Here is a 55,801-nt window from a genome sequence, read left to right as displayed (position 1 = left end):
TCGGCGACCAGGTGCTTGCCCTCGCCGCCGCTCGACGCGATGCCGGTGAGCTTCAGCAGCAGGTTCAGCTCGACGTAGTCGCCCTCGAGGCGGAATTCATGGAACGGCATGGGCGGGGAAACCGGAGGAGAGGAAGGGCGTCATTAGAGCGCAATTCGGCCGCCGATGTTGAGCAGCAGGAATTCGTCGCGCGACATGCCCGCCGCGTCCAGCGCCCCGCCGAGCAACCGCGGCGGCTCGTCCAGCGCGTCGTCGGCCAGCTCGAAGGCACCCCAGTGGATCGCGATGGAGCGGCGGACGCCGACCTCGCGATGCAGCTGCACGGCCTCCGCCGGGTCGACGTGCTGCGCGCGCATGAACCAGCGCGGCGCGTAGGCCCCGATCGGCACCGCGGCGAGGTCGATGGGTCCCATGCGCTCGCCGATCTCGGCGAGCCGTTCCGAGTAGCCGGTGTCGCCAGCGAACCAGAAGCGGAACCCGTCACACGCCATTACCCAACCGCCCCATAGCGAACGGTTGCGGTTCCACAGCGTGCGCGCGCTCCAGTGACGCGCCGGAACGAACGTGAACGTCGCGCCGCCGACGTCCGTGCTGTCCCACCAGTCGAGTTCCCGGACGTTCTCGATGCCGCGCCGCGCGAACCAGCGTTTCAGGCCGAGCGGCACGAGGAACAGCGCCCGCGGGAAGCGGCGGGCCAGCGCTCGCACGGTCGCGGCGTCGAGGTGATCGTAGTGATTGTGCGAAATCGCCACGACGTCGATCGGGGGCAGCCCCGCCACGTCCACGGGTGCCGCGGTCCGCCGCAGGGGGCCCGCGAACGACAGCGGGGAGGCGCGACGGCCGAGGACGGGATCGGTCAGCACCGTGACACCGCCGTGGCGCACGAGCATCGTGGCATGGCCGAGCCACCAGGCCGCGTCGCCCGCGCCGTCGAACGTGGCGCGTTGCCACCAGCGACGCGAGAACGCCTCGTAGCCCTCCTCGGGCGCACGGGGGAGGCGCTGCTCCTTGCGCTCGCGCCGCCAGCGCTGGAGATCCCCCTGCCCCCGCGTCTCCGGCTCGGGGTTACGGAACCCTTCCGGTGTGTGATGCGGCTTCGACGGGTCGTAGTACGGGTTGGTCCAGGCCATGCGACGCCTTTGCGGATGACGGGTCGGAAGCATGAGACCTGCGGCCCGCCATCCCGGCGTTCAAGGCGTCAGTCCACTTCGACGCGACGCACCTGCGCCAGCCAGTCCTCGAGGTTGTAGTAGTTGCTGATGCGCGTGATGCGACCGCCGGCCACGTCGAAGAACGCGCCACCCGGCAACACGTACGACTGCCCCTGGGCGAGCGGGAGGCCCTCGTCGGTGGCCTTGTACTCGCCGTGCACGACGTACTCGGCGGCGGCGCGGGTGCCGTCCGCGTTCGCCATGACGACGATGTTCCTCAGCTGCTCGCTGTAGCTCACGTTCATGCGCTGCAGGAAAGCGCCGAAGCGGTCGCGACCGGTTTCCCGGCCGCCCTGGTTGATGTCGTGCGCCACGTGCTCGTCGAGCAGCGCCAGCATGCCCGCCCAGTCGCCGCGGTTGAAGGCGTCGTAGTAGCGGCGGATCAGGTCGATCGTTTCGTTCATCGAAGGGCTCAATAGATGATGACGGAGCGGATGGCCTTGCCCTCGTGCATGAGGTCGAAGGCGCGGTTGATGTCGTCCAGCCCCATCGTATACGTGATCATCGGGTCGATCTTGATCTCGCCACCCATGTAGCGGTCGACGTAGCCGGGCAGTTCGCTGCGGCCCTTCACGCCGCCGAAGGCCGAACCGCGCCAGACGCGGCCCGTCACCAGCTGGAACGGACGAGTGCGGATCTCCTGTCCCGCGCCGGCCACGCCGATGATGATCGACTCGCCCCAGCCCTTGTGGCAGCACTCGAGCGCGGCGCGCATCACGTCCACGTTGCCGATGCACTCGAACGAGTAGTCGACGCCGCCATCCGTGAGGTCGACAATGACCTGCTGGATCGGGGTGTCCGGGTAATCGCGCGGGTTCACGAAGTCGGTCGCGCCGAGCATCTTCGCCATCTCGAACTTGGACGGGTTGGTGTCCACGACGATGATGCGCGAGGCCTTCGCCATCACGGCGCCCTGCACCACGGACAGGCCGATGCCGCCCATGCCGAAGACGGCGACCGTCGAACCCGGCTCGACCTTCGCGGTATTGAGCACGGCGCCGATGCCGGTCGTGATACCGCAGCCCAGCAGGCAGACCTTGTCCAGCGGGGCCGCCTTGTCGATCTTCGCCAGCGAAATCTCCGGAAGCACGGTGTATTCGCTGAAGGTGCTGGTTCCCATGTAATGCAGGAGCTGCCGGCCGCCCTGCGAGAACCGGGACGTCCCGTCCGGCATCAGGCCCTTGCCCTGGGTCACGCGGATCTTCTGGCACAGGTTGGTCTTGCCCGAGCGGCAGAAGCTGCACTCGCCGCACTCGGGCGTGTACAGCGGAATGACGTGATCGCCCGGCTTCAGCGTGGTGACGCCCTCGCCCACCTCCTCGACGATGCCGCCGCCCTCGTGCCCGAGGATGACCGGGAACGCGCCCTCCGGGTCGGCGCCCGACAGCGTGAACAGGTCGGTATGGCACACGCCGGTCGCGACGATGCGGACCAGCACCTCGCCAGCCTTGGGTCCCTGGACGTCGATCTCCTCGATCGACAGCGGCTTTCCGGCTTCCCAGGCGACGGCGGCACGAGACTTCATGGTGGTTTTCCCTTGGACGATAGGTATGGCGATGCCGGTTCGCGGACCGGCCGGACCGCCGATTCTAGCCACCCGCGCCCATGGGGCGAAGGGCCCATACGGCCGCGCATTGGCGAAACCGACCCAGCTGAGTTAAACTAGGGTTAACGGATACCCCCCAAGCGGCGAACGAAAGCCCACGGTAAGGATCCGATCGAGGACACCGATCACGCCGATCGGGAATTTCTTTGAACCTTTTGCTTACAACCGCTGTCGAACCTTTTGTTCCTTGCGAGCCCTTGTAAACCCATGGGGCGCCCATACAAAAGGGCTTAACGAAACTCGGTAGTTCAGAAATTCGGTCCTGTAACGGCGTGACGAAAGACTAACGAACCGATTGTTCACCAAACGAAACGGACCAGATCCCCGGCGCGTCTTTCTTGGAAGATCCCGGCGGCGTAAGGTCCACGCCACGCCAGAGACCGGCGGCGCTGGCGCCAGAGAATCGATGCAACCGGTCATTGCGACTGGGAGAAACGACCATGAACGAACTGCGTAACGAATTCGGCATCTCGACCTACGAACTGGCTACCGGCAACCGTGCCGAAGCCAACAGCGGTTTCGACCTCTTCGGTGGCGAGATGGATGGCTACGACTGGCTGGGCGAAGTCGCCAGCCGTCTGAGCAGCGACGCGGTCTGACCCAGACCGACCTCGCGCACCAAAGGCCCGCCTGACGGCGGGCCTTTCGTTGTCAGGACGCCTTGCGCGCCCGCGTTTTCGCCGCCTTCCGGGCGGCCGTCTTCCTCACCGACGCGCCCTTCGTCCGTGCCGCCTTCTTCGCCGCGGCCGATCGACTGGAGGCCGTGCGCTTCGCCGCGCTCTTCCGGCCCTGCGCCGAAAGGGCACGCTTCGAGACCGACGAACTCCCTTCCCGCTTGAGCGCGCGGGTGCTCGCCTGCGAACGCGTGGCCGACTTCTTCGCCGTGGCGCGTTTCGCCGTCGCTTTCCGCGCGGCTGTCTTCTTCGTAGCGGTCTTGCGGCTCGCGGATTTCTTCGCCGTGGCCTTCTTCGCCGTGGCCTTCTTCGCCGTGGCCTTCTTCGTCGCGGCCTTCTTCGTCGCGGCGCGCGAATCCTGGGTCGCCTTCTTCTTCGTGGCCTTGCTGGCCGTCTTCGACGGCTTCGCCTTCACGCCATCCCGCCTGGCCTTCGAGAGGCCGATGGCGATAGCCTGCTTCGCCGAGCGCGCGCCGTGCTTGCCTTCGCGAACGTGCTCGATCTCCTCGCGGACGTACTCGCCGGCCTGCGTCGAGGCCGACTTTCCTTCGCGCTTGTCCTTGCGTGCCCTGGCGGTGGTTTTCTTCTCAGGCATGGTTTCATTCTCCTCCGTGCCGGTGGACTCAGGGAATGCGGATCGCGAGCGCCTCGGGGGCCTCGGCCGGCGGCGTGCCGTCGTCTTCCGGCGTATCCGGGTGGGCCGGACGGTCCTGGGGCCGGTCGATCGAGGGGTTCTCGCCGGGCATCTCGGGGCGCGGCCGCGTCGGGGTTTCGTCGGGAATCACCGGCGAGCGGCCGGGTGTCTCGGGTACGAGTGGGCTTTGCATCGCGTGGGTCGCCATAGGTGTCGTCGGCGATGAGACTGCGCGGGGATGTGTGATGTATCCGTCTGTCCGGCGTCACGCCAACCCGAACACCTGCGCCACCAGCCAGACGTTGGCGCACGAGATCACGACGAACAGCAGCCATGCGGCGACCGACACCAGGCGAGTGTTGGCGAAATCCCCCATCAATGCGCGGTCGTCCGTGAAACGGATGAGCGGATACATCGCGAACGGGAGCTGGATGCTCAGCACCACCTGGCTCGCGATCAGCAGCTCGCCGATGGCGCGGTCGCCCATGGTCACCACGCCGATGAAGGCGGGAACGATCGCAAGACCGCGCGTGATCAGACGACGCTGCCAGCACGGCAGCTTCCAGTGCAGGAAGCCGTCCATGATCACCTGGCCGGCGATCGTCCCCGTGAACGTCGAGCTCTGGCCCGACGCGAAGAGGCCGATGGCGAAGGCCACGGCGGCGACGGTCGTACCCGCGATGGGCGCGAGCAACTCGTAGGCGTCGCCGATGTCCGCGACGTCCGTGCGTCCCGTGCCGTGGAACGCGGCGGCAGAGACGATCAGGATCGCCGCGTTGATCAGCAGGGCGAGGCTCAGCGAGCCGATGGTGTCGACGCGCGTCAGGCGGATCGCGTCGCGCTTGCCCTGGATACCGGTCACCGCGCGCGTCTGCACGACGGACGAATGCAGGTAGAGGTTGTGCGGCATGATCGTCGCGCCGAGGATGCCGATCGCGAGGTAGAGCGGCTCCTGCGTGGAGACCGCATGCAGGGACGGCACGAAGCCCGCGGCGACCTGCGCCCAGTCCGGCCCGACGAGGAACAGCTGCACGACGAAGCAGATGCCGATCGTGCCGACGAGCCCGAGGATGATCGCCTCGACGCGACGGAAGCCCCTGCCCTGCAGCCCGAGCACGATGAAGGTGTCCAGCGCCGTCAGCGCCACGCCGACCGGCAGCGACACGCCGAAGAGCAGCTTGAAGGCGAGCGCGCTGCCGAGTACTTCCGCGAGGTCGCACGAGATGATGGATATCTCGGCGAAGACCCACTGGAGGCGCCCGACGGCTTTCGGATAGCGCTCGCTCGACAGGCGCGCGAGGTCCTTCTGCGTGGCGATGCCGAGGCGCGCGGCGAGGCACTGGAGCATCATCGCCGCCAGGCTCGAGAGCAACACGACGAAGAGCAGGCGATAACCGAAGCGCGAACCGGCTTCGATGTCGGTCGCCCAGTTGCCGGGATCCATGTAGCCGACGGACACGAGCAGCCCGGGCCCCGCGAACCGGAGCGCCTTCTTCCACCATGGCAGGTCGGCGGGGACGACGATGGAGCCCGCCACTTCGGACGGGCAGAACGGCGCGGTGGCCGTCTTGGGTAACGGGAACATGGCGCCATCGTAGCGGGATCCGCCCATCGCTTATGCACTTTCCCGCGACGCCGGTTGCACGGACGTGCTCTGACGATCGGTGTTTTGCCGGAGAGACCGTCATGACGCTCAAAGCCCTTGGACTCAACTGCACGCTCGCGCCGTCGCCGAAGCCGTCCTCGTCGCAGAAGCTGCTCGACCAGTTGTTCGATGCCCTGAAGAAGCGCGGCGTTGAGACCGAGAGCCTTCGCCTCGCGGACCTCGACATCAAGCCCGGCGTGAGCCACGACGAAGGCGGTGGCGATGAATGGCCGAAGGTGCGCGAGCGGATCATGGCCAGCGACATCCTGGTGATGGTCACGCCGATCTGGGTCGGGCAGCCCTCGAGCATCGCGAAGCGCGTGCTGGAACGGCTCGACGCGATCCTCGGCGACATCGGCGACGACGGGCGATACCCGACCTTCGGCAAGGTGGCGATGGTCGGCGTCGTCGGCAACGAAGACGGCGCGCACCACGTCTCGGCCGAGCTCTACCAGGGTCTCGCCGACTTCGGGTTCACCATCCCGGCGGGAAGTTCCGCGTACTGGGTCGGCGAGGCGATGGGCTCGACGAATTACATCGACCTGAAGGAGACGCCGGAGAACGTCGCCAAGACGATCGAGACGCTCGCGTCCAACGCCGCCCATCTCGCGGGCCTGCTGAAGGCCTCGAACTATCCCGCGCCATTGAAAGGCGGGTGAACGACGGCGCACATGCGCTTCACGTTCCTGTAAGCCCGCACCCTCTTACATCGGCACCCTGCGAACGACGCAGAACCAGACAGGAGAACACCATGGACAAGAACCGCACCGAAGGCATGAAACACGAGGTCAAGGGCGCCGTGAAGGAAGTGGTCGGCAAGGTCACCGGCGACCATGCGAAGCAGGCGGCCGGCAACATCGAAAAGAACGCCGGCAAGGTCCAGAAGGAAGTGGGCAAGGCCGCCGACAAGGCGCGCGACGCCGATCGTCGCCATTGATGAAGAAAGCCGCGGGAGCCCAGGCTCCCGCGGCTTTTTCTTGCCTGGTAGGAGCGCACCTGGGCGCGATTGGGGGCTTGCCGCATTCCCCCATCGCGCTCAGGTGCGCTCCTACGGCTTACGCGTCACGTGCAACCGCGAAGCAGGAAGATCAGCAGCAGCACCGGAATGGGAATGCCAAGGATCCAGAGCAGGATGTAGCCGATGGCGCCTCGTTGCTTGCCGGTGACCGGGGTGTTCTCGTCGTTCATGCGATGTCCCTCCCTCGCGTGGATTTGCGCCAAGGGTCGGTGCGGGAACGTGGATCGAGCGTGACAACGGCGACACGAGTATTTTCGCAACGACATCGCCTTCGCAGGTCGTGCATTATTCCGGCACGGTCCCCGTCGAAGGAAACACCATGTCCCGACTTCGTCCCACCCTCCTTTTCCTCGCACTCGCGGCGGCGGGCGGCACGCATGCCGCCACCGTGATCCGCGGCGCGACGGTGATCGACGGCACCGGCGCGGCGCCGATGCGCGACGTGACCCTGGTGATCAACGGCGACCGGATCTCCCTCATGGGCCCGGGCCTGCGCGCGAAGATGCCCGCCGATACGAAGGTGGTCGATTACACGGGCAAGACGATCATCCCGGGCATCGTCTCCGATCATTCGCACGTCGGTTCGGTCGACGGCACGCGCAGCGGCCTGCCCGCGCTCTACAACCGCGACAACATCCTGCGCCAGCTGAAGCAGTGGCAGGCCTATGGGGTGACCACGGTCACCTCCCTCGGCGTGAACGTGCCAGCCGTGTTTTATCCGTTGCGCGCCGAACTGCATGCCGGCAAGGCCCCGGGCTCCGACCTCTTCGGCGCCGACCGCGGCATCGGCGTGCCGAACGGCGCGCCGCCCGCGAAGATGATGAAGGCGGGACCGGACCAGCTCGACCGCCCCGAGACGCCGGATCAGGCGCGGGCCGCCGTGGACGCGGCCGCCGACCGCGGCACGGACCTGATCAAGATCTGGCTCGACGACTTCAACGGCAGCCTCCCGGTGAAGATGAAGCCGGAGATCTGGCGCGCGGTTATCGCCGAGGCGCACGCGAAAGGATTGCGCGTCGCCGCGCACGTCTATTACCTGGAGGACGCGCGCCGCCTGGTCGACGACGGCGTCGACATCCTCGCGCATGGCGTGCGCGACCAACCCGTGGACGCGGGCTTCGTCGAGGCGATGAAGCGCCACGGCACGTGGTACATCGCCACCCTCGACCTCAACGAGGCCGCGTACATCTATGCCCGGCATCCCGCTTGGATGGACCGCCCCTTCTTCACGCACGCCGTGCAGCCGGACCTCGCGCGCCAGTTCGCCGATGCCGCCTGGCGCGACCGGGTCCAGGGCGACGGCGCGACGAAGACGGACGAAGACGCCCTCCAGGTCAACCTGAAGAACCTCAAGACGCTCTACGACGCGGGCGTGAACATCGGCTTCGGCACCGACGCGGGCGCCATGCCCTTGCGCATTCCGGGCGTCGCGGAACATCGCGAGCTCGCGCTCATGGTCGACGCCGGCCTCACGCCGCTACAGGCCATACACGTGGCGACGCAGCGCGCGGCCGCCCTGCTCCGCCTGGACGATCGAGGCGTCCTCGCCAACGGCAAACGCGCGGACTTCGTCGTGCTCGACGACGATCCGTCGAAAGACATCGAGGCCACCACCAGCATCCATGCGGTGTGGGAACGCGGCCAGCAGGTGTCGGGGCCGGTGGCGTCGTTCAGGCCCTGAGCATGTCCGAGCCGACACGCTCCGATCCATTCGCGTTCCTGCCGGTCGATTCGCCGACGGCCGGCGAGATCCGCGCGTTCCCGTGGAGCGGCACGCCGCTGGGTGCGGTCGAAGGCTGGCCCGCCGCGCTGCGCAGCATGCTCGCGACGATGATGGACACTCCCCAGCCGATGTTCATTTCCGTCGAGCCCGGCCAGCTGTTCTTTTTCAACGATCCGTATCGGCCGATCCTCGGTCACCGCCTGCACGGCGCCATCGGACGTCGCTTCGACGAACTGTGGGGCGACGTATGGGACGCCGTGTCGGAACATGTCGACGCCGCCATGGCGGGCCGGGGCAGCATGCATCGCGACCTGCCCCTGACGATGACCCGGTATGGCTTTCCCGAGGACACCTGGTGGACCTTCTCGTACGCGCCCCTGCGCGACGAGGAGGGCCGGATCTTCGGCATGGTGGCGGTGACCAACGAGACCACGCGAGGCGTGCGGTCGGCCGTGGCGCTGCGCGAGCTGAACGCGTCGCTCGAACGCGAGATCGATGCGCGGACGCGTGAGCGCGACCAGCTCTGGGCCATCTCGCGCGACCTGTACGTGGTGATGGGGCGCGACGGCCACTACCGTAACGTGAATCCGGCCTGGGCGAACGAGTTGGGACACGACCTCGCCGATGTCGTCGGCATGGGCTTCGAGGAACTGGTCCATCCCGACGACCTGGCGCGCGCGACCGACGCCGTATCCCAACTGCTCGACGGCGATGTCGTGGAGGATCTGGAAGTACGCATCCGCGCCCACGACGGCAGCTACCGCTGGTTCGCTTGGACCTGTGTACCCGACGGCGACGTCGTGTACGCCATGGGCCGCGATGTCGAGCGCCGTCGCGAAATGGAAGACCAGTGGCGACATGCGCAGAAGCTGGAAGCGCTGGGCCGGCTGACGGGCGGCATCGCGCACGATTTCAACAACATCCTGGGCGGCATCGGCGGCGCCATCGAAGTCGTCAGCGAACGGCTGGCGGGTGGCCGCGCCGACAACGTCCAGCGCATGCTCGACGCCGCGGCCGGCGCGGTGAAACGCGCCGCGGGGCTGACGCACCGGCTGCTCGCGTACTCACGGCAACAGGCGCTCTCGCTGTCCGACGTGGACGCGAACCTGATCGTCCGCGGTCTCGACCTGCTCCTTCGCCCCCTGCTGGGCGAGCAGGTGTCGATCGTACTGCGCACGCAGTCCGACCTCTGGCGCACGCTGTCCGACGCGAGCCAGCTGGAGAGCGCGATCCTCAACCTCGCCATCAACGCGCGCGATGCCATGCCGCAAGGCGGCCAGCTGGGCATCGTCACGCGCAACGCCCCCTGCACGGACATCGGCGACGGTGCGGCCGATTACGTGGTCGTCTCGGTCACCGACACCGGCACAGGCATGTCCCGGGCCACCGCCGAAAAGGCCTTCGATCCCTTCTTCACGACGAAGGCGATCGGACAGGGAACAGGGCTGGGGCTCTCGATGGTGGACGGCTTCGCGCGACAGACGGGTGGTCGCGCCATCATCGACTCCAGGCCGGGCGCGGGAACGACCGTGAGCCTCTGGCTTCCGCGACACCTCGGCGAGGCTTCCGTCGCGCACACCCATGACGTCGAACGGCAGGATGGCTCGGGCCGCCGCGTCCTGCTCGTGGAAGACGAGCAGATGCTGCGCTCGATCGCGTGCGAGGTGCTCGAGGAAAGCGGCTACGAGGTCGATGCGTGCGCGGACGCCTCCGAAGCGCTCGGAAAGCTGCACGCAGGCAGGACACCCGACATCCTGGTCACCGACATCGGCCTCCCGGGCATGGACGGACACCAGCTCGCCCGCGCCATGCGCGAGATGCATCCCCGGGTCCCGGTGCTCTACATCACCGGCTACGCATGGGACGCCTTCGCGGATACGCCCCACTTGCCCGAGCGGACGGCCCTGCTCAGCAAGCCGTTCTCCTTGCAGGCACTGACCGGCTCCATCGCCGAACTGCTCCGGACGGCGTCCTAACGCCGGTCTTCCATTCCCTTGACCCTATGCCGGGGACACTCGCGGCACGCCTGGAGGATCGAAGGATGAACCGTTCGCGCTACTACGCCGTGATCGCCCTCATCGTCGCGATGATCGCGATCTTCGTGGTGGGCGCGATCCACAAGGGTGGTCCCGCAGGCGACGAGCCGGACGACGGCGCGCGCGCACCCTCGTCGCAGCCAGCGGCGCGTTAGGCGGGTTCGGTCTCGTCCGGCGACCGGGCGGCGTCGTGTGCCACGGCCGCGCGCTGCATGGCGAGCAGGAAGCCCGTGCCATAGCGCATCATGAAAGGCGCGACGCTCCCGGGGACGAAGCCCTCGGGCAGCAGCGGACTGACGGAGTCGTCCATCGGCGCGGTCATGCGGCGCCCCCTGCCGGATGGCTCGGTTCCTGGAAACGAACGGTCGAACGGTAGAACGTGGATCGACGTGCCATGGCCTCTACGGCCCCCTGTACTGAATTCCCCCAAGCGTTGTAACTACGGCAATTGCATGACCGCGTCAAGACACCCACCGGGTCGGGACGGCATGCGGCATAACGGCGCATCGCCCTGACGAGTCCGGAGCGTGCCGGCTCCGGCTCCTACAATGGGTCCAACGCAGCGCGAGGAATGACCGTGCTCCCGGAACGCCCATCGACGACACCCCGTCCGCCAAGCTGCAACGACGCCTGCCGGCACGCGCACCGCTGCGATGCGACGCGAAGCGAGGAGCCCGCGCTGCTCGCGATGCGCCCCTCCGTCGAGCGCGTGGGTCCGTTCTTCGACGGCGACCGGCTCGTGCAGCCGGAAGCGCCCCACCGCGCGGCTTTCGCGGTGCTCTCCGGACTCGCGATGACCGTGGCCGCCGGACGGGTGGTCGCGTTCCATCTGCCGGGCGAACTGTTCGCGCTGGACGTGGCCCGTTCCCAGACGCACGGCGCATCGGTGGTGGCCGTCGGCAAGACCTGGTTCTGCCGCTTTCCCCGCGCCGCCACCGACGCGCTGTGCGAACACGGCGGCACCGCGGCACGGTACCTTCGGGCGCTGCGCCGCCGCGAGCGCCACGTGGAGCCCCCGTGCCCCGACGGCCCCGCCGCCGAGCGCCTGCGTGGCTTCCTCGCCGACCTGGTGGAACGCCGCCGGCGCATCGAGGGACCGGCGACGTTCGTTCCGCTTCCGATGTCGCGCGAGGACATCGGCTCCTACCTCGGCATGAGCGCCGCGACGGTCACCCGCATGCTGGCAAAACTCCGCGCCGCGGGCGCCATCGCGATCCGCGCGGACGGCGTCGACGTCCTCGATGCCGAGGCGATCACAGCTTCACCCTTACGCCCAGCGTGAAGAAGCGTCCGACGACGCCGTTCTGCGCGTACGTCGGGTTGTAATTGAGCGCGGCATAGTTGAGCGGGTCGAAGGGCGCCTTCTTGTCGAAGACGTTCATGACGGAGCCCGTGATCGCGACCTTGTCCGTGATGTCGTAGCGACCGGTCAGGTCGAAGTCGGTGAACGACGCCATCCGGCAGTTGGAAGGAACGTTCGCGCCGGTGTCCGTGTTGGTGGAGAAGCAGCCTTCGGTGATGTCGGGCGCGGTCAGCTTGATGCCGCTGGTGTAATACAGCGTGCCGGTGATCGTCGCCTTGCCGAACTGGATGCTGTTCGCCCACGACCCGCGATAACGCGGGGTACCGGCACCCGACGAGAGACCGTACGGACCGTGCGTGCCGACGAACTGCAGCTTCGTGCCGTCCTCCAGCGTGAGCCGCCAGCTGATGATCTTCGTGAGGTTCAGTTCGCTGGTGAAGCGGACGTTCTCGCTGAAGTCGTACCCGGCCTTCAGGTTGAGGTCGAGGCCCTTGGTTTCCAGCGCGTTCTGGTTCACGTACGGCGCCGCGACGACGAGCGGCCTCGGCAGCGCGTCGGGTGCGGCCGGATCCGGCACGTCCTGCACGATCGCCGAGCCCGCGGGCAGCGGCAGGCCGGCATAGTACGCGTCGAGCACCGCGCTCGCGCTCTGCTGCGCGATCACGCCCGTCTTCTTGATCCGGTAGTAATCCAGCGACGCGCTCAGGTCGGGCGTCGGCTGGTACAGCACGCCGAAGGTCCAGCTCTTCGAACGCTCCGGCTTGATGTCCGGATTCGCGCGCGTGAGGAACCCGAGGCCGTACGGCTGCACGTAGCCGCTGTTGCCGTGCAGCTCCTGGAATTCCGCCGGCGGTGTGTACGTGGCGAAACCTTCCGCCTCGCTCGAGCCGTTCTCGGCGAAGCTCGGCGCGCGGAAGCCCTTCGAGAACGTGCCACGTAGCGCCAGCTCCTCGATCGGCTTCCACTTCACGCCGATCTTGGGCGAGAAGTTGTTGCCGAAGTCGGAGTAGTGGTCGTAGCGACCCGACACGTCCACTTCCAACGACTCGGTGAACGGCGCGTCCAGCTCGACGTAGATGCCGGAGACGGTGCGATCGCCCTTCACGTGCGCGATGCCCAGGCCCTGCGCCGCGAGATTCGGGTTGAGGTCGGGATCGTCCTGCTCTTCGTGGCGCACGTCGATGCCCGTCGCCAAGCCGAGGGAACCGCCGCCAAGGTCCATCAGGGGACGCGTCACATGGAAGTCGATCGACTGCAGGTCGCTGGTCGAGGTCTTCTTCAGCTGCGGCGACAGCGACTGGAGCAGCGCACGCGAATTCGCCGAAGGATCGAGGAAGTTGTACGTACCGTTCGTGACGACATCGATCAGCCGGTCGTAGTTGAGAAACCCATTGAGCCGCGTATCCAGCGACGAATGGTTCAACACCAGCGCCGTGTCCCAGCTCCACTCGCCCCACCGCCCGTTCATGCCACCGACGATGCGCAGGTTGTGGTTGTCGTTCTCGCCGCTGGCCAGCGCGCTGGGAAACGCATAGTTGATCAGCGCCGCCTGTCCGCTAGCCGCGAACGGATTGTTCGGGTTGAGCGAGCCATCGGGCAGCGTCGCTGGCAGCGCGATGGAGTTGGTGTTGCGCGGGGTCCCTGCCTGGATCTGCGCCGGCGCGCCGGGGAAGGTCGTCTTGACCTCGTAGTAGCTGGCCGCGATGTACGCCTTGGTCGTGTCCGAAACCTTCAGCGTGAAGCGTCCATAGATGCCCTTGCGATCGGTCGTCGGCTGGATGGCCGCGTAGCGCGCGAAGTTCTGCGAGCAGTAACTGCCGGGATTCGCGGGGTCGTCCGTCACCAGCGTGCCGAGCGAACCGCACGGACGCAGCGGCTGCGCCACGCCGTCGGGATCGGGGACGCCGGAGGTGACGTCGCCCGGACGTGACAGGGTGCCGGGCGTCACGCTGCCGTAGATGGAGCCGGAGTTCTGCGACGGCTGGCCGCCGATGAGGTTGTTGCCCCCGCTGCGACGGATGTCCGCCGTGTTGTAGGGATAGCCGCGATCCCGGGTCATGATGCGTTCGTCGCGCTGGTACTCCGCGCTCATGTAGGCGTTCCAGCCATCCTTGTCGAGGTCGCCGCCGCCGAAGAGCACCGTCGCGCGCTTCGTCGTGCCGCCACCATGTTGCGACGTACCTGCCTCGGCGGTGAACTCCGTGCCCTGGTAACCAGGGCGCAGGATGATGTTCACCACGCCCGCGATGGCGTCGGCACCGTACAGCGACGACGCGCCGTCCTTGAGCACCTCGATGCGTTCGATGGCGTTCGACGGAATCGTGTTGAGGTCGACGAACGAACGCTGGCCGTCGTCGGCGAGCGGGTAGCTGGCCGCGCGGCGCCCGTCGATGAGGACAAGCGTCGAGTTGACCGTCAGGCCGCGCAGCGCGACGCCCGACGAACCCGCCGCGAAGCCGGCGGTGAACGACGCGGGGATCGAACCGCTGTTATCCGCCGAGATGGCACGGACGACATCGGAGACGGTGTTCAGGCCGCTCTTCTGGATCTGGTCGGCGGAGATGGTCTGCACCGGCGACGGCGTCTCGACGTCGATGCGCGGCAATGCCGAACCCGTCACGGTGATCGCCGTGAGGTCGGTCGTCTTCTGGGCGTCGGGGGCGGCCTGGGGTGCGGCCGGGGCCGGCGACGGCGGCGCATCCTGCGCGGTGGCGGCGTTGCCGCAGGCGATCGCGGCGGCGATGGACAATGCGAGCCCGTGACGCCGGAGCGCCTTGTGCGATGTCTTATTCATGGTGAGTCTCCGGAGCCTTAGGGGAGTGGGGCTGGGACTTTTCGCGTGGCTGCGGACGAGCGATGCAACGCTTCATTCACAGGGACGCAAGGAAAACTTACGCCGCGTAAACGGGCCGCACCATCGGCCATTCGGAATATCTTTCGCTCGTGCACGTGGCACGCGCTATGCAGGTCGCGGCGACGTACTGACTCGTGTGCCGCCTCGCGAACACCGTGAACCGAGGACGTGGATACCGGCGTGCGCCGGTATGACGGTTCGTCACCCCGAGCTCTGCGGCGGGGCGTTCGGTTGTCGCGATGAGATTTCCGGCGTGTGACGCCTTGCGGAAGCCCTGAACCGGGGACGTGGATGCCGGCGTGCGCCGGTATGACGGTTCGTCACGCCGTGTTCTGCGGCGGGGCGTTCGGTTGTCGCGATGACGTTTCCGGCGTGTGACGCCTCGCGAAAACCGTTTACCGAGGACGTGGATACCGGCGTACGCCGGTATGACGGTTCGTCGCCCCGGCGCACGCCGGGGTCCACGGCGAGGTGTTCGGTATCCGCGATGACATTCCGGTGTGTGACGCCTTGCGAAAACCGTTTACCGAGGACGTGGATACCGGCGTGCCCCGGTATGACGACTTGTCACGCCGCGGTCTACGGTCGGACGGTCGGTGTTCGCGAGGGTTTCCGCAGCGGGTCGAGCAGACGGCGCAGACCGTTGTGATCGAGCTCGAGCATCAGTGCGAGCAGCCTGCCGAGCTCGCCGGGCGGGAAGCCTTCGCGCGCGAACCACGCCAGGTAGTTGCCGGGCAGATCGGCCACCGCCCTGCCCTTGAACTTGCCGAAGGGCATGGTCGCCGTGGCCAGGCGCGCGAGGTCGTCGCGGAAGCGGTCTTCGAGTTCGGTCATCCGACCGATTCTACTCTTCGCCGGGATCGAAACCCTCGCGTTCCTTCATCAGCTGGCGAGCCGCGGTGATCCCGAGGGTCAAGCCTTCCTGACACGCTTGCTCCTCATCCTCGTGCAGCGTCTTGCACAGGTGCTCGGCGACTTCCTCACCGTCCTCGCTGATGACGTACTTGCCACGCCAGCGGCCCGGCTTGGCCACGTAGCAGGTGCCTTCCACGTCGAAATAACCGATCTTGCGATGCGCCATGGGTGGGTTGATCCTCCTTACCTCATCCCATCGTATGCATCGCGCATCAACGTGGCGTGCAGCGCTACTGCATGCCTCCGACGGGACGCTTGGCGTTCGATTCGAACTCGCGCCACATGCCATCGGCACCTTCGACGGAGACCAGCGTCTGCACGCCGTTCTGGCCACCCAGAAGCTTGGACTGCTGAACGGCGTAAGCGATGGCGGCGACGCGCGATTCGAAGTTCTCCGTCGGCACGCCGTTCATCTGCACATGCCAGAGGCCGGCCAGATCGGGCGCGAAAGGGATGTCGTAGATCACCAGAGCCATGGAAAGGTGGGTAACCTCAGAAAGTACGCAAGCCTTCGGTCGAGCCGACAGGAAGACCACGCGGCGGTTGCCTCAAGGGGGCAAGATTATCCGTATCCCTTCGCGCCCACAACGGAATTCCGCGTTTGCCGATCCTTCACGCGGCAATCACGACATTCGTTCAGCGCGGCGCGTCATAGCTTCCCGGGCTTGCCGCCGTGGCGCGCCATGCGGGTTGTCGCTCACGTGTCGCGTCGAGCAGGCCCTGGCGGACGCCCTCCAGTTCACGATCCGCGCCGTACACCGGCGAGCCGGGCTGCTGGCGCCACGATTCGTCGAGCGTGCCCGCGTCGACGCCATCGAAGCCCAGCTGATCGACGAGCCGGAGCACAGTCGCCTTTGCGTTGGCGTCGTCGCCCGCGACCGGCAGGGCGATGCGCCCATCCGTCGTCGACGGCTTGCCCTTGCTCCCCAGGTGCGCCGCCTCGATGGTGTTGAACGCCTTGACGACCGGTCGGCCGAGCTGGTCCGCGACCCAGCGGCTCTCGGTCATGCCCTCCTCGATCGCCGAGATGCGTCCGTCACGCTCCCGGGGATAGTAGTTGCCGGTGTCGACGACGACGGTCGTGTCGGGCACGCCGTCGAACAGGTCCGACGGGAGCGCAGGAATCTTCGATTCGGGGATCGTGATCACGACGACGTCGCCACCGCGAGCCGCCTCGTGCGCGGTCACCGCGACCGCGCCGGTGTCCCGCTCGATGACCGTGAGCGTCTCCGGCCCCCGCGAATTGGCGATGAGCACCTCGTGGCCGAGCTCGCGAAACCGTCGCGCCAGCGTCCCGCCGATGTTCCCCGCGCCGATGATGCCGATCTTCATCCCATGGTTCTCCGAGTGGCGATGCCTCGATCATCCGGAACCAGCGTGAACGGGCGGCGAGCGACCGGTGATCGGGGAATTCCGCTCGCGAGGCGGCGGCCCTAGACTCCGCGCATGAACCGCATCGTCCTCGCCCTCCTCGCCTGCCTCATCGTGCTGCCTGCCACGGCTTTTGCGCAGGACACGCCCCCCACCATCCCGACACTGGACGCGGTCACCGTGAGCGGCGTCCAGCCCGGGCCCGGATTGTGGCGCGCGACGCGGGGCGGGCACACGCTGCTCATCCTCGGCAGCCTCACGCCCATTCCCCGCGGGATGACCTGGAAGACGGACGAGATCGACGACGCCCTCGCGCACTCGGGCGCGCTGCTCCTGCCGCCGCACGTGGAGATCAAGCCCAACGTCGGATTCTTCGGCAAGCTCGTCCTCCTGCCCTCGCTCATCGGCGTGCGCAACGCGCCGGACGGCGCGACGCTGCAGGAAACCGTGCCGCCGGACGTCTATGCCCGCTGGCTCGAGGTCAAGGCGCGCTACATCGGCGACGATCGTCGGGTGGAGCGCTATCGCCCGATCTTCGCCGCGCTGGAGCTCTACAAGAGCGCCGTGAAGAAGACGGGCCTCGCGAAGTCGGGCCAGATCACGCGCGCGGTCACGGACCTCGCGCAGAAGCACGGTGTGAAGCAGATTCCCGTCGAATACACCCTCCTCGTCGACGATCCACGGGCCGCCGTGAAGGCGTTCAAGAAATCCACGCTCGACGACGTCTCGTGCTTCGCCCAGAGCGTGCAGAACATCGAGCCGCAGCTCGCCGACATGACCGCCCGCGCGAACGCCTGGGCCACCGGCGACCTCGCCGCCCTCCGCGACGACCGGCGGGCCGCGCAGCTGATCACGTGCATGAACGCCGTCACCGAAGGCGGCGTCGCGCAGCGCATCGGCCTCGCCGACGTGCCGAAGGCCGTGCGCGAGCGCTGGCTCGCCACCGTGGACGAGGCGATGGCGGCGAACACGCAGGTCGTCGCCATCGTGCCCATCGACGACCTGCTCAGCGGGGACGGCTACCTCGCCGCCCTGCGCGCGAAGGGCTACACGGTGGAATCGCCCGACGGCGGCGAATAGGCCGGCGGAATGCCGACGCGGATGGCGCGGGAGAAATCGTCCCCCGGGCCGGTCGCCCTCGCCCGCTCCGTGATGCGGCCGAAGCGTCGCCATTCGTCGACCGAAAAGCGTTCGTCCAGGGTGCCGTTCTCCGCGAAGTATTCCGGCAGGTAGCCGGTGAGCAGCAGGCGCAGGTCGAACGGCAGGGCGCCGTCGATGCGCCTCGCCATGCGATAGACGATGGTGGTGCAGTTCGACGTGACCGTGTTGTAGAACCGTGGCCGGCGGACCAGTCCGTTCGCCGCCTCGACGTAGGAGACGAAAAGCGAGCGCATGGCCTCCTGCGGCATGCGCAACGGAAAGAGGTAATCGTCCTCGCCACGCACATTGGTTCGCACGCGCACGATGTCGTGTTCGTCCGCGGCGACGAGCACGAGTTCGAACTGGCGGAAGAACCCGCCGACCTCGGAGAACGCCTCGCCGCGCTTGCGCCGAATCTCCACCGAGAACACGACGTGCCGTCCATCGTCGAAGCCGAACGAAAGCATCGCGTGGGCGATCGCCTCGCTCGCCCAATAGGACAGGACGGCATCCACGCGCACCAGCCGGTCGAGATCGTACTCGCGCGTTTCCCAGCGGATGTCGTAGTCGGTGTCCGAGCGCCAGGTGAAGTCGCGCACGTTGCGCAGCGTCACGTGCGAACCGGCCACTTCGCCCGAGAGCAGCCGCGCCACGTCGTCGGCCCAGACGCGGTCGTTGCTCGGCCGGATCGTTCCCCACCACAGCAGCAGTGCCGCATAGGCGGCGACGAAAATCGCGGCGGCGCGGTCCTCGCCCATCCCGAGCCAGGCAGCCCAGAGCAGCACGCAACCCGCCATCCAGGCGATGGCGACCGCCAGCCTGACGCCGCGCGGCCCCGGAGCGCGGTAGGCGAGCGCGAACGCGCCCCACGCGCCCGTGGCGAAAAGCAGTGTCGCGGCGGCCGCGCCGGCCAGCCCCTGTGCCCACATGCGGCGGCGTTTCATCGGGGCCGCCCCCTGTCCAATCGATGCATCGCTACATGATGCCCGAATGACCCGCACCATTCGGGCTATGGCGCGGTGCATCAATGAGCGCTATGTTGAGCCCAGGTCCGGAAGCACCGTCCGGCACTGCTGCACGGGGGCTGGCATGGTCCGATTTCCGGCGACACCCCAGGCGATCGTCTTCGACCTGGACGGCGTCCTCTTCGACACGGAGGCGCTCTACCGCGACGCGCTGCTCGCCGCCGCCGACGAGGTCGACATCCACCTGCCCCTCTCCCTGTGCCAGCGGATGGTGGGTCTGCACGGGCACGCGGCGCGACTTCTGCTCAGGGAACACGTCGGCGACGAGGTCGATCTCGATGCCGTCTGGGAAGGGGCATCCGCCCGATACCACGCGCTCTTCGACACCGACCTGCGGCTGAAGCCCGGCGTGACCCGGCTGCTCGACACCCTCGACGAGCTTGGCATCCCTCGTGCGATCGCCACCTCGTCTCCCCATGCCACGGCGATACACCACCTGGACGCGTTCGGCCTTCGGGATCGCTTCGACGCCCTGGTGGCGTCCGGCGACTGCGAGCGCTGCAAGCCTTATCCGACCCTTACCTGCGAGCGGCCCGGATCCTGAACACGCCCACGGCACGCTGCCTCGCCCTGGAGGATTCTCTCGCGGGGGTGCGATCCGCGACGGCGGCGGGCGTGCCGACGATCATGGTGCCCGACCTGCAACAGCCCAGCGCGGAACTGCGCCGGCTGTGCGCGAGCGTGGCCGCCGATCTGGACGAAGTGAACCAGTGGCTGCGCGAAACGGCCCACGGCGTGGCGACCGCGCCCCCGGCCCACTGAGCCTCGTCGCTTCAGAAACGTTTCCGCCGCGTTGACGCGCGCGCAACACGTATTGCATGGCACGGCGCGAACACTGGCGTGGTCCTTCACGCTGGAGCCGCTCATGAACCGTCAAGACGATCGCCACGGCACGACCCGCCATCCCGACGACGACAGCGTCTGGGCACGGCCCCTCGGACGCCGCGACGACACGCGCTATCCCGGCGATGAATTTGGAGGCACCTATGGGCACCGCGATGCGGGGCTCCATCGCGATGCTGGCGCGAGTCCCTACGATGCCCGCCGCGACGTCGCCGGCGGACGCGATTACCGCCCGGGCGACGATTTCTCGGGAGGCGGCTGGACCGGGCAGCGCGATGACGAACGCGACGGTGGCCGCCGTCCGGGCCACCGCGATTTCGGCGGGCACCATGCTTATGACACGCACGGACGGCACCCCGGTCACCGCGACTTCGGTCGCGGCGACGACGACACCCGTCGCGCATGGAGTCCGTCCGGTTATCCGGGCGGATGGCGCGGCGTCGGGCCAAAGGGCTACGAGCGCAGCGACGAGCGCATTCGCGACGACATCTGCGAGCGGCTGACGGAGCACGACGCGATCGACGCCTCGGCCATCGAAGTCACCGTGACGACAGGCGTGGTGCGCCTGACCGGCGAGGTGCCGAAGCGCTACATGAAACACCTGGCCGAAGACACCGTGGCCGACGCCGTGGGCGTGCGCGATGTCGAGAACACGCTGAGGGTGGCCGATGCCGATCGCCGCGGCGAACGCGGCCTGTTCGACGAACCGTCGCTGGGGTGACGTTCCCGGAGGTCAGCTGACCCGTTGCGGTCGGCTGGCCTCGTGCAATGCGGTTTCCAGCTGCTGCGCACTGTACGGCTTGCGGATGAGCGGCGCCCGGTATTTGGCGGGAATGTCCACCTGCATCGAACCGGTCGCGAGGATGAAGGGGATGCCGCGGCGCTGAAGCTCGTCGAGCGCGGGATATACCTTGACGCCCTGAAGATCGATGTCCACGACGGCCACATCGCAACGCTCCACGTGCGCCAGCCGCAACGCCTCTTCGATGCATGTCGCGCATGCGGCGACGTCGTAGCCAAACCGCTCCTCCAGCATGTCCGCGAGCGCGGAGGCCAGTCCGGAATGATCCTCGAAAACGATCGCGCGCGGCGCGGCTGATGTATTCATAGGTTCTGACACGAGGGAGGGGCGTGGTCCAACCTACTCCCGTTTCCACGCGACGACCAGATGCGGATTCGCTTTTCTGGGCGTTTCCTCACGAACGGGTGTTACATCGACGAATCACTTGCCGTATTAGCACGATCCAAACACGATTTCGTCATTTCGTTTACCAGAGCTCGTGCCGCCGCAGGGCGTCCACGAGCCGCGTCGCGGCGAAGCGGAGGAGCTTGCGCCGTGCATACGTATGCCATGCGAGCCAGGTCAGAATCTTATCCTTCCATTTGTCGGTGGCCACGCGATACAGCGCGTCGAGACGCTTGCTGATGTCGGGCATGAGGCTCAGGGGATCGAGCGCCCCGCGTGGCCACGCCGGCAGGCATTCCTCGCGCGCCGCGCACGCGCAGTCGCCGACGAGGGGAATCACGGGCGCGTGCGTTTCGCCATCGCGCTCGCGCAGGAAGTGCGCCAGCGCGGGATCGCCGGCCCACGCCGCGACGATCGGATTGCTGGCCGGCACGAGGAAATGCTCCGAGAGGAAGCGCTGCGCGTTGCGGCGTCCGAGCAGGAAATCGTGCCGCCGGTAGGCCTGCGCGAGGAACCCGGCGAAACCGCCCAGCGCGCCGGCGGCGATCGCCCGTCCGCCCAGCCAGCGCGTTTCGCCTTCGGTGGCGGGACGGATGGGCGCGATGAGGAAACGGCTGTAGACGGCATCGTCCATCGCCAGCGCGATTTCCCGCGGCTTGAAGCGCGCCTGCTGCTTCCATGAGGCGAACAACGCGGTCAGGGCGCCGACGACGTTGATCGACGCCGCGAACTCCGGTCCGAGGTCGTCCGGCTCCGGAAAGGGGTCCACCATGAGGACGATGCGGTTGACTTGATCGCCACGTCGCGGATTCCGGCCCAGCGTGCCGGCCAGTTCCGTCCGCGCGAGCTCGAACGGCTCGTTGTCCATCGCACCGCCGTCGACGCCGACGAACCGGTAGCTCGGGCCCATGTGCTCGCCCTCGTCCAGCTTCGGCTCGATCGGCACCACGCGCGACATGCCGTTCTCGTCGGGCACCACGACGCTGCGCTGCATGTAGTCGCTCCAGCGCCGTTCGATCTCGCGGTAGCGCAGACCACCTGGGAAAGCCGACGACGCCAGCGCGGCGTTCATGAGCGCGGTCCACCCGCGGTCCGGCAGGCGTTTGGGATGCGCCACGTAGAGGTCGTCGGGATAGTGCCAGCGACGGTCGTACGCCCCCTGCCCCGTATCGACGGCGAAGCGCAGGTAGTCCTCGTGCGCGACCATGCCGTGTCCGGCGTCCGATCCCGTTCCCGCGAAGGGCACCTCGTAGGGCACGCCGCGCAGGTTCGTCACGGTGAAGACCAGCTTCAGCGGATTCGCGATGTAGGGCCGGCTCGCAGGTGCCGCCTCGAAGCGCAGGGCATCCTCCGCGATCGCATCGAGGCAGCGCGTGTCGAGCAGCGACGCGATGGGCAGGTCCTTGTCCAGATCGTCGGTGCCCAGGAACCCCTTGATGTCGACCCGGTCGACCCACGTGTCGTAGAACGGATTCCGGGCCGCCGTCGCGTCGTCGGTCGCCGCGTGGACATGCTCGAAGGCGTAAGGAAGCGCGATGGCGGAAAGCACCCCGTTGATGCTGCCCGCCGACGCGCCGGAGATGTCGCGCAGCAACACGTCGTGCGACGGCACCGCCTCGCCGGCCCGCTTCGCCGCGTACCAGCGCTCCAGGGCCTCGTAGATGAAATCGAGGACGCCCGCGGCGTACGCGCCCCCGGAGACCGCCCCGGCCAGGGCCAGGCCGAGCTCGAACGTGCGCGGACGCGGCGGCGGCGTGATCTCGGGATGGCCAAGGGGAAGATCCGTATCCGGCATGCGTCGCTCCGCCTCGCGTGTTCGGGCCGATTATGGACGACGACGTCGATACGGACCCCGACGTGCCGCACGCTTCAGCGGGCGAGCCATTGCGCGGCGAGTGCGAGGGCGGCGGGGAGCGCCTGCACGTACAGGATCCGGCGGCTCGCCGTCAGCGCACCCCAGAGCCCCGCCACGACCACGCATCCGAGGCCATAGAAGACGAAAGCCGTGGCGAACGGTTCGCGCAGGACGAGGCCGAGCAGCAGGGCGACCACCAGGAACCCGTTGTAGAGGCCCTGGTTCGAGGCGAGCGCGGCGCTGTCGTTCGCGAACTGGGGCGTGATGCCGAAGACCTTCGGTCCTCGCGAGCGCCACAGGACCATCTCCAGCACGACGATGTAGAGGTGGATCAGGATGACCAGGACGGTGAGCGCGGTGGCGGCAAGATGCACGGGAGGCCTCGATGGATAGTGAACTGCGCGGAGGATAGCCGACGGCGCAGGCATGCACCCCGGCCGCAACGCGGCGACCTTGAGTAGGCCGGATGGCCGATTGCGTGCAGACGCCGATGGGGCCCTAATCGTCGGATGCACAACGTCATGGCAGCCGAGGAGATCTCCCTGGAAGCCCTGGGATTGCTCCAGGCGCTGCTTCACCATGACTACGACGAGGCCCAGTTCCGGGCCAACCATGTCGCCCGGCACGCCCTCGAGCACGATCACGTTTGCGTTGCCGATGCCGCCGAGCGAATCGAGTCCCTCCTCGCCTGTGGCTGTCCGAATTCCCTCGAACTGCGGATTGCATTACGCTCGCTGGCAACCTCGGTCGACCGCATGCAGGCAGCGGCCCTAAGGCGTGCCGGTCGATTGCTCTGACCGCGCCACCGCAGGATAAACCCATGCAAGACAAACGCATCAAGGGCATCGACCCCGATGTCCCGCCGAGCGGCACCGGTTGTGTCGAATGCCTCGCCACGGGCAGCTGGTGGTTCCATCTTCGCCGTTGCGCGCAATGCGGCCACATCGGCTGCTGCGACGATTCGCTGAACAAGCACGCGACGAAGCATTACCACGACACCGGACACCCGATCATCCAGAGCTTCGAACCTGGCGAAGACTGGTTCTACAGCTACATCACCGAGGACATCGTCGACGGTCCGGAGCTCGCCCCGCCGCATAGCCATCCCGTCACGCAGCCGACGCCGGGTCCCGAAGGCAAGGTCCCGCGGCGTTGGCAGTGGGTGCTGCAGAACGCGGGCTAAGCGCCTCGCCCTTCCGATCGCCTCGCCGTGGGCACCGGCTTTCGCCGGTGCGACGGTGAGGTAGCGTGTTGGCGCACGAAGAGGCGATCCCGCCTATATATCCTCATCGTCGCACCGGCGCACGCCGGTGCCCACGGCGAGGCGCTCGTACAAGCGACCGCGCACAAAAAAACCCGCTTTCGCGGGTTTCTTTGCGATCCGGTTGAGGTTGTCCGGATCTCTGTTGGTGCCCAAGGGGGGACTCGAACCCCCACGACCTAAGCCGCTACCACCTCAAGGTAGTGCGTCTACCAATTCCGCCACCTGGGCATAACTTTTACTGCGTGTTGCGTAATTACTTCTTGGCCGGTTCGGCGGGAGCCTGGGTGGCTTCCTGCTTCGCGGCCGGAACATCGTTGTTCGCTGCCGGGGCCGAAGCGGCGGGTGCCTGAGGCACATCCGACGCGGCCGGGACCACCGGTGCGTTGTTGGCGGGAGCGGCCGGCGTGGTAACGCCGGACATCACACCAAGATCCGCGGCCGGCTGGGGATTGCCCGTGCGACCGAGGTAAATGCCCATGCCGAGGCTGAGCAGGAAAAACAGGGTGGCCAGGACGGCCGTGGCACGCGTCATGAAGCTCGACGAACCACGCGCACCGAACACGGTGGCGGATGCACCGCCGCCGAAACCCGAACCTGCCTCCGCACCGGCGCCGCGCTGCATGAGGATCAGCACGATCATCGCCGCGGCGATCAGGATATAGAAAACGCTGAAGAGAATGAACATGTCTTCTTGGTTTGCCGTGTCGCGAATTATCGACGCGCCGCGGCGCATATATCCAGGAAATCGTTGGCGAGTAAAGCCGCGCCGCCGATCAGTCCCCCGTCCACATCCGGCTGGGCGAAAAGTTCGGCCGCATTGGCCGGCTTGACGCTTCCGCCGTAAAGCACCCGGGTCAGGAGCGAGATATTAGCATCCTTTTTTCCCAGTTGGCTACGGATGAACGCATGAATTTTCTGCGCCGTCTCCGGCGTGGCCGTCAGGCCCGTTCCGATGGCCCAGACGGGCTCGTACGCCACCACCGCGTCCCGGAACGGCTCGATGCCGTTGAGGTCCAGCACGGCGCCGAGCTGGCGGCCGATCACTTCCTCGGCGCGGCCTTCCTCGTGCTCTTCCTTCGTCTCGCCGACGCACACGATCGGGGTGAGGCCCGCCTTCAGCGCCGCCGCGAACTTGCGCGCGACGAGTTCGTCGGATTCATGGTGATACTGGCGCCGCTCGGAATGGCCGACGATGACCCAGCGGGCACCGACGTCGCGCAGCATCTCGCCGGAAACCTCGCCGGTATAGGCGCCGGTGCCGACGTGCTCGGAGACGTCCTGCGCCCCGAAACCGAGGCCGCTGTCGTGGAATTTCGCCGCGAACTCACCGAGATGCGTCGTGGGCGGAAAGAGCACCACGTCCTCGCAGGCCAGCGCGCCGGCCTTCACGCGTTCGCCCACGCTCCGGGCGATTTCGTGCACCAGCGCGCTGCCGACGATACGGGAGCCATGCATCTTCCAGTTACCGGCGACCAGCATCTTGCGCATGTGGGCTTCCAGGCGTGACGAAAGGGGCGGCAGGATAACGGGCGGCTACGCGCCGGCAAAGCTGCATTGCCGCAACACGGGCCAGCACGCGCCGTTCACCGAGGGTACCGCATACCTCCGGGCAATTGACCGGATCGGAACCGGCTTCGATCATCACGCCATGCGCATCCTACGAATCTTCTTCATCGCCCTCCTCCTCGCCGGCACCGGCGGCGCCTTCGCACAGGCGGACGACGCCAGCCCCGCCCAGCAGATCGACGACTTGCGCGGTCAGCTCGACCAGGTCGAGAAGACCATGAAGGACGAGCACATCGAAGACAGCACGATCGACGACCTGCGCGGAAAATCGACCGGCATCGCCAGCGACGCGCAGAAGCTGTCCAGCTCGCTGCAGCAGGGTCGCGACGCCGCCAAGGCTCGCCTCGACCAGCTGGGTCCCGCGCCCGCCGCCGGCACGAAGGAAGCCCCCGAACTCGCCGCCGCGCGCAAGGACGCCCAGAAGGCGTTCGACGCCGTCGACGCGCAGGTGAAGCAGGCGGACGCGATCGCGCTCGAAGCGCAGCAGACGGCGAACCAGCTGGCCGAACTGCGGCGCACGCGCTTCCAGGAAACCATTTCGCGACGCACGAACTCTCCGCTCTCGCGCCCGTTCTGGTCGGAGCCGGCCGCGGCCTTCCCGCGCGATTCCGCCAACCTGCGCGCGTTCGCCGATGGCGTGAAGCAAGACATCGCCGAGAGCTGGACCGCGGGCAACCGCGTCGCGCTGATCACCTGCGTGCTGCTCGGCCTGCTGCTGATGACCGGCGTGCGGCTCTACATCGAACACCGCGTCCGCCAGCTCACGGCGAACCGCATGCCGCCGGGTCGCCTGCGCCGCTCGGCGTTGATCCTCGGCATCGCGCTCACCTCGACGCTGACCACCGGCCTCGGCACGCAGCTCATCTATCTGGGCCTCAACTGGAACGAGACCTTCAGCTCCGACACCGACGAGGTGGTGCGCGCGCTGGTGCGTCTGGTGTTCTTCGGCGCATTCATCGCGGGCCTGGGCCGCGCGCTGCTCTCGCCGAAGCGGCCGTCGTGGCGTCTTCCCGCGATTCCCGACGAGACCGCGGACGCGCTGCGCCGCTTCCCGATGGCGATCTCGCTGTCCGTCGTCCTGTTCGTGTTCCTGCGCGAACTCAACCGCGCCATCGGCACGAGTCTTTCGATCACCGTCGTCACGACGAGCCTGCAGGCCGTCGTGTTCACGACGCTCACCGCCTTCGCGCTGCTTCGCCTCGGCCGCACGCACCATCACGACACGGACGGCACGCCGCCGGCGCCCCGCCCCATCTGGGCGAGCCTGTTCATCGCGGCGGCATGGATCGCGATCGCCGCGTCGTGGATCGGGCTGCTCACCGGTTTCATCGCCTTCGCCGCGTTCATCGCCGGCCAGGTCGTGTGGACGGCCATCGTGATCGCCTCCACCTACCTCGCCATGCGCCTCGTCGACGACCTCTTCGAGACGCTGCTCTCCGAGAAGGGTCCGATGAGCGCGCGGGCGCAGGCGGTGTTCGGCACGCATCCGAAGCTGCTCGACCAGGCCGGCGTGCTGCTTTCCGGCATCGTGCGCCTGGGCCTGTTCCTGTTCGGCCTGACGGCCGTCGTCTCGGGTTTCGGCGCCGGCGCGTCGGACATCCTCGCGCTGGGCGGCAAGCTGCAGTCACTGAAGATCTACAACGTCGAGCTGAAGCCGAGCCAGATCCTGACGTCGATCGCGCTGTTCTTCCTCGGCCTGCTCGCCGTCCGCGTCGTCAAGAACTGGATGTCGGAGCAGTATCTGCCGCGCACGAACCTCGATCCGGGCATGCGCAGTTCGCTGACCACCCTGCTCGGCTACGTCGGCATCGTGATCGTGGTGGCGATCGCCCTGCTGGCGATGGGCCTGTCGGTGCAGAACGTGGCATGGGTCGCGTCGGCGCTGTCGGTCGGCATCGGCTTCGGTCTGCAGGCGATCGTGCAGAACTTCATCTCCGGCCTGATCCTGCTCGCCGAGCGCCCGGTAAAAGTCGGCGACTGGGTCGTGCTCGACGACGCCGAAGGCGACATCCGCCGCATCAACGTGCGCGCGACCGAGATCCAGGTATCCGACCGCTCGACGATCATCGTGCCGAACTCCTCGTTCATCACGAAGCCCGTGCGCAACATGACGATGGCCAACCCGCAGGGCCGTGTCCTGATCAAGCTGCCGATGCCGCTGGATTGCGATCCGGTGGACGTGCGCCAGCACATGCTCGACGCCATGCAGGGCCATGCGTCCGTGCAGCCCACGCCCGCGCCGTCCGTCACGCTCGACAACATCGATCGCGCCGCGATGACGTTCGCCGCGACGTGCTACGTCGGCAGCCCGCGCGACGTCGGCAACGTGAAGAGCGACCTGCTGTTCGACATCATCGCGCGCCTGCGCGGCGCCGACATTCCGCTGCTGCGTCCGCAGGACCTCGTGCTGAGGTCCGGCGGCAACATGGGCGACATGATCGGGCCGACGGGTGCGGGCGCGCCGAAGGCGTCGACGGATCCCGATCCGTCGGCGTGACGCCCGTCGCTTTCGTAGGAGCGGACCTGGCCGCGATGGGTGCTTGCGGCGAGCACCCCATCGCGCCCAGGTGCGCTCCTACGGGACCGGCGCGAGACGCAGGTCCTGGAAGTCGAAGCTGAAGTCGGTCAGCGGCGAGACCGGTTCCATGCGGACCTCGCGCACCTTGCCATCGGGATCGAGCACGAAGTTGACGAACGCGTCGCCGTTGAGCGAGCGATCGTCCCAGTGCGCGACGAAGGTGTCGTGCTGCCACGGTTCGAGCGTGCCGGTGAGCTGGGCGGTCTTCGTGAAGCTCATCACCAGCTTCCCGCCCTGCTTCGCCACCTTGACGTCGCCGTACCACGGATCGCGGTACGTGCCCGCGTAGCCGTCCAGCGGCAGCGACGGCTTCGCGCCCTTCATGCGCGCGGCCTCGTGCTTCTTCATGCTGTCGTCGGCGTTGCCTTCCGCCTTCTTCACGCTGGCGGCGTACGCGGCGATCCAGTCCTTCACCGGTGCGTCCATGAAGGCGTCGAGGGCCCGCATCGTGACCGCCTGGAACGCCGCGCCGGATTCCTGGTTCGTCAGCACCACCACGCCGAGCTTGAGGTCGGGCACCATCGTCAGGCGCGAGACCATGCCGGGCCAGCCACCGGTGTGCCACACGAGCTTGTGACCGCGGTAGTCGGAAACGAACCAGCCTTCGCCGTAGCCGGAGAAGTTCGGCTTCGCCGGCGCGAGCTCGGGCACGCTCGGTTCCGGGATGCGGATCGGCGTGATCAGCGACCACATCTCCGCCTGGCGCTTCTCGCTGAAGAGGCGCTGCGCCTTGCCCGAGGCATCCGTGTAGGCGCCGCCGGCCAGCTGCATGGTCATCCACTTCGAGAGGTCGTGGACACTGGAATAGATGCCGCCCGCCGAGGGATTGTTGCTCCACGACATCGGCGGCACGGGCTTCAGGTCCTTGAAGTCGAACTTCGCGTGACCGGTGGCGATGTCGTCGCCGGCGGCGACATGGCTCGGCGCGCTCGTCTGCGATTCGGTCATGCCGAGCGGCTGGAAGATGCGCTCGCGCACGAAGTCGCTCCAGGATTTTCCCGAAACCTGCTCGATGACGAGGCCCGCGACCGCGAAGAGGATGTTGTCGTACGCGTACTCGGCGCGGAAGCTGTTCGTCAGCGGCATGTAGCGCAGTCGCTGCACCACCTCCTTCGTGGTGTACGTCGTGGCGGGCCAGTACAGGAGGTCGCCGGCGCCGAGGCTGAGGCCGCTGCGATGCGCCAGCAGGTCGCGCACACGCATCTCGCGCGTGACGTACGGGTCGGACATCTGGAACCACGGCAACCGGTCGATCACGCGGTCGTTCATGTCGAGCTTCTTCTCGTCGGCGAGGATCGCCAGCGAGGCCGCGGTGAACGCCTTGGTGTTCGACGCGATGGCGAACTGCGTGTGCGCGTCGACCTTCGCGGGATCGCCCAGCTTGCGCACACCCGAGCCGAGCTCGAGCACCACCTTACCGTCCTTGACGATCGCGACCGCGATGCCCGGCACGTCGAACTGCTTGCGCGTGGCGTCGAGGTAGGCCTCGAAGTCGGCCAGCGCCGCGGGGCGCGCCGGGGCGGCGCCAGTCGCGGACGCAGTGGCCGCGGGGGCGGTGTCCTGGGCGTTCGCGGCGATCGCGAAGACGAACGACGTGACGCCGAAGGCGAGGAGATGGCGAAGGCGCGGCATGGACGGTCCCGGCAACAGTGGTAGCGCCGGACTATTCCACGCTGGGCAGCCGGGTGGAAGGGCCGATCAGCCCTTGCTTTTCTGGCTGAAGATGACGCTGCCCAGGATGATGGCGCCGGCGAGCGCCATCGTCGGTGTCAGGGCCTCGCCCAGGAACATCCACGCCCAGCCCACGCCGAACAGCGGCACCAGGTACGTCGACGTGGCCGCGCGCGGCGCGCCGATCCGCTGGATCAGGCGGAAGTAGAAGGCGTAGGCGAGACCGGTCGAGAGCACGCCGAGGGCCACGACCGCGACCCACGACTTCGCCGGAATGGCCGCCTCGGGCCAGGTCAGCGCCGCGAGCGGCGCGGTGAGGATCGTGGCGCCGAGCAGGCAGCCCGCCGCGACGGCCGTCGGGGCGATGTCGGAGAGGAAGCGCTTGATGAGGTTGCCGGCCAGTCCGTAGCAGAACGACGCCGCGGCGCCCGCCAGCGCCGCGGGGGCGACGTTTTCGCCGGCCGTGCGTCCGCTCGCGAGGATCACCACGCCGACGAAGCCCGCGACCAGCGCGATGGCCTTGCGAACGCCGATCTTCTCGCCGAAGCCGACGAAGGCCACCAGCGCGGCGAAGAGGACGGTCATGCTGTTGGCGATGGCGCCGATGCCGGCGGGCGCGCGTTCCGCGCCCCACGCGAACAGCGTGAACGGGATCGCCGCGCTCAGGGCGCCGAGGGCCAGCATCTTCCACAGGTGCGAGGGCCGGATCGTCTGCCGCGCGCGCCAGAGCAGCGGGAGCAGGATCACCGAGCCGAACGCCAGGCGCGTCGCGACCAGCGGGAACGGACCGAAATCCTTCGCCGCGACGCGCATGAAGAGGAACGAGCCGCCCCAGATGGCCCCGAGAATGGTCAATTCGACGGTGGTCCGCCAGTCGCGCGCGGCGGGAGCGGCGGTGTCGACCGGGGTTTCGGCGGCGGCGTTCATCGTGTTCTTCATGGGGATGGGAGCGTCATTGTCGCCGGAACCGGCGATACCACAAGCGAAGCGTTTGCAAGGCAGCCTTTCGGGGAATTCATGGCGTCGCTCCCATTACTCCACGCCGACGAAGCCACCCGTCTGATGCGCCCAAAGGCGCGCGTAGAGGCCACCATGGGCGATCAGTTCGGCATGCGTCCCCGTCTCCACGATCGCGCCGTGCTCCATCACCACGAGCCGGTCCATCTTCGCGATGGTGGACAGGCGGTGCGCGATCGCGATCACCGTCTTGCCCTGCATCAGCGTCTCCAGGCTTTCCTGGATCGCGGCCTCGGCTTCGGAATCGAGCGCGGAGGTCGCCTCGTCGAGCACGAGGATCGGCGCGTCCTTGAGCAGCACGCGCGCGATCGCGATGCGCTGGCGCTGGCCGCCCGAGAGTTTCACGCCACGCTCGCCCGCATGGGCATCGAAGCCCGTGCGGCCCTCGCCATCGGAGAGGCCCGGGATGAACTCGTCGGCGCGCGCCTGCCGCACGGCGGCGAGCAGTTCGGCCTCCGTCGCGTCCGGCCGGCCATAGAGCAGGTTGTCGCGGATCGACCGATGCAGCAGCGAGGTGTCCTGCGTCACCACGCCGATGCTCGAACGCAGGGATTCCTGCGTGACCTTCGCGATGTCCTGGCCGTCGATCGCGATGCGGCCGTCCTCGAGGTCGTAGAGGCGCAGCATGATGTTGACCATCGTCGACTTGCCCGCGCCCGACGGCCCGACGAGACCGATCTTCTCGCCCGGACGGACCAGCAGGTCGAGGCCGCCGATCACGCCGCCCGCCTTGCCGTAATGGAAATGGATGTTCTCGAAGCGCACCTCGCCGCGCGTGACGCGCAGCGGCACGGCGTCCGGACGATCGACCACGGTCCGCTCCTGCGAGATCGTGGTGATGCCGTCCTGCACGGTGCCGATGTCCTCGAAGATGCCGTTGACCACCCACATGATCCAGCCGGACATGTTGTTGATGCGGATGACCAGGCCCACGGCCAGGGCGACCTGCCCCGTCGACACCGTACCCCGCGACCACAGCCAGAGAGCCAGGCCGCTCGTCGCCGCGATGAGCACGCCGTTGAGCGAAGTGATGGCGACATCCATGCCGGTGACCATGCGGCTGGACGAGCGGACCTTGTCCGTCTGTTCCCGCATCGCCTCCTTCGCATAGGCCTCTTCGCGATGCGTGTGCGCGAAGAGTTTCAGCGTCATCACGTTGCTGTAGCCGTCCACGATGCGACCCATCAGCTTGGAACGCGCCTCGGACGCTTTCCACGAGCGTTCCTTCACGCGCGGCACGAAGTACACCAGCATGCCGACGTAACCCGCGATCCAGAGCACGAGCGGCAGGGCCAGCCAGACGTCCGCCTTCGCGAACAGGTAAACCGAGGTGCCGGCGTAGACGGTGACGTACCAGAGCGCGTCGACGACCTGCACCGCCGACTGCCGTAGCGACGGCGCCGTCTGCATGATCCGGTTCGCGATGCGGCCCGCGAAGTCGTTCTGGAAGAACGAGAGGCTCTGCTTGAGCACGTAGCGATGGTGCTGCCAGCGCACCATCGTGGTCATGCCCGGGTTGAGCGTCTGGTTGACCAGCAGGTCGTGGATGCCGATCGACAGCGGCCGCAGGATCACGACGACGAACGCCATCCACGTCAGCGTGCGCCAGTGGGTCTGGAAGAACACCGCGGCCGGCGTCTTCTGCGCCATGTCGACCACCCGCCCCAGGAAGTCGAACAGGGCGACCTCAATGAGGGCGACGGCGAGCCCGACGACCAGGGCGGCCACGAAGACCTTCCACACCTGGCCGAGGTAGTACGCGTAGAAGCGGACGACGCCCTTCGGCGGCGCCCGGTCGGGCGCGTCGCGGAAGATGTCGATGAGGGATTCGAACCAGCGGAAGATCATTCCGCCATTGTAGCCCCTTGACGTTACCGATTCCGGAGTGCCCGGTCGACCGCGACCAGGCCCGCGCCCAGGACGAGGAACAGCGCCCCGACGATGCACGAGTTCAGCAGCACGGCCGGATATCCGAGCCTGTCGACGTCCATGAACGGGTACGGATACTCGTGCACGACGCTGCCGCGCGCGAACGTCCAGAGACAGAACGCGAAGGGGAACAGCAGCCATCGCGCCGCGTCGCGCCACGCCAGCTCGCCGTGCGGCAGCAGGAACACCCACCAGGCCAGGTACAGCACCGGCACGACGTAATGCAGGGCGCGGTCGGCCACCAGCTGCGGCCCGAGCGGATGCCACTGCCCCTGCAGCACGGTGGCGTAGACCAGGCAGGTCACCGCGATGCAGAGCGCCGCGAGCCCCCGGACCGCCGGACGGCGCAGGCCGCGCAACGGCTTCCAGTTGCCGCCCGTGGCGGCCGCCGCCGCGACCAGCGCGACGAGCACGTTGGAGAGGATCGTGAAGTAGCTGAAGAAGCGCACCGTCACGACGCCGGGAGACGCCGACCAGAACATGAGCCAGTACTGCAGCAGCAGCGCCGGCCACGCCACCGCCGCGACGACGATGGCGAACAGGTTGGAAATGGCTGCCTTGCGCGGCGACATGACGCTCCTCAGCGCGGCCAGACGTTGTTGGACCGGTCCCGGTCCGGGATCCGGTGGTCGGGGTCGATCTCGGCACGGACGATCCGGCGGCCGCCGGGCACGCTCACGCCGAAGCTCGTGTGCTGCTGCCAGGTCTCCACCGGCACGCGGATGTCGCGGGTGGTCCGGTCGTCGAAGGTCACCCGCAGCGTCGCGGGCATGACCAGGCGATCGCGATTTTCCACCGTCACGGTCCCGCCGTCGACCGCCGTCACGGCCATGTCGAGCTGCCAGTTGTTGGCGAACCAGCCGCGCCAGAACCAGGACAGGTCCTCGCCCGCCTGGCTTTCCATCAGCCGGAAGAAGTCCGAGGGCGTCGGGTGGCGGTAGGCCCAGGTCGCGATGTACTTGCGGAACGCCGGGTCGAAAAGCTCCGGCCCGATGATCTCCTCGCGCAGCAGCACGAGGCCCAGCGCCGCCTTGAAATAGGTGGCCGGGTGGCGGTACTTCTCCTTGACCATGTCGGCGCCGATCAGCAGCGGCGGCGCGTCGGCGTCGGCCAGCAGGGGCAGGATCTCGTCGACGGGGTTGCCGCCCTTCGGCGCGTACTCGCCGTCGCGCTTGGGCGCGAACTCGCCGTGGTTGAAGGCGTCCGCCTCGTACACGTCGATGAAGGTGTTGAACCCTTCGTCCATCCAAGCGTTGCGGCGCTCGTCGCTGCCCACGATCATCGGGAACCACGTGTGCCCGATCTCGTGCGCGGTCACCATGTGCAGCGCCTTGGCCGGCGCCTTCATGGGATCGAACACGATGCCCGGGTATTCCATGCCGCTCGCGGCGGAACCCGCTTCGTTGATCGCCACCGGGTACGGATAGGGGTACCACTTCGTCGAGAAGTGCTCGACCGACGACTTCAGGTACTCCGTCGAACGACCCCAGCCCTTCACGCCGACGCTCTCCACCGGGTACACGGACATCGCGAGCGCCTTGCGGCCCTCCGGCAGGTTGATGCGCGCCGCGTCCCACACGTACGCCTTCGACGCGCCGAAGGCGACGTCGCGCGTGTTCCGCATGCGGAACTTCCACGTCAGCGTGCCGCCCCGCTTCGGCCGGCTCGACGCCTGCGTGACCTCCTCGGGCGTGCGGATCATCACGGTCGCGTCGCTCTCGCGCGCCTTCGCCAGGCGCTCGCGCTGCGTCGCGGTGAGCACGTCCTCCGGGTTCACCAGCTCGCCGGAACCGGCGACGATCATGTCCGAGGGCACGGTGATCGCATAATCGAAGTCGCCGTACTCGAGGTAGAACTCGCTGTTGAGGTAGGGCGCCGTGTCCCAGCCGCGCAGTTCGTCGTAGACGCACATGCGCGGGTACCACTGCGCCATCTCGTAGATGTCGCCGTTCTTCGACGGCGCGAAACCGGTGCGTCCACCGAAGTCGCCGGGCAGATCGTAGGAATACGCGATCGTGACGCTCACCTTGCCGCCGCGCGCCGCGACCGCCTCGGGCAGGCGCACCTGCATGCGCGTGTCGCTGACCACATAGGTGGCCGCTTTCCCGCCCACGGTCACCGAGGCGATGCGGAAGCCGTCGGTATGCCGCTTTTCGGTCCTGCCGGCCGTGAAGTTCCCGCGCGCGTCCGCGGTGAAGCGGTTCTCGTCCAGCTGCAGCCAGAGCACGTCGAGCGCGTCCGGGCTGTCGTTCGTGTAATGGATCGTCGCCCTGCCCGTCATCGTGTTGGCGACCGGGTCCAGCGTCGCGGCCAGGTCGTAGTCGGCACGGTTCTGCCAGAACAGCGGGCCGGGCACGCCACTGCCGGAGCGGTAGGCGTTGACGGGCTGCGGATAGACGAACGGTGCGAAGATCTCGCGGGGATCGAACGTGGCGGCCGAGGCGCCGAGCGTCCCGGTCAGGGCGATGGCGGCGAGCGACAGGCGGACGGCGGATGTTTTCATCGGGCGCACTTGAAGGGACGACCGCTGAGGATACCCGCGCGGCGAAGCCCCGCTCCAGCCTGCCGTAAGTCATCGAAGGTCGACTTCGCGGCCTCCAGGACGCACTATGACGGGGTTAACCCCCGCGGCCGGAGCATGCGTGGATGGGTCCGGCGGACCCGGTGCCGCGCCGGACATCCCTATGTATACCTTGCATCCACGGCGGGTATCCGCATATTCCCCACGTTGCACACATCGAGGAACCCACGCATGAAAATCGGTTTGATCGGACTGGGCCGCATGGGCGGCAATATCGCCCGCCGCCTGATGAGGGACGGTCATCAGACCGTGGTCTATGACAACGCCGAGGGCGCCCGCGCGGCGCTGGCGAAGGACGGCGGCGAAGCCGTCACCTCGGTCGAGGCGCTGGTCGCGGCCCTGCCGTCGCCGAAGGTCGTGTGGGTGATGCTGCCCGCCGGCGAGATCACCGAGAACACGATCCAGACCCTGTCCGGCCTGCTCGGCAAGGACGACGTCATCATCGACGGCGGCAACACGTTCTACAAGGACGACGCCCGTCGCGCCGAGGAACTCGCCACCAAGGGCATCCACTACGTGGACGTCGGCACCTCCGGCGGCGTGTGGGGCCTCGATCGCGGTTACTGCATGATGATCGGCGGCGACAAGCCGACCGTCGATTACCTCGATCCCATCTTCAAGACCCTCGCACCGGGCGCCGGCGACATCCCGCGCACCGAAGGCCGCGATGGCCGCGATCCGCGCGTCGAGAACGGCTACATGCACGCCGGTCCGGCCGGCGCGGGTCACTTCGTCAAGATGATCCACAACGGCATCGAGTACGGCATGATGCAGTCGTTCGCGGAAGGCTTCGACATCCTGAAGAACCGCAACGCCGCGCACCTGCCGGAGCGCGAGCGCTACGAGCTCGACATGGCCGACATCGCCGAAGTCTGGCGTCGCGGCAGCGTGGTCTCGTCGTGGCTGCTCGACCTCACCGCCAGCGCGCTGGCGAAGGGTCCGGAGCTCGACAACTACTCCGGTTACGTCGACGACTCCGGCGAAGGCCGCTGGACCGTCAACGCGGCCATCGAGCAGGCCGTGCCAGCCGAAGTGCTGACCTCCGCCCTGTTCGCCCGCTTCCGTTCGCGCCAGGACCACACCTACGCCGAGCGCCTGCTGTCCGCGATGCGCATGGGCTTCGGTGGTCACATCGAAGGCCGTGGCAAGCCGCCGAAGGAAGGCGAGCACTCCTGATACGGCATGCGCCGCCGCTCGCACCCGCGACGGCGGCGCACCGCTCATCGCCGATACGATCGGCTCCCGCCCTTCGCCGGCACCTCAACGCCCGTCCAGTTCGCGCAACCGGGCCCGCCAGCCTTCCGGGGTCTGCGGCTTGATGAACAACGCGACGATCGGCAGGTTCGCCTCCTTGGTACGCGCCTCGATGGTGCGCACGCGCTCCTCGATCTCCACCGTGGTCAGGTGATCGTCGAACGCCATCGACAGCGCCACCAGCACCTGGTCCGGGCCGACCTGCACCGTCAGCACGCCGTTGACCGCTTCCACCCCCTGCACCTGCCCCGCGATGCCGCACACCTTGGCGAGCAGGTTCGGCTGCGCCGGTTCGCCGATGAGCAGCGCCTTGCTCTCGCGCGCCAGCATCGCCGATGCCAGCGCCAGCACGACGGCGATGCCTATCGAGGCCCAGCCATCGATGCGCGGGTCGCCGAGCGCATGGGACAGATACACGCCGATGGCGGCGATGCCGAGGCCCAGCAGCGCGGCGCTGTCCTCGAACAGCACGGAATAGGTCGTCGGGTCCTTCGTGTTGCGGAACGCCTCGAAGTAGCCGAGGCTGCCCTTCTTCCGCTGCACGCTCTTCAGCGACAGCCACCACGAGCTTCCTTCGAACAGCGCACTCACCGCGAGAACGATGTAGTTGACCGTCGGGTCGCCGAGCGGCTCGGGCACCAGGATGTGGTTGACGCCTTCGTAGAGGGAGAACCCCGCGCCCAGCGCCAGCACCAGCAGCGCGACGATGAAACTCCAGAAGTACAGCTCGCGCCCGAAGCCGAGCGGGTTCTGCCGGTTGGGTCGCTGGCGCGAGCGGCGCAGCCCGTAGAGCAGCAGGATCTCGTTCACGCTGTCGACCAGCGAATGCACGCCCTCCGACAGCATGCTGGAACTGCCGCTGATGGCCGCGGCGATGAACTTCGCGATCGCGATGCCGATGTTGGCGGCGAGCGCGACGTAGACGACGAGTTTCGAGCTATGGGCCATATCGGGAGCATTCCGCAATGAGCGTATCGATGGAGTAAACCGGGCGAGCGGTCGTGGAAAGCGCGTCGGCTCGCGAACCAGCTTGCGGCAAGAACCGTTCGCGCGCCAGCGCGCTCCCCGGCACGTCGACCACGAAAAAGGCCGCGCCTCGCGGCGCGGCCTTTCGCTTCGCATCGCACGCTCGCGGATTACTTCGCGAACAGGTGCTCGACGCCAGCGCGCTCCTCGCGCAGTTCCTTCTCGGTCGCGTCGATGCGCGCCTGCGAGAACGCGTTGATCGCCAGGCCCTGCACGATCGCGTACTTGCCGTCCTTGACGGTCACCGGGTAACCGAAGATCACGCCCGGCTCGACGCCGTACGAGCCGTCGGAGGGGATCGCCATCGAGACCCAGTCGCCTTCGGCCGTGCCGAGCGTCCAGTCGCGCATGTGGTCGATCGCGGCCGAGGCGGCCGAGGCGGCCGACGACGCGCCGCGCGCCTTGATGATCGCCGCGCCGCGCTGCTGCACGGTCGGGATGAACTCGCTCTCGTACCAGGCCTGGTCGACCTGCTCGAGCGCGGCCTTGCCCTTCACGGTGGTCTCGTGGAGGTCCGGGTACTGCGTCGAGCTGTGGTTGCCCCAGATCGTCAGCTTCTTGATGTCCGTCGAATGCGTGCCGGTCTTCTCGGCGAGCTGCGACAGCGCGCGGTTGTGGTCGAGGCGGACCATCGCGGTGAAGCACTTCGGATCGAGGTCCGGGGCGTTCTGCTGCGCGATCAGCGCGTTGGTGTTGGCCGGGTTACCGACGACCAGCACGCGCACGTCGCGCTTGGCGTGGTCGTTCAGGGCCTTGCCCTGCGGGCCGAAGATGGCGCCGTTGGCTTCGAGCAGGTCCTTGCGCTCCATGCCCGGGCCGCGCGGACGCGCACCGACGAGCAGCGCGTAATCGACGTCCTTGAAGGCGACGTTCACGTCGTCCGTGGCGACGACGCCCGCGAGCGTCGGGAAGGCGCAGTCGTTGAGTTCCATGACGACACCCTGCAGCGCGGGCAGCGCCGGAGTGATCTCGAGCAGGTGGAGGATCACCGGCTGGTCCGGGCCCAGCATGTCGCCGGCGGCGATACGGAACAGGAGGGCATAGCCGATCTGGCCGGCAGCGCCGGTGACGGCAACGCGAACGGGTGCTTTCATCTTACGACTCCTCAGGTATATCGCGTGGGACTTCGATCAGTTGAGCTCGGCGAAGAATTCGACGATGCGGGCCATGCCCTTGTCGAGCGCCTCGTCGGGACAGGAATAGGAAATGCGCAGCGCGCGCGGCTCGCCGAAGGCCGAACCCGGAACGCAGGCGACGCCCTTGGCATCGAGCAGCGCGGCGCAGAAGTCGACGTCGGACGTGATCTCGACGCCGCCGTGCTTCTTGCCGAAGGCCACCGAGATGTCGGGGAACGCGTAGAACGCGCCCTGCGGACGCGGGCAGACGACGCCGGGAATCGACACGAGCGCGTCGTAGACGCGATCGCGCTTGGCCGCGAACTCGACGCACTTCGCCGCCGGGATGTCCTGCGGACCGGCCAGCGCGGCGACCGCCGCGGCGGTGACGACTTCCGGCAGGCTCGTGATGTGGTTCGAATTGAGCGTGGTCACCGCGAGCGCCACGGCTTCCGGCGCGGCGATGAAGCCCACGCGCCAGCCGGGCATGCCGTAGGTTTTCGACAGCGAGTCGACGAAGATCACGCGGTCCTTCAGTTCGGGGCGCACGTGCACGAAGTTGTGGTAACCGACACCGTCGAAGACCATCGTGTTGTAGATGTCGTCGGTGATGATCCAGGTATCGGGATACTTCGCGATCACGTCGGCCAGCGCGGCGATCTCGTCGCGCGTGTACACCATGCCGGTGGGGTTCGACGGGTTGTTGAAGAGGAACACGCGCGGCTTGCGCTTCAGTGCGTCGTCGAACTGCGCCGGCGTGAGCTTGTAGTGCTGCTCCGGCGGGCACGGCAGGATGTTGATCTTCGCGCCGACGATCTCGGCGATGTCGAGGTAGCTCGTCCAGTACGGCGCCGGGAAGGCGATCTCGTCGCCCTCGTCGAGCAGCGCTTCCGCGAGGTTGTAGAGGATCTGCTTGGCGCCCACGCCGGTGCTGACGTTCGCGCGGCTGTAGCCCGTGAGCCCGAGCGCTTCGATGTGCGCGAGGAAGGCGTCGACCAGCGCGTCGGGGCCGCGGTTGCTGCCGTACTGGCCGGAATCCTTCGCCAGCGCCTCGCGGGCGGCGGCGTACACGTGCTCGCCGGGGAGGAAGTTGGGCACGCCGATCGAGAAACTGACGATGTCGCGTCCTTCGGCCTTCAGGCGCTTGGCCTTCTCGGCGATGACCATGATCGCGCTGGGCTTGGCACGACCGATACGCTTGGCGAGCTGCGGCATCGTTTCCTCTGACGGGGACAGGGCAAAGGCCGCTATTTTAACACGGCGAGCGAGGTACCTGCCGTGCCCCGGCAAGAAGGTGGGAGCCGATCGTATCGGCGATCCCGCGGCAGCGGGCCCGGACACGAAAACGCCGCCCGGAGGCGGCGTTTTCGGATCGGGCCCGGACGGCTCAGCGCGCGTCCAGCACCGTGTTCCATTCCTTCACCTTCGCGGCCTGCTTCTCGAGCAGCGCGTCGATGTCGCCGGAGACTTCCACCTTCTCGATGGTGTCGTCCTGGCGGATCTTGTCGACGACCTTCTGGTCGTCCGGGCCGACCACTTCACCGAAGACGCTGTGCTTGCCGTCGAGCCACGGCGTGGCGCCGTGCGTGATGAAGAACTGCGAGCCGTTGGTGCCGGGGCCCGCGTTGGCCATCGACAGGATGCCCGGCTTGTCGTGCTTGAGGCTGCTGTCGAACTCGTCGCCGAAGCGGTAGCCCGGACCGCCGCGACCCGAACCCTCGGGGCAGCCGCCCTGGATCATGAAGTCGGCGATGACGCGGTGGAACGACAGGCCGTCGTAGTAGCCACGCTTGGCCAGGTTGACGAAGTTGGCGACCGTCAGCGGGGTCTTGTCGTCGTGGAGGCGAAGGTGAATGTCGCCCTTGCTCGTCTTCATGGTGACGTTGATGGTCATCGCGATTCCTGTAACTCGTTGAAATACGGCCCGATCGCACGTCGCGACCGGTCCGGAGGGGCTGCAAGGCTACCGAAGATGGCGTCCGTTCCCCAAGAGTTCAAGCGAGAAGACGTGACGACCGTCAACGCACGGGCAACCCGAGCGCCGCCGGGGTGAGCGCACCCGGGCCGCGCGGGCGGGCATCCCGCACCGCGGCGTCCTCGGGCAGCGGCCGGCCTTCCGAGAGATGCGCCCAGGCACGATCCAGCGCGGCGTAGCCGAAGGGCAGCAACGGGGCGTGCCGGTCGCCGAAGTCGGGAAACGCGAGGAAGGCGTCGAAGTGCTGCGCGTACGGCACCTTCCAGTACACGGGCGAGCGGCCCGAGGCGCGCAGCCACGCCACATACGGATCGGAGCTGAAGGCCACCGGGATCAGGCCGTCCTGGGCGCCGTGCACCACGAACACCGGCAGCCCCGCGCGCGGCAACGCCGCGGCCGTGGCAGCCACCCCCGCGTGGAGCGCGCGGACCTCGTCGCCCTGCCCCGTCCACAGCTCGCGGAGGCACAGGTTGCCCGGCAGCGTCGGATCGAGCGAGACGTCGGTACCGCCCGCCAGGAGCACGCCGGCCCCGGGCGGCACGCCCGAACCGTCCGCCCACCAGGCGGCCCGGACCACGGCGTCCGCGGGGGCCGCGACGCCCGCCGTGTGCTGGGCCCGATAGGAAAAACCGCAGGGCATGCCGTCGGCCGGCCGCCGCAGGTAGGCGCTTGCATAGGCCGCGGTGACCGCGCGCCAGAGATCGAGCGACGTCGACGACGCGCCGACCTTCAGCGCGTCGTCCTGCCAGCCGGAGGCGCGCAGCATCGCGAGCGCTTCGGACGCCTGGGCGGCGGGGGTGTTCGCGACGAGCCGGCCATGCGCTCGCAGCGACGCGCAGCGGATCGCCCAGGCGGGCGGCGCGGCGTGCGCCACGCGGGCGAACGGCAGGCCGTCGAATTCGGGGGCCGCCAGTGCGCACGGCAGGAGCAGCGCGGCCTCGGTGGCGTAGTCGTAGAACGGACGGCCGCGGCCCTCGACGTGGATGTTCGGCTCGAGCGCGACCACCGCGGCGAGGATGCCGTCCTCGTCGTCGCCGGCCGCGCGCAGTACCGCGCCGCCGCCGTTCGACAGGCCGGTCGCGATGATGCGGGTGTTGTTCGCCGTGAACGGCGCTTCGGCGGGAAACGCGCGATCGAGCATCGCGAGGCCGAAGCGCGCCGCCTGCAGGACATGCCGGCCCCAGTCGGCTTCCGGGTTGTCGCCCGAATGCGCGTGCTTCACCGCGATGCCGGCGTCTGGGGCGAGCCCCTTCGGCTCGAATTCCAGGGGCGCGGCTCCCGCCTTCGCGCGCGTGCCCTCGAGCGCGACGCCACTGCCGTCCACCGGATCGAAATAACCCGCGCCGGTGCCCTTGTCGGTGTATGCCACCGCGCAGCCGCGCGGCAGGCCCCATGCACCCGCGAGGGCGATCGGCCCATAGATGCCACGCGAACCCGACGACGCGGTGACGACGAGGCAGCGCTTCGCCCGGTCGAAATCGTCGGGCACCTGGAGCAGCACGCGATGGGGCGCCCGGGCGCCCGGCAACGTCGCGAACGCGGTGAATTCGCGGCCGGGGACGTCGGGTACGCCGCCGTAGACCGTGCCGAAGCCGCCGAGCGAGCCGAGGTCCGCGATGCCCTTCCAGCTCGCCTGGATCGCGCGGCGTCGCAGTTCCGCCGGCGTCGGCGACGCCGGCTGCGCGAACGCCGTGGTGGTGCCGGCCAGGCCACGCAATCCGAGGCCCGCGCTCAGCAGGTCGTCACCGTGGCGATGCTCGGTGATGCGGACGTCGCCGAAGCGATCGGTTGCGGACATGGAGCCTTTCCTCGTGGCGGGCGCCGTCGCGCAGGAGAGGACACCGAGGGAAGCGGCGGCGATGACGGCCAGGGGGAAGATGCGTGACATCGGGCCACGATAGCAAGCGCGCGGCGTCGCGCCATCGTACGAAAGGGCAGGCGCACTCGACGCGGAGGCGTTACGTCGTTACCGTCACGCCCGATGACCCGCATCCTCGTCGCCGACGACCATCCCCTGTTCCGCGCCGCGCTTCGCCAGGCCGCCTCCGCCGCCGTGCCCGACGCGTCGGTCGCCGACGTCGCCGATCTCGACGCGATGCTCGCCTTCCTCGCGGCGGAACCGGATACCGACCTCGTGCTGCTCGACCTGCGCATGCCGGGCAGCCGCGGCCTTTCCGGCCTCGCCGCCCTGCGCGGCCAGTATCCGGGTGTCGCGGTACTGGTCGTGTCCGCGCACGACGAGCCCTCCGTCGTGAAGCGCGTGATCGCTCACGGCGCCGCCGGTTTCCTGCCCAAGAGCGCCGATCCCGCGACCATCGCCGACGCGGTGCGCGCCGTGCTCACGGATGGCGAGTGGCTTCCGCCCGAGCTGGCCCGCGCGGTCGCCGCGCTGCCCGCGGATGCCGGCGATACGGCTCTCGCCGCGCGGCTCGCGCGCCTCACCGAACAGCAGTTCCGCGTGCTGTCGATGCTCGCCGAAGGGCTGCTCAACAAGCAGATCGCCGACCGGCTGAACGTGCAGGAGCGCACCGTGAAAGCGCACGTCACCGCGATCTTCGAGAAGCTCGAGGTGCGCAACCGCACCCAGGCCGGCGTGCTGCTGCGCTCGCTCGACCTGGCCGACAGCGGCCCCTGACGTCAGCCGGATGCCGCGACGGGCCGTGGCGCAAGGCGCTGCATGGCCTGGCGCATCGCCAGTGGCTTGAGCGGCTTGTAGAGCACCGTGCCGCCGGCGTCCTGCAGCCGCGTGCGCAGATCGACGTCGCGGTCCGCCGTGACGAACACCGTGGCCACGTCGCCGAAGCGCTCGCGCAGGACGCGCAACGCGTCGAGCCCCGTGCGTCCCGCGTCGAGGTGGTAGTCGAGCACGAGCAGGTCGGGCGGCGACGCGTCGTCCTCGGGAGCGCGCAGCGCGTCCACGGTCCAGCCGAAGCCGCGCAACAGGCTGGCCGTGGCGGCCAGTGCCACGGGATCGTTGTCGACGACGACCGCGTGCCCGGCAGGCAACGCGCCGGGCGCCGCGACCGCCGCCGGTTCGCTCGCGCCGCGGGGCGCGAGCGGTGCCGAGACCTCGAACACGCTGCCCGTGCCCGGCCAGGAGCGCAGGCCCAGCGGGTGATCGAGCAGCGTCGCGGTGCGCTCCGCGATCGCGAGGCCGAGACCCAGCCCCTGCCCCACCGCGGCCTCGCCACGACGGAAGGCTTCGAAGATGGATGCGCGGTCGTTCTCCGCGATGCCCGGCCCGGTATCCCACACTTCGATGCGCACGGCGCCGCCCACCCGTCGGCAACCGAGCACGACGCGACCGCCGCCGGCGTAGCGCAGCGCGTTGGCAAGGAAGTTCTGCACGATGCGGCGAAGCAGCTGCGGATCGGTGCGGACCCATGCGCGCGTCGGCACGCAGTCGAAGCGGATGCCGCGCTCCGCGGCGAGCGCGCGGCTTTCCGCCGCGAGCGGTCCGACGATGTCCGCGAGCGCCACGTCGACGATGCGGGGCGTCAGGCGGCCGCCCTCCAGTCGCGCGATGTCGAGCAGCCCGGCGAGCAGGTCTTCCGTCGCGGCCAGCGCGCCATCGAGGTGACGCGCCGTCTCCGCATCGCCATGGCCCGTGCGCAGCGCGTGCGCGAACAGCTGGGCCGCGTGCAGTGGCTGCAGCAGGTCGTGCGACACGGCGGTGAGGAAGTGGCTTTTCGCCTCGTTCGCCTGGCGCAGTTCGACCGTGCGCTCCGTCACGCGAAGTTCGAGCGTCTCGTTGGCGCGGATCAGCTCGTCCTCGGTCTCGCGAAACGACGTGACGTCGGTGAACGTGGCCACGTAGCCGCCGCCCGGCATCGGGTTGCCGCGGATCTCCACGACGGTGCCATCCGGAAAACGCCGCTCCGCGAGGTGGGGCGACCCCGCGCGCATCAGCGCGAGGCGGCGCTCCACGCGCGAAGCGATCTCGCCCGGCCCGATCAGGCCCGCCGCCACGTTGTGCCGGATGAGGTCGGCCGCCGGCCGGCCCACGCGCAGCATGTCCGGCGGATAGCCGAAGAGTTCCGCGTACGGCCGGTTCCACGCCACCAGCCGCAGCTCGGCGTCGACGACGCAGATGCCCTGGCTCATCGTCTCCAGGGCCGCCTCGAGCACGCGCTGGTTGAAGCGAAGGTCTTCGGTGGCCTCGTCGACGATGGCGGCCACGGTATCGAGTTCGTCCTGGCGCTGGCGATGCACCACCTGCAGGAGGAGCCGCGCGGAGCCCGCGCCGATCACGCCCGCCAGTTCGTGTTCCACCAGCGCGGCGAGCGCGCCGCCCGCGGCGCCCGTCGGCACCGCGTCGGCGAACAGCGCCGCCACGCGATCGGAGGGAAGGAAGCGCGCGGCGAGTGCCCGCAGGTCGCCCACGTCCACGCGCCCCAGCTCCGTCGCGGGCATCGCGACGCGGCCGTAACGCGACGGCGCGACCAGCGCGATCGTCGCGAGGTTCGCTCCGATGCCCAGCACCACGGCCCGCCCGAGGCGGCTCCAGTCGTCCAGTCCGAACAGGCGGTCGGGTGCCAGCCACGCGATGCCGAAGGGTCCCGCTTCCACCCATGCGGGCTCCGGCGTCACCAGCGCGGGCAGCACCACGTAAAGCCACACGAGCGTGCCCACCGCGAGCCCCGCGCCCACCGCGCGCGCACCCGTCCGCGGCCGGTACACCGCGAACAGCAATGTCGGAGCGAGGCCGGCGAGGGCCGAAAACGAGATCGCGCCGATGTCGGCCAGCGCGTCGTTGCCGGCGAGCATCCGGCTATAGGCCCAGGCCAGGAGGATGACGCCGAGAATCGCGACGCGACGCTGCGTGATGACCTCGCCGCGCAGGTCGCCCCGCTCGCCCCTGCCCCATCCGCCGCGCACGCGCACCGGCGCGATGAAATGGTTGACGACCATCAGGCTCAGCGCGAGCGTGGCGACGACGACCATGCTCGTCGCGGCCGAGAGGCCGCCGAGGAACGCGAACAGCGCGAGGCCGCCCTGCTCGCGCGACAGCGGCAACGCCAGCACGTAAAGATCGGACGGCACGCCCAGCGGCGCCAGCGTCGCGTCGCCGAGCCGCGCCAGCGGCAGGATCGGCAGCGAGATGAGCAGCATGTAGAGCGGGAACAGCCAGCGGGCCGTGGACACGTGGCGCACGTCGCGGCATTCCACCATGCCGGCGTGGAACTGGTGCGGCAGCGTGAACATGGCGAGCGCGCCGAGCAGGATCAGCGCGGGGAAGCCGCCGGCGTCGTGCGGCATCGCGGCCGCGCGCGCCACGGCCGCCGGATCCGGCGCCGCGCCGACGAGGAGGCTGCCGAGCGCGAGCATCGCCGCCAGCTTGAACAGCGACTCGAACGCCATCGCGAGCACGAGTCCACGGTTGTGCGCCATGGCGGAGGCACGACGCGTGCCGAACAGCATCGCGAACGCGGCCATGAGCAGCGCGATGTACAGCGCGCTGTCCTGCCAGGCGGGCGCCTCGGCGTCGCGGCCCTGCGCGAGCAGGCCGTAGCTCATCGCCACCGCTTTCAGCTGCAGCGCGATGTACGGCACGATGCCGATGAGCATCACCACGGTGACCAGCGCGGCGAGGCCGCGGTGACGGCCGAGGCGCGCCGATATCAGGTCCGCGACGGAGCCGGCGTTGTAGTCGCGCGCCATGACGACGAGGCGACGCAGGACACCGACCGCGAACACGTACATCAGGATCGCGCCGACGAACGTCGGCGGCAGCCACCAGCCCGAGCGGGACGCCTGGGTCACCGTGCCGTAGAACGTCCACGAGGTGCAGTGGATCGCGAGCGAGAGCGCGTAGACGATGGCCCAGCGACGCTCCAGGAACGCGGGCCGCCGCTCGCCGAACAGCGCCACGCCGAACAGCATGCACAGCCACAGCGCCGCGGCGAGGGTGACGAGCCAGGGATTCATGATGCCCCGAGGCCGATCGCCGATACGATCGGCTCCCACCCCTCCGGTAGAGACGCTGGTACCGAAGGGGTGGGAGCCGATCGCATCGGCGATATCCGGGTTACTTCAGGCCAAGACCATGCAGCGCGTCGACCAGCCAGCGCAGCTGGACGCCGGCGCGCGTGTCGTAGTTCGCCCCCGAGTAGCCCCACCAGTCCCAGCATGCCTGCGGATTCAATGGCGCGAAGACCGCGCGGGTCTGAGGATACAGGACGGCCACGTCGTAGACGTCCGCCCAGCGGTTGAAGCCGGCGTCTTCCACGAAGGCCTTCCCGACGAGGTCGACGTTCTGCTTGCAGCCATGCAGGGCGACCATCACGCCACAGGGCTTGCCGGCGAGGCAATCCGGCGGCAGGTAGACGAATCCCTTCGCGCCGAGGAACGCGTCCTTGCCGTCCGCCTTGTACGCGTCCTGGTCGAACTCGCGCAGCTCGCCCTTCGCCGTGCCCGCGACCTTCGCCGGTTTGCCGTAGAGCTGCGCGAAGATCTCCCCTGCCGCGTCGATGCCGCAATGGCCGAGGAACGGCGAGACCGACTTACCGCAATCGTCACCGCTCGCGGCGATCGGCAGGTTGTGCGCGAACGCGCGCTTGCCGTCGTTCACCACCGGCATTCCCGCCAGCGCGGGCTCGACCGCCTTCAGCGCGTCGTAGAAACCGGCCGACGCGTCGCCCACGACCGGCGCGACGAGCGCGTCCTGCGCGCCGTGCAGCGCGTAGATCTTCGCCCCCGCCAGCTGCGCGAGCGGACCGATGTCGCCCCTGGCGGCCTTCGTCTTCGCCGCGGCGGCGAGCGCCTTCACGTCCGGCGGCGGCGTGCCCTTCATGCACGAACCGAGCGCGGTTTCGAGCTTGCCCGCCGCGCACCCGTAGGGGCCACCGGCAATCAGCGCCGCGCCGTGGAACACCTCCGGATACGCGACCTGCGCCTGCGTCGCCATATAGGCGCCCGAGGACAATCCCGCCACCGTGACCCGCGCGGAATCGAGCTTCAGGGCGGGCAGGCGCGCGGGGGCGTCGGCCGCCGACGCGGCACCGGCGCCGAGCGCGACGAGGAGCAGCAAGCGTTTCATCGGATTCCCCTCTTAGAAGTTGTAGCGCACGGAGCCGTAGTAGTTGCGCGGCATCCCGTAGTAGGCCGTGCGGATGTTACCCACGCTCGAGAATTCCTGGCCATCGGTCTTGTAGACCTTGTTGGTGGCGTTGCGCACGCCGGCGCGGAACTGCCAGTGGCCGTCGCCGGAATCGAAGATGCCGAACGCGCCGACCACCGTATACGCCTTCTGCGACAGCGCGTCGTAGTTGTCGACGCTGAGCCAGGTCTCCGTGCGGTACGAAGCGTCGGCGCCGATCGTCAGCGCGCCCCCGCCCACGTTGAACGTCTGCGTCGCGGCGATGCGCGCGGTCCACTTCGGCGAGAACGGCACGTGCGCGTGGATCTGCGGGTTGTAGGCCGGATTGGTCGGGTCGAGGCGCGCGTCGTCGAAGCGGTCGTACTTCGCCTTGAGGTAGCCGATCTGGGTGCTGAGGCGCGTGCCTTCGCCGAGCAGCGCGACGCCTTCGGCCTCGAAGCCGTCCATCTTCAGCTTCGCCGCGTTGATCACGGGGAACGCGAAGGTGGGCGTCACCGAACCGGAATTCTGGATCTCCGACACGCGGGCCTGGAAATCCTTGTAGTCGCTGTGGAACGCCGCGAGGTTCGCCTGCAGGCGATTGTCGACGCTACGCATCTTCAGGCCGGTCTCGAACGTCCACACGTATTCGGGATCGAACTCCGCCGAGCGGGTTTCCGCCACCGAATTGGCGCGACCGTTGAAGCCGCCGGACTTGAAGCCGCGGCTGGCCGAGACGTACCACATGGTCTGCGGATCGAACTGCTTCTGCAGGCTGACGGTCGGCGTCCAGGCCTTCCAGTCCTTGTCGCGCGCGAAGGCGACGGTCTCGTTCAGCGCGGTGAGCGGCGCGCCCCAGAACGTGCTGGTGGAGCGATCGTAATCCTTGCTTTCCTTGCTGTAACGGATACCGGCGGCCAGCGTCCAGCTCGGCACGAACTCCCAGTTCACGTGCGCGAAACCGGCCCAGCTCTTGGTGGTGAGGTCGTCGCCGATCGTGCGCAGGAACGGCACGGTGCGTCCCGCCACGGCGAAGAGATCGTCCGCGAACGCGTACTGCGTCGAGGGCACGTTCTCGCGCAGGAAGTACGCGCCGAACACCGACTGCACGTTGCTGCCGTTGTCGAACGCGAGCTGCAGCTCCTGGCTCGCCTGCTTCTGGTGGAAGCCGACGAAGACGTCGCCCAGTTCGAACTGCGAGGCGTCGATGTCGATGTACGAATCGCTGTCGAGCTTGCGGTAGGCCGTGATGCTCTTCAGGTTCCACTGGTCGGAGAGCTTCCAGTTCATGTTCAGCGCCACGCCCTTGTGGGTGAGGTGCTGACCGTCGCCGGGCGGGAACGACGTGCGGCTGTGGAAGTCGTATTTCTCGTCGAGGTTCGGGCGCAGCAACGTGACCGTGCCGCGCACGAGGTCCGTGCGGGTGAGCGGCGATACCGGCTGGCCCAGCGTGAGCGCCGTGTCCATCTTCGTGTAGTCGAGCGTGAGCACGCCGTCGAACGTCTCGGACGGATGGAAGCGCAGCTTGCCGCGCACCGACTTCGTGTCGTCGTTGTTGAAGTCGCGGCCGCTGTAGTCGTGCACGAAGCCGTCGTTGCGCGTGACCGCGCCGGCGAGCGACGCCGACCAGGCGCCATCCTTGCTCAGCGGCGTGGAGCCGTAGAAGCGCCCCTCGCGGCGGCCGAAGTTGCCGAAGGTGGCCTCGACGGAGCCTTCCGGCGTCGCGCCCGGGTTCTTCGTCACGATCTTCACGGCGCCGCCGGTGGAGTTCTTGCCGTAGAGCGTTCCCTGCGGGCCGCGCAGCACTTCCACGTGGTCGACGTCGAACAGGCTGATCAGCGCGCCCTGGATGCGCGAGTAGTACACGTCGTCGACGTACATGCCGACGCCGGGATCGAACGTCTGCAGCGCGTCCGGCTGACCGATGCCGCGGATGAAGATGTTCACCGACGACGACGATCCACGACCCTGCACGATGTTCATGTTGGGCACGGCGCCCTGAAGGCCGTCGATGCTCGTGGCCTGCAGGTCCTTCATGTCCTCTTCCGAGAACGCGCTCACCGCGACGGGCACCTTCTCCAGCGATTCCTCGCGGCGGCGGGCGCTCACGGTGACCTCGTTCAGCTGCGTGGCCTCCTGCTGCTTCTTCTTCGCTTCCGTCGTCGGCGCGTTCGCCTGCCCGGCGTCCTGCGCCATGGCGGGAAGCGTGGCGGCGAAACCGATGGCAAGGCCGATCGCCAGCGTCAGCGGTGCGTGCTTCATGGACATCCCCCGAGTAACCGATGAGCGACGCCCCCTCGGCGCCGAATGACACGAAGCATAGGAAGCCACCGTGAGGGCCACACTTGTACCTTGGTACAGTGCCGCGCCGCATGGCACCTGCGGATACTCGCCGTCCGACGGCCACTCGCGCCGCACCCGGGGACGAACGTTTCGATGGCATTGCTGATCGTGCTGGCCGCGCTGGCTTTCCTGATGCTGGTCGCTTATCGCGGCTACAGCGTGATCCTGTTCGCTCCCGTCGCGGCGCTGGGCGCGGTGTTGCTGACCGACCCGGGACTGGTCGCGCCGATGTTCACCGGCCTGTTCATGGACAAGATGGTCGGTTTCCTGAAACTGTATTTCCCGGTGTTCATGCTGGGCGCGGTCTTCGGCAAGCTGATCGAGCTGTCCGGCTTCTCCCGCGCGATCGTCGCCGGCACGATCGGACTGCTCGGCGAGAAGCGCGCCATGCTCTCGATCGTACTGGTGTGCGCGTTGCTCACCTACGGCGGTGTGTCCCTGTTCGTCGTGGTGTTCGCCGTCTACCCCTTCGCCGCGGAACTCTTCCGCCAGGCACGCATCCCGAAGCGCCTGATCCCGGGCACCATCGCGCTGGGCGCGTTCACCTTCACGATGGATTCGCTGCCGGGCACGCCGCAGATCCAGAACATCATCCCCACGGCGTTCTTCGGCACCGACACCTGGGCCGCGCCCTGGCTCGGCACGCTCGGCTCGGTGTTCATCCTCGGCGCCGGGCTGCTCTATCTCGAACGGCGCCGTCGGGCCGCGGCGCTGGACGGCGAAGGCTATGGCGGCGACCTCGCCGACGAGCCGGCGACGTACGCGGGCGACCGCCTCGCGCATCCGCTCGTCGCGCTGCTTCCGCTCCTGGTCGTCGGCGTCGCGAACAAGCTGCTCACGCTCGCCATCCCGCGCGTCTATGGCGCCACGCAGTCCTTCGTGCCGACCGTGGTCGGCGCCGCGCCGCCGGTCGTCCAGGAGGTGTCGAAGGTCGCCGCGATCTGGGCCGTCGAGGGCGCGCTGCTGCTCGGCATCCTCACGGTGTTCGCGTTCGCCTGGCGCCCCGTGGTCGCGCGCTTCGCCGAGGGCAGCAAGGCGGCCGTGGGTGGCGCGCTGCTCGCGTCGATGAACACCGCGTCGGAGTACGGGTTCGGCGCAGTCATCGCCGCCCTGCCGGGCTTTCGTGTGGTGGCCGACGGGCTGCACGCCATCCCGAACCCGCTGGTCAACGAGGCGGTGTCGGTGACCGCGCTGGCGGGCATCACCGGTTCGGCGTCGGGCGGCCTGAGCATCGCGCTGGCCGCGATGGGCGAGAGCTTCGTCCGCAACGCGGAAGCCGCGGGCATCCCGATGGAGGTGCTCCACCGCATCGCCGCGATGGCCTCCGGCGGCATGGACACCCTGCCGCACAACGGCGCCGTGATCACGCTGCTCGCCGTGACCGGCCTGACCCATCGCCAGTCGTACCGGGACATCTTCGCGATCACCGTCATCAAGACCCTCGCGGTCTTCGTGGCGATCGTCGCCTACTACGCGCTGGGAGTGGTCTAGGCGCGTCACACCACGGAGGCAAGCCATGCGTTCCCTGCTGTCGCTCATCGCCCTGTCGTTGCTCATCTGCGGCCCCGTCCGCGCCGCCTGCGTCGATTCCGTCGTGCTCGTGCACGGCAACACCGGCAGTCCCTCGGACTTCCAGGCCACCCACGACCTGCTCCGCCAGCGCGGCTACGCGGAGTCGCAGATCCTCGCCCCGAGCTGGGGCAACGGCCTTTGCGCCGCCTGCAACGACCACAACGGGAGCGAAGAGGTGCCGGTCGAGAACGCCATCGTCGACGCCCTCGCGTCGTCGTGCACGGGGAAGATCGACGTCATCGGTCACTCGATGGGCGCCACCCTCGCCGCCCACGTGATCGACCGCATCGGCGCCTCGGGCTCCGTGAACACCTTCATCGGCATCGCGGGCGCCTTCCGCGGCCTCTACACGTGCGGCATCTACCCCTACAACGTGGCGAACAGCACCTGCGGCAGCTGGGGCCTGTCGATCGGCAGCCCCCTCCTGAACGGCCTCGCCGGCCGCCGCTTCGGCGCGAGGATGTACTCGTTCAAGTCGTACTCGGACGAGATCAACTGCGCCACGGGCGTCTGCATCGTCTACGGGGTGCACACCTCGCAGATCCAGGGCGAGACGGCCAGCTACACCTTCCCGTACGGCCACTACGGCCTGCTCTGGTACACGGCGAGCCAGCAGGTCGGGCTGCTCTGACGCCTCGGGCTCACATCGGGGACGACCCATCCTCGCGATGGGTCGCACGACGCTGGCGCTCCGCGACGATGCGCTCGCGCACCCCGGCGATGACGGCGAGTTCCTCTGGCGCGAACCGGTCGTTCCACGCGTCGTAGAGGCTACGTTCGGGGTGACACGTCGGCTCGGGAGCGTGGAGGCAAAGCATCGCCGTGCGCAGACCGTTGGGACCGCACCCTCCCGTGACGTCGCACATCAGCGATTCCAGCGCGATCTCCTGGTATCGGGAGAGGTTGGGCGCCAGGCCCGTGCCCTCGACCAGGTCCTCTCCGAATTCCCACGGCTCTCCGATGGAGAGCAGCGATATCGCCATCTGCACTTCGTCGACGGACGTCCCCGAAAGCACCGCGTCGAAGATGGGCGCTCCGCCCGGCGAGTCGACGCCACGCCATTCCGGGTGTCGGGATGCGACGCCGGCCATCCGTTTCCGCAGGACCTCGTCACGCCGTTCCTCGCCGGCGAACTCTCCGCGACAGAAATCGGCCCGCCATGCGATGAAGGCCCGCGCGCCGTCGGACCGCGCACGCCGTGCCGCGTCCGGCCTGCCGGCGCGCGTGCAGACGCTCACCGCCTCGCCGACGACGAAAAGCGCGATGGGGTCGTCTTCGCTCGCCGGGCCAAGCCGAGCCATGATCTCGCGGTATCCGTCACCCGGCCGGAGGTAAGGCCCGGCGGACTCGTCGAGCCGGCCGCTGCTCGCATCGACGGCGGGCACGGTGCCGTCGATCCGGGACGAGCCTGCCGGGCCAGCCGCGCGCACGTCCGACCTCGCTCGGCCCTCCGCTGCCTGTCCGGCGTGGCGCGTCCCGAGCTCGTCGGGAACGCCCCCGGCCGTCCATCCGACCACGACGGCGCCCAGCAGCATGGCGGCGCCCACCCACAGCGCCAACCGCGATCCGCGCTCATCCCTTACGCTCATTGCCGCCCCCGGGGCCCATTCCCGGGCCAAGGATATCGGTCCGGCCGCCGGGCCGGAACGGCCTCCCGGGCTCCCTCCGCGGCCGTCATGCCAAAGTCTTTCTTTTCCTTTATAATCGGCGGCTTCCCACACCAAAGAGGTGCACCGGCTGAACGCCGGCGCATGACGCATGTCGATCGAAAACCTGCGCAATATCGCCATCGTGGCTCACGTCGACCACGGCAAGACCACCCTCGTCGATCAGCTCCTCAAGCAGTCGGGCACGCTCAATGAGCGCACCGTGCTTACGGAACGCGTGATGGATTCGAACGACCAGGAAAAGGAACGTGGCATCACGATCCTGGCCAAGAACACGGCCATCACCTGGGAAGACAAGAAGAAGGGCGTCAAGAACCGCATCAACATCGTCGACACCCCGGGACACGCCGACTTCGGCGGCGAGGTCGAGCGCGTGCTGTCGATGGTCGACACCGTGCTGATCCTGGTCGACGCGATGGACGGCCCGATGCCGCAGACGCGCTTCGTCACCCAGAAGGCGTTCGCGATGGGCTTCAAGCCGATCGTCGTCGTCAACAAGGTCGATCGTCCGGGCGCCCGTCCGGAGTGGGTCGTCGAGCAGGTGTGGGACCTTTTCGCCAAGCTCGGCGCCACCGACGAGCAGATGGATTTCCCGATCGTCTACGCCTCGGCGCTGAACGGTTACGCCTCGCTGGACGAGAACGCCCGCGAAGGCGACATGACCCCGCTCTACGAAGCGATCATGCAGCACGCCCCGAAGCCGGACGTCGATCCGGAAGGCGCGTTCCAGATGCGCATCAGCCAGCTCGACTACAACAACTTCGTCGGCGTCATCGGCATCGGCCGCATCCAGCGCGGCACCCTGAAGAAGGGCATGCCGGTCGCCGTGATCGATCGCGAAGGCAAGAAGCGCCAGGGCAAGATCGTCCAGGTGCTGGGCTTCCTCGGCCTCGAGCGCATCGAGCAGGATTCGGCGGAAGCCGGCGACATCGTCGCCATCTCGGGCATCCCCGACCTGACCATCTCGGACACCGTGACGGCGCTGGATACCCCGGAAGCGCTGCCGGCGCTGAGCGTCGACGAGCCGATGATCAGCATGACCTTCCAGGTCAACAACTCGCCGTTCGTCGGCAACAAGGATCTCTCGGGCGGCAAGTTCCTCACCAGCCGCCAGCTGCGTGAGCGCCTGGATCGCGAGAAGGTGCACAACGTCGCGCTGCGCGTCGAGGACGGCTCCGACGCCGACAAGTTCCTGGTCTCGGGCCGCGGCGAACTGCACCTGTCGGTGCTGATCGAGAACATGCGTCGCGAAGGCTACGAGCTGGCCGTGTCGCGTCCGGAAGTCATCATCAAGGAAATCGACGGCCAGAAGATGGAGCCGATCGAGGAGCTGGTGATCGACATCGAGGAAATCCACCAGGGCGGCGTCATGGAGCGCCTGGGCATCCGCAAGGGCGACCTGAAGAACATGGTCTCGGACGGCCAGGGCCGCGTGCGCCTCGAGTACGAAATCCCGGCGCGTGGCCTGATCGGCTTCCAGAACCAGTTCAAGACCCTCACCCAGGGTTCGGGCCTGCTGTTCCACGTGTTCAAGCATTACGGTCCGTACACCCCGGCGCCGATCGCCAAGCGCCAGAACGGCGTCATGATCGCGAACGCCGCGGGCACCACCCCGGCCTACTCGCTCGGACCCCTGCAGGAGCGCGGCAAGCTGTTCGCCGCCGAAGGCGACTCCGTGTACGAAGGCCAGCTGATCGGCATCCACGCGAAGGACAACGACCTCACGGTCAACGCGATCAAGCCGAAGCCGCTGACCAACATGCGCGCCTCGGGCAAGGACGACGCGATCCAGCTGACGCCGGCGACCAAGTTCACGCTGGAACAGGCGCTGGACTTCATCGACGACGACGAGCTGGTCGAAGTCACGCCGAAGGAGATCCGCATGCGCAAGAAGCACCTGACGGAAAACGATCGCAAGAAGGCCTCGCGCGGCCAGCCCTGATCTTCGGGATCGGCGACGTGAAACGAAAAGCCCGGCGAAAGCCGGGCTTTTTCTTGGTCAATCGCCCTGCTTCCGCGCGTCGTCGTCGGCGACCAGCTTCATCAGCAGGTCGATCTGCTCCTGCTGTTTCATCAGGAGCGCCGCCAGCTGGTCGGTGCGGATCTGATCGAGCTTGTCGTGCAGG

53 protein-coding genes, 1 tRNA gene and 1 pseudogene (2 of these 55 running past the window's edge) are annotated in these 55,801 nt (G+C 68.1%); 19 read left to right on the top strand and 36 right to left on the bottom strand.

Translation table 11 applies throughout. The features are described 5' to 3' along the window. The 4 genes from BMW54_RS03350 to BMW54_RS03335 all read right to left on the bottom strand — a co-directional run. Nucleotides 1–110 carry the 5' portion of an RNA-binding S4 domain-containing protein gene (locus tag BMW54_RS03350; protein ID WP_090052974.1) on the bottom strand. The gene continues 115 nt to the left of window position 1, outside the view, so the window shows 110 of its 225 coding nt (coding positions 1–110); it begins with the start codon at nt 108–110; the stop codon falls past the left edge of the window. 33 nt (nt 111–143) lie between these two features. Continuing rightward, nucleotides 144–1,130: an MBL fold metallo-hydrolase gene (locus BMW54_RS03345; RefSeq protein WP_090052972.1), complete on the bottom strand. Its 987-nt coding sequence runs from the start codon at nt 1,128–1,130 to the stop codon at nt 144–146. A gap of 68 nt (nt 1,131–1,198) precedes the next feature. Next, nucleotides 1,199–1,615, bottom strand: coding sequence for a ketosteroid isomerase-related protein (locus BMW54_RS03340; RefSeq protein ID WP_090052971.1), 417 nt, complete (start codon nt 1,613–1,615; stop codon nt 1,199–1,201). Between the two features lie 8 nt (nt 1,616–1,623). Then, complete coding sequence (locus tag BMW54_RS03335; RefSeq protein WP_090052969.1) at nt 1,624–2,736, bottom strand: S-(hydroxymethyl)glutathione dehydrogenase/class III alcohol dehydrogenase; 1,113 nt, start codon at nt 2,734–2,736, stop codon at nt 1,624–1,626. 521 nt (nt 2,737–3,257) lie between these two features. Here BMW54_RS03335 and BMW54_RS18705 point away from each other — a divergent pair. Next, complete coding sequence (locus tag BMW54_RS18705) at nt 3,258–3,416, top strand: hypothetical protein (protein WP_175472745.1); 159 nt, start codon at nt 3,258–3,260, stop codon at nt 3,414–3,416. Between the two features lie 52 nt (nt 3,417–3,468). Here the strand turns inward: BMW54_RS18705 and BMW54_RS03330 are convergent, their stop codons facing one another. From BMW54_RS03330 to BMW54_RS03325, 3 genes are all read right to left on the bottom strand, one after another. Then, nucleotides 3,469–4,086 carry a DNA-binding protein gene (locus tag BMW54_RS03330; protein ID WP_090052967.1) on the bottom strand — a complete coding sequence of 206 codons (618 nt, stop codon included), beginning with the start codon at nt 4,084–4,086 and terminating at the stop codon, nt 3,469–3,471. 28 nt (nt 4,087–4,114) lie between these two features. Further along, complete coding sequence (locus BMW54_RS18410) at nt 4,115–4,318, bottom strand: hypothetical protein (RefSeq protein ID WP_139206024.1); 204 nt, start codon at nt 4,316–4,318, stop codon at nt 4,115–4,117. Nucleotides 4,319–4,390: 72 nt separating this feature from the next. Beyond that, on the bottom strand, nt 4,391–5,710 hold the full coding sequence (locus tag BMW54_RS03325) for an Nramp family divalent metal transporter (RefSeq protein WP_090055646.1): 1,320 nt from the start codon (nt 5,708–5,710) through the stop codon (nt 4,391–4,393). Between the two features lie 101 nt (nt 5,711–5,811). Here BMW54_RS03325 and BMW54_RS03320 point away from each other — a divergent pair, with 101 nt between their 5' ends. Continuing rightward, a complete protein-coding gene (locus BMW54_RS03320; protein WP_090052966.1) occupies nt 5,812–6,429 on the top strand; it encodes a flavodoxin family protein in 618 nt (205 codons plus the stop codon). Nucleotides 6,430–6,521: 92 nt separating this feature from the next. Continuing rightward, entirely contained in the window at nt 6,522–6,707 is a 186-nt protein-coding gene (locus BMW54_RS03315; protein ID WP_090052964.1) for a CsbD family protein, read from the top strand. A gap of 125 nt (nt 6,708–6,832) precedes the next feature. Here BMW54_RS03315 and BMW54_RS19105 read toward each other — a convergent pair whose 3' ends face one another. Further along, on the bottom strand, nt 6,833–6,958 hold the full coding sequence (locus BMW54_RS19105) for a hypothetical protein (RefSeq protein WP_256374571.1): 126 nt from the start codon (nt 6,956–6,958) through the stop codon (nt 6,833–6,835). A gap of 149 nt (nt 6,959–7,107) precedes the next feature. On the opposite strand from BMW54_RS19105, the gene BMW54_RS03310 reads away from it, so the two are divergent. From BMW54_RS03310 to BMW54_RS18700, 3 genes are all read left to right on the top strand, one after another. Continuing rightward, on the top strand, nt 7,108–8,469 hold the full coding sequence (locus BMW54_RS03310; RefSeq protein ID WP_090052963.1) for an amidohydrolase family protein: 1,362 nt from the start codon (nt 7,108–7,110) through the stop codon (nt 8,467–8,469). A 2-nt stretch (nt 8,470–8,471) separates the two neighbouring features. Continuing rightward, nucleotides 8,472–10,487, top strand: coding sequence for a hybrid sensor histidine kinase/response regulator (locus BMW54_RS03305; protein WP_090052962.1), 2,016 nt, complete (start codon nt 8,472–8,474; stop codon nt 10,485–10,487). 65 nt (nt 10,488–10,552) lie between these two features. Beyond that, nucleotides 10,553–10,702, top strand: a complete 150-nt coding sequence (locus tag BMW54_RS18700; protein ID WP_175472744.1) for a hypothetical protein — start codon at nt 10,553–10,555, stop codon at nt 10,700–10,702. Here the strand turns inward: BMW54_RS18700 and BMW54_RS18695 are convergent. Further along, the gene (locus BMW54_RS18695; RefSeq protein WP_175472743.1) at nt 10,699–10,869 is read right to left on the bottom strand and encodes a hypothetical protein; all 171 of its coding nucleotides are present in this window, start codon (nt 10,867–10,869) and stop codon (nt 10,699–10,701) included. The two genes, BMW54_RS18700 and BMW54_RS18695, sit on opposite strands and share 4 nt — an antisense overlap. 255 nt (nt 10,870–11,124) lie before the next feature. Between BMW54_RS18695 and BMW54_RS03300 the strand changes: the two genes are divergently transcribed. Next, nucleotides 11,125–11,829, top strand: coding sequence for a Crp/Fnr family transcriptional regulator (locus BMW54_RS03300; RefSeq protein ID WP_175472742.1), 705 nt, complete (start codon nt 11,125–11,127; stop codon nt 11,827–11,829). On the opposite strand, the gene BMW54_RS03295 is transcribed toward BMW54_RS03300, so the two are convergent. The 5 genes and pseudogenes from BMW54_RS03295 to BMW54_RS03275 form a co-directional block, all read right to left on the bottom strand. Next, nucleotides 11,801–14,644, bottom strand: a complete 2,844-nt coding sequence (locus BMW54_RS03295; RefSeq protein WP_090052958.1) for a TonB-dependent receptor — start codon at nt 14,642–14,644, stop codon at nt 11,801–11,803. The two genes, BMW54_RS03300 and BMW54_RS03295, sit on opposite strands and share 29 nt — an antisense overlap. Before the next feature lie 639 nt (nt 14,645–15,283). Then, a complete protein-coding gene (locus BMW54_RS03290; RefSeq protein WP_090052957.1) occupies nt 15,284–15,538 on the bottom strand; it encodes a DUF3820 family protein in 255 nt (84 codons plus the stop codon). A gap of 10 nt (nt 15,539–15,548) precedes the next feature. Further along, the gene (locus tag BMW54_RS03285) at nt 15,549–15,785 is read right to left on the bottom strand and encodes a hypothetical protein (RefSeq protein WP_090052955.1); all 237 of its coding nucleotides are present in this window, start codon (nt 15,783–15,785) and stop codon (nt 15,549–15,551) included. Between the two features lie 64 nt (nt 15,786–15,849). Then, the gene (locus BMW54_RS03280) at nt 15,850–16,095 is read right to left on the bottom strand and encodes a DUF2188 domain-containing protein (RefSeq protein ID WP_090052954.1); all 246 of its coding nucleotides are present in this window, start codon (nt 16,093–16,095) and stop codon (nt 15,850–15,852) included. Between the two features lie 160 nt (nt 16,096–16,255). Continuing rightward, nucleotides 16,256–16,963: pseudogene (locus BMW54_RS03275) on the bottom strand (NAD(P)-binding domain-containing protein); the annotation flags it as partial. Nucleotides 16,964–17,065: 102 nt separating this feature from the next. Here BMW54_RS03275 and BMW54_RS03270 point away from each other — a divergent pair. Further along, nucleotides 17,066–18,070, top strand: coding sequence for a TraB/GumN family protein (locus tag BMW54_RS03270; protein WP_090052951.1), 1,005 nt, complete (start codon nt 17,066–17,068; stop codon nt 18,068–18,070). Here BMW54_RS03270 and BMW54_RS03265 read toward each other — a convergent pair. Further along, nucleotides 18,037–19,074 (bottom strand): Lnb N-terminal periplasmic domain-containing protein, encoded by a 1,038-nt coding sequence (locus BMW54_RS03265; protein ID WP_254779034.1) that lies wholly within the window; start codon nt 19,072–19,074, stop codon nt 18,037–18,039. The two genes, BMW54_RS03270 and BMW54_RS03265, sit on opposite strands and share 34 nt — an antisense overlap. 145 nt (nt 19,075–19,219) lie before the next feature. Between BMW54_RS03265 and BMW54_RS03260 the strand changes: the two genes are divergently transcribed. The 3 genes from BMW54_RS03260 to BMW54_RS03255 all read left to right on the top strand — a co-directional run bounded on the left by BMW54_RS03260 (nt 19,220) and on the right by BMW54_RS03255 (nt 20,719). Next, entirely contained in the window at nt 19,220–19,699 is a 480-nt protein-coding gene (locus BMW54_RS03260) for an HAD family hydrolase (RefSeq protein ID WP_217642589.1), read from the top strand. A gap of 47 nt (nt 19,700–19,746) precedes the next feature. Beyond that, nucleotides 19,747–19,917, top strand: a complete 171-nt coding sequence (locus tag BMW54_RS18905) for a hypothetical protein (protein ID WP_217642588.1) — start codon at nt 19,747–19,749, stop codon at nt 19,915–19,917. Between the two features lie 103 nt (nt 19,918–20,020). Then, on the top strand, nt 20,021–20,719 hold the full coding sequence (locus tag BMW54_RS03255; protein WP_090052949.1) for a BON domain-containing protein: 699 nt from the start codon (nt 20,021–20,023) through the stop codon (nt 20,717–20,719). A gap of 12 nt (nt 20,720–20,731) precedes the next feature. Here the strand turns inward: BMW54_RS03255 and BMW54_RS03250 are convergent, their stop codons facing one another. The 3 genes from BMW54_RS03250 to BMW54_RS03240 all read right to left on the bottom strand — a co-directional run bounded on the left by BMW54_RS03250 (nt 20,732) and on the right by BMW54_RS03240 (nt 23,413). Beyond that, nucleotides 20,732–21,106, bottom strand: a complete 375-nt coding sequence (locus tag BMW54_RS03250; protein ID WP_090052947.1) for a response regulator — start codon at nt 21,104–21,106, stop codon at nt 20,732–20,734. A gap of 160 nt (nt 21,107–21,266) precedes the next feature. Next, a complete protein-coding gene (locus BMW54_RS03245) occupies nt 21,267–22,979 on the bottom strand; it encodes a patatin-like phospholipase family protein (protein ID WP_090052946.1) in 1,713 nt (570 codons plus the stop codon). A 74-nt stretch (nt 22,980–23,053) separates the two neighbouring features. Then, nucleotides 23,054–23,413 (bottom strand): DUF1304 domain-containing protein, encoded by a 360-nt coding sequence (locus BMW54_RS03240; RefSeq protein WP_254779031.1) that lies wholly within the window; start codon nt 23,411–23,413, stop codon nt 23,054–23,056. Nucleotides 23,414–23,560: 147 nt separating this feature from the next. On the opposite strand from BMW54_RS03240, the gene BMW54_RS03235 reads away from it, so the two are divergent. Together BMW54_RS03235 and BMW54_RS03230 are read left to right on the top strand one after the other, a co-directional pair. Next, a complete protein-coding gene (locus BMW54_RS03235; protein ID WP_139206023.1) occupies nt 23,561–23,836 on the top strand; it encodes a hypothetical protein in 276 nt (91 codons plus the stop codon). Nucleotides 23,837–23,859: 23 nt separating this feature from the next. Then, nucleotides 23,860–24,222 (top strand): UBP-type zinc finger domain-containing protein, encoded by a 363-nt coding sequence (locus BMW54_RS03230; RefSeq protein WP_090052940.1) that lies wholly within the window; start codon nt 23,860–23,862, stop codon nt 24,220–24,222. 224 nt (nt 24,223–24,446) lie between these two features. Here BMW54_RS03230 and BMW54_RS03225 read toward each other — a convergent pair. The 3 genes from BMW54_RS03225 to tpiA form a co-directional block, all read right to left on the bottom strand. Further along, nucleotides 24,447–24,531, bottom strand: a tRNA-Leu gene (locus BMW54_RS03225). Between the two features lie 25 nt (nt 24,532–24,556). After that, complete coding sequence (gene secG, locus BMW54_RS03220; RefSeq protein WP_090055640.1) at nt 24,557–24,988, bottom strand: preprotein translocase subunit SecG; 432 nt, start codon at nt 24,986–24,988, stop codon at nt 24,557–24,559. 26 nt (nt 24,989–25,014) lie between these two features. Then, nucleotides 25,015–25,791 carry a triose-phosphate isomerase gene (gene tpiA / locus BMW54_RS03215; RefSeq protein ID WP_090052939.1) on the bottom strand — a complete coding sequence of 259 codons (777 nt, stop codon included), beginning with the start codon at nt 25,789–25,791 and terminating at the stop codon, nt 25,015–25,017. Nucleotides 25,792–25,951: 160 nt separating this feature from the next. Between tpiA and BMW54_RS03210 the strand changes: the two genes are divergently transcribed. Beyond that, nucleotides 25,952–28,366: a DUF3772 domain-containing protein gene (locus BMW54_RS03210; protein WP_139206022.1), complete on the top strand. Its 2,415-nt coding sequence runs from the start codon at nt 25,952–25,954 to the stop codon at nt 28,364–28,366. 78 nt (nt 28,367–28,444) lie between these two features. Here BMW54_RS03210 and BMW54_RS03205 read toward each other — a convergent pair whose 3' ends face one another. From BMW54_RS03205 to BMW54_RS03185, 5 genes are all read right to left on the bottom strand, one after another. After that, nucleotides 28,445–30,079: a serine hydrolase gene (locus BMW54_RS03205; protein ID WP_090052936.1), complete on the bottom strand. Its 1,635-nt coding sequence runs from the start codon at nt 30,077–30,079 to the stop codon at nt 28,445–28,447. Nucleotides 30,080–30,145: 66 nt separating this feature from the next. Next, nucleotides 30,146–31,057 (bottom strand): DMT family transporter, encoded by a 912-nt coding sequence (locus BMW54_RS03200; protein ID WP_254779029.1) that lies wholly within the window; start codon nt 31,055–31,057, stop codon nt 30,146–30,148. Between the two features lie 93 nt (nt 31,058–31,150). Beyond that, nucleotides 31,151–32,983, bottom strand: a complete 1,833-nt coding sequence (locus tag BMW54_RS03195; RefSeq protein ID WP_090052934.1) for an ABC transporter ATP-binding protein — start codon at nt 32,981–32,983, stop codon at nt 31,151–31,153. Nucleotides 32,984–33,006: 23 nt separating this feature from the next. Next, a complete protein-coding gene (locus tag BMW54_RS03190) occupies nt 33,007–33,636 on the bottom strand; it encodes a Pr6Pr family membrane protein (RefSeq protein WP_090052933.1) in 630 nt (209 codons plus the stop codon). A gap of 8 nt (nt 33,637–33,644) precedes the next feature. Beyond that, nucleotides 33,645–35,567, bottom strand: a complete 1,923-nt coding sequence (locus BMW54_RS03185) for a M1 family metallopeptidase (protein WP_090052931.1) — start codon at nt 35,565–35,567, stop codon at nt 33,645–33,647. Nucleotides 35,568–35,816: 249 nt separating this feature from the next. On the opposite strand from BMW54_RS03185, the gene gnd reads away from it, so the two are divergent. Beyond that, the gene (gnd, locus tag BMW54_RS03180; protein WP_090052930.1) at nt 35,817–36,821 is read left to right on the top strand and encodes a phosphogluconate dehydrogenase (NAD(+)-dependent, decarboxylating); all 1,005 of its coding nucleotides are present in this window, start codon (nt 35,817–35,819) and stop codon (nt 36,819–36,821) included. 84 nt (nt 36,822–36,905) lie between these two features. Here the strand turns inward: gnd and BMW54_RS03175 are convergent, their stop codons facing one another. From BMW54_RS03175 to BMW54_RS03155, 5 genes are all read right to left on the bottom strand, one after another. Beyond that, nucleotides 36,906–37,847 (bottom strand): cation diffusion facilitator family transporter, encoded by a 942-nt coding sequence (locus tag BMW54_RS03175; RefSeq protein ID WP_090052928.1) that lies wholly within the window; start codon nt 37,845–37,847, stop codon nt 36,906–36,908. A gap of 188 nt (nt 37,848–38,035) precedes the next feature. Continuing rightward, on the bottom strand, nt 38,036–39,019 hold the full coding sequence (locus tag BMW54_RS03170) for a malate dehydrogenase (protein WP_090052927.1): 984 nt from the start codon (nt 39,017–39,019) through the stop codon (nt 38,036–38,038). A 36-nt stretch (nt 39,020–39,055) separates the two neighbouring features. Next, a complete protein-coding gene (locus BMW54_RS03165) occupies nt 39,056–40,255 on the bottom strand; it encodes an aminotransferase class I/II-fold pyridoxal phosphate-dependent enzyme (protein WP_090052926.1) in 1,200 nt (399 codons plus the stop codon). A gap of 172 nt (nt 40,256–40,427) precedes the next feature. After that, nucleotides 40,428–40,934 (bottom strand): peptidylprolyl isomerase, encoded by a 507-nt coding sequence (locus BMW54_RS03160; protein ID WP_090052924.1) that lies wholly within the window; start codon nt 40,932–40,934, stop codon nt 40,428–40,430. A 124-nt stretch (nt 40,935–41,058) separates the two neighbouring features. Beyond that, nucleotides 41,059–42,813, bottom strand: coding sequence for a 3-hydroxybutyrate oligomer hydrolase family protein (locus BMW54_RS03155; protein WP_090052923.1), 1,755 nt, complete (start codon nt 42,811–42,813; stop codon nt 41,059–41,061). 183 nt (nt 42,814–42,996) lie between these two features. Between BMW54_RS03155 and BMW54_RS03150 the strand changes: the two genes are divergently transcribed. Then, entirely contained in the window at nt 42,997–43,650 is a 654-nt protein-coding gene (locus BMW54_RS03150; protein WP_090052921.1) for a response regulator transcription factor, read from the top strand. 2 nt (nt 43,651–43,652) lie between these two features. On the opposite strand, the gene BMW54_RS03145 is transcribed toward BMW54_RS03150, so the two are convergent. The 3 genes from BMW54_RS03145 to BMW54_RS03135 all read right to left on the bottom strand — a co-directional run bounded on the left by BMW54_RS03145 (nt 43,653) and on the right by BMW54_RS03135 (nt 50,355). Next, nucleotides 43,653–46,946, bottom strand: a complete 3,294-nt coding sequence (locus tag BMW54_RS03145; RefSeq protein WP_090055635.1) for a hybrid sensor histidine kinase/response regulator — start codon at nt 46,944–46,946, stop codon at nt 43,653–43,655. Nucleotides 46,947–47,043: 97 nt separating this feature from the next. Further along, entirely contained in the window at nt 47,044–48,054 is a 1,011-nt protein-coding gene (locus BMW54_RS03140; protein WP_090052920.1) for an extracellular catalytic domain type 2 short-chain-length polyhydroxyalkanoate depolymerase, read from the bottom strand. A 12-nt stretch (nt 48,055–48,066) separates the two neighbouring features. Continuing rightward, entirely contained in the window at nt 48,067–50,355 is a 2,289-nt protein-coding gene (locus tag BMW54_RS03135; RefSeq protein WP_090052918.1) for a TonB-dependent receptor, read from the bottom strand. A gap of 174 nt (nt 50,356–50,529) precedes the next feature. Between BMW54_RS03135 and BMW54_RS03130 the strand changes: the two genes are divergently transcribed. Continuing rightward, on the top strand, nt 50,530–51,927 hold the full coding sequence (locus tag BMW54_RS03130; protein ID WP_090052917.1) for a GntP family permease: 1,398 nt from the start codon (nt 50,530–50,532) through the stop codon (nt 51,925–51,927). Nucleotides 51,928–51,952: 25 nt separating this feature from the next. Continuing rightward, a complete protein-coding gene (locus tag BMW54_RS03125) occupies nt 51,953–52,639 on the top strand; it encodes an esterase/lipase family protein (RefSeq protein WP_090052915.1) in 687 nt (228 codons plus the stop codon). A gap of 10 nt (nt 52,640–52,649) precedes the next feature. Here BMW54_RS03125 and BMW54_RS03120 read toward each other — a convergent pair whose 3' ends face one another. Then, complete coding sequence (locus BMW54_RS03120) at nt 52,650–53,597, bottom strand: hypothetical protein (protein WP_139206021.1); 948 nt, start codon at nt 53,595–53,597, stop codon at nt 52,650–52,652. A 169-nt stretch (nt 53,598–53,766) separates the two neighbouring features. Between BMW54_RS03120 and typA the strand changes: the two genes are divergently transcribed. After that, nucleotides 53,767–55,617: a translational GTPase TypA gene (gene typA / locus BMW54_RS03115; RefSeq protein WP_090052912.1), complete on the top strand. Its 1,851-nt coding sequence runs from the start codon at nt 53,767–53,769 to the stop codon at nt 55,615–55,617. Nucleotides 55,618–55,674: 57 nt separating this feature from the next. On the opposite strand, the gene BMW54_RS03110 is transcribed toward typA, so the two are convergent. Continuing rightward, on the bottom strand, nt 55,675–55,801 hold the end of the coding sequence (locus BMW54_RS03110; protein WP_090052910.1) for a DUF1003 domain-containing protein. Its footprint extends 437 nt past the window's final position; 127 of the gene's 564 nt are visible here — the last part of the coding sequence; its start codon lies off the right edge, out of view; its stop codon occupies nt 55,675–55,677.

Origin of the sequence: Luteibacter sp. 329MFSha (assembly GCF_900111665.1) — a bacterium.
Classification (GTDB): Bacteria; Pseudomonadota; Gammaproteobacteria; order Xanthomonadales; family Rhodanobacteraceae; genus Luteibacter.
The sequence above is the reverse complement of the archived record's forward strand: the minus strand, read 5'-3'. Positions and strand labels throughout refer to the sequence as shown.

Excerpts from the sequence above, each read along its gene's own strand:
- BMW54_RS03345 (WP_090052972.1), bottom strand. The coding sequence starts at position 1,130 with ATGGCCTGGACCAACCCGTACTACGACCCGTCGAAGCCGCATCACACA.
- BMW54_RS03340 (WP_090052971.1), bottom strand. The coding sequence starts at position 1,615 with ATGAACGAAACGATCGACCTGATCCGCCGCTACTACGACGCCTTCAAC.
- BMW54_RS03335 (WP_090052969.1), bottom strand. The coding sequence starts at position 2,736 with ATGAAGTCTCGTGCCGCCGTCGCCTGGGAAGCCGGAAAGCCGCTGTCG.
- BMW54_RS18705 (WP_175472745.1), top strand. The coding sequence starts at position 3,258 with ATGAACGAACTGCGTAACGAATTCGGCATCTCGACCTACGAACTGGCT.
- BMW54_RS03330 (WP_090052967.1), bottom strand. The coding sequence starts at position 4,086 with ATGCCTGAGAAGAAAACCACCGCCAGGGCACGCAAGGACAAGCGCGAA.
- BMW54_RS18410 (WP_139206024.1), bottom strand. The coding sequence starts at position 4,318 with ATGCAAAGCCCACTCGTACCCGAGACACCCGGCCGCTCGCCGGTGATT.
- BMW54_RS03325 (WP_090055646.1), bottom strand. The coding sequence starts at position 5,710 with ATGTTCCCGTTACCCAAGACGGCCACCGCGCCGTTCTGCCCGTCCGAA.
- BMW54_RS03320 (WP_090052966.1), top strand. The coding sequence starts at position 5,812 with ATGACGCTCAAAGCCCTTGGACTCAACTGCACGCTCGCGCCGTCGCCG.
- BMW54_RS03315 (WP_090052964.1), top strand. The coding sequence starts at position 6,522 with ATGGACAAGAACCGCACCGAAGGCATGAAACACGAGGTCAAGGGCGCC.
- BMW54_RS19105 (WP_256374571.1), bottom strand. The coding sequence starts at position 6,958 with ATGAACGACGAGAACACCCCGGTCACCGGCAAGCAACGAGGCGCCATC.
- BMW54_RS03310 (WP_090052963.1), top strand. The coding sequence starts at position 7,108 with ATGTCCCGACTTCGTCCCACCCTCCTTTTCCTCGCACTCGCGGCGGCG.
- BMW54_RS03305 (WP_090052962.1), top strand. The coding sequence starts at position 8,472 with ATGTCCGAGCCGACACGCTCCGATCCATTCGCGTTCCTGCCGGTCGAT.
- BMW54_RS18700 (WP_175472744.1), top strand. The coding sequence starts at position 10,553 with ATGAACCGTTCGCGCTACTACGCCGTGATCGCCCTCATCGTCGCGATG.
- BMW54_RS18695 (WP_175472743.1), bottom strand. The coding sequence starts at position 10,869 with ATGACCGCGCCGATGGACGACTCCGTCAGTCCGCTGCTGCCCGAGGGC.
- BMW54_RS03295 (WP_090052958.1), bottom strand. The coding sequence starts at position 14,644 with ATGAATAAGACATCGCACAAGGCGCTCCGGCGTCACGGGCTCGCATTG.
- BMW54_RS03290 (WP_090052957.1), bottom strand. The coding sequence starts at position 15,538 with ATGACCGAACTCGAAGACCGCTTCCGCGACGACCTCGCGCGCCTGGCC.
- BMW54_RS03285 (WP_090052955.1), bottom strand. The coding sequence starts at position 15,785 with ATGGCGCATCGCAAGATCGGTTATTTCGACGTGGAAGGCACCTGCTAC.
- BMW54_RS03280 (WP_090052954.1), bottom strand. The coding sequence starts at position 16,095 with ATGGCTCTGGTGATCTACGACATCCCTTTCGCGCCCGATCTGGCCGGC.
- BMW54_RS03270 (WP_090052951.1), top strand. The coding sequence starts at position 17,066 with ATGAACCGCATCGTCCTCGCCCTCCTCGCCTGCCTCATCGTGCTGCCT.
- BMW54_RS03265 (WP_254779034.1), bottom strand. The coding sequence starts at position 19,074 with ATGAAACGCCGCCGCATGTGGGCACAGGGGCTGGCCGGCGCGGCCGCC.
- BMW54_RS03260 (WP_217642589.1), top strand. The coding sequence starts at position 19,220 with ATGGTCCGATTTCCGGCGACACCCCAGGCGATCGTCTTCGACCTGGAC.
- BMW54_RS03255 (WP_090052949.1), top strand. The coding sequence starts at position 20,021 with ATGAACCGTCAAGACGATCGCCACGGCACGACCCGCCATCCCGACGAC.
- BMW54_RS03250 (WP_090052947.1), bottom strand. The coding sequence starts at position 21,106 with ATGAATACATCAGCCGCGCCGCGCGCGATCGTTTTCGAGGATCATTCC.
- BMW54_RS03245 (WP_090052946.1), bottom strand. The coding sequence starts at position 22,979 with ATGCCGGATACGGATCTTCCCCTTGGCCATCCCGAGATCACGCCGCCG.
- BMW54_RS03235 (WP_139206023.1), top strand. The coding sequence starts at position 23,561 with ATGGCAGCCGAGGAGATCTCCCTGGAAGCCCTGGGATTGCTCCAGGCG.
- BMW54_RS03230 (WP_090052940.1), top strand. The coding sequence starts at position 23,860 with ATGCAAGACAAACGCATCAAGGGCATCGACCCCGATGTCCCGCCGAGC.
- secG (WP_090055640.1), bottom strand. The coding sequence starts at position 24,988 with ATGTTCATTCTCTTCAGCGTTTTCTATATCCTGATCGCCGCGGCGATG.
- tpiA (WP_090052939.1), bottom strand. The coding sequence starts at position 25,791 with ATGCGCAAGATGCTGGTCGCCGGTAACTGGAAGATGCATGGCTCCCGT.
- BMW54_RS03210 (WP_139206022.1), top strand. The coding sequence starts at position 25,952 with ATGCGCATCCTACGAATCTTCTTCATCGCCCTCCTCCTCGCCGGCACC.
- BMW54_RS03205 (WP_090052936.1), bottom strand. The coding sequence starts at position 30,079 with ATGCCGCGCCTTCGCCATCTCCTCGCCTTCGGCGTCACGTCGTTCGTC.
- BMW54_RS03200 (WP_254779029.1), bottom strand. The coding sequence starts at position 31,057 with ATGAAGAACACGATGAACGCCGCCGCCGAAACCCCGGTCGACACCGCC.
- BMW54_RS03195 (WP_090052934.1), bottom strand. The coding sequence starts at position 32,983 with ATGATCTTCCGCTGGTTCGAATCCCTCATCGACATCTTCCGCGACGCG.
- BMW54_RS03190 (WP_090052933.1), bottom strand. The coding sequence starts at position 33,636 with ATGTCGCCGCGCAAGGCAGCCATTTCCAACCTGTTCGCCATCGTCGTC.
- BMW54_RS03185 (WP_090052931.1), bottom strand. The coding sequence starts at position 35,567 with ATGAAAACATCCGCCGTCCGCCTGTCGCTCGCCGCCATCGCCCTGACC.
- gnd (WP_090052930.1), top strand. The coding sequence starts at position 35,817 with ATGAAAATCGGTTTGATCGGACTGGGCCGCATGGGCGGCAATATCGCC.
- BMW54_RS03175 (WP_090052928.1), bottom strand. The coding sequence starts at position 37,847 with ATGGCCCATAGCTCGAAACTCGTCGTCTACGTCGCGCTCGCCGCCAAC.
- BMW54_RS03170 (WP_090052927.1), bottom strand. The coding sequence starts at position 39,019 with ATGAAAGCACCCGTTCGCGTTGCCGTCACCGGCGCTGCCGGCCAGATC.
- BMW54_RS03165 (WP_090052926.1), bottom strand. The coding sequence starts at position 40,255 with ATGCCGCAGCTCGCCAAGCGTATCGGTCGTGCCAAGCCCAGCGCGATC.
- BMW54_RS03160 (WP_090052924.1), bottom strand. The coding sequence starts at position 40,934 with ATGACCATCAACGTCACCATGAAGACGAGCAAGGGCGACATTCACCTT.
- BMW54_RS03155 (WP_090052923.1), bottom strand. The coding sequence starts at position 42,813 with ATGTCCGCAACCGATCGCTTCGGCGACGTCCGCATCACCGAGCATCGC.
- BMW54_RS03150 (WP_090052921.1), top strand. The coding sequence starts at position 42,997 with ATGACCCGCATCCTCGTCGCCGACGACCATCCCCTGTTCCGCGCCGCG.
- BMW54_RS03140 (WP_090052920.1), bottom strand. The coding sequence starts at position 48,054 with ATGAAACGCTTGCTGCTCCTCGTCGCGCTCGGCGCCGGTGCCGCGTCG.
- BMW54_RS03135 (WP_090052918.1), bottom strand. The coding sequence starts at position 50,355 with ATGAAGCACGCACCGCTGACGCTGGCGATCGGCCTTGCCATCGGTTTC.
- BMW54_RS03130 (WP_090052917.1), top strand. The coding sequence starts at position 50,530 with ATGGCATTGCTGATCGTGCTGGCCGCGCTGGCTTTCCTGATGCTGGTC.
- BMW54_RS03125 (WP_090052915.1), top strand. The coding sequence starts at position 51,953 with ATGCGTTCCCTGCTGTCGCTCATCGCCCTGTCGTTGCTCATCTGCGGC.
- BMW54_RS03120 (WP_139206021.1), bottom strand. The coding sequence starts at position 53,597 with ATGAGCGTAAGGGATGAGCGCGGATCGCGGTTGGCGCTGTGGGTGGGC.
- typA (WP_090052912.1), top strand. The coding sequence starts at position 53,767 with ATGTCGATCGAAAACCTGCGCAATATCGCCATCGTGGCTCACGTCGAC.